Here is a 57,671-nt window from a genome sequence, read left to right as displayed (position 1 = left end):
CCCAACATCATTCGTCAGGTCTTTGATGATGCAGGCATGAGCGATTACCGCTTTGAACTATCAGCGCAATACGAAGCGAAAGAGTACGTTCTTCAATACCGTGAGAACGACCAGCATTTTGTACAGCGACTAATGGCAGAGCACGGCCTTTGGTATTATTTCGAGCATAACGAGGCTGGACATACCATGGTCATCGTCGATAGCAACGATGCGATACCTGAGCTCATCAGTTCACCTACTAATGCTTCTTACCTAGGACCTGTGATTTATCATGCCCAAGGTGGTGGCACGCCAGATCGAGAACACATCTTCGACCTCGAACAAACGCATCGTACTCGCACTGGCATCGTCAGCTATGGCGATTACAACTATCTCACGCCGAAAATCCCACAAGGAAAAAGCGCCGATGAAGGCCCGAACTTTGATTTGCAGCGCTACGACTATCTTGGCCGTTATACTTCACCAGACTTAGGGCAGCAGCGTGTAACGGAGTGGATGTCCGAATACACGGTGGACAGCCATCAGATTGAAGCTGCGAGCGATATCATGCGTCTCACCGCAGGCTACAGCTTCGATATCAGCCAGCACCCTCGTTCAGGCATCAACCGTGATTACCTCATGTTGACGGTGATGCACACTGGCTTTAACCCTCGTGTACACGAAGAAGAATCGAGCGATGAGCCTACAACTTATCACAATCAGTTTGTCTGCTTACCACGAGACGTCACATTCCGTGCACCTAAAATGGCGTCACCTGTCGTTGATGGTCCTCAAACCGCGGTTGTAGTTGGTCCTGCGGGTGAAGAAATCTACACCGATGAATATGGACGCATCAAAGTTCAGTTCCATTGGGACCGCTATGCGCAAAGTGATGAACATAGTTCATGTTGGTTACGTGTTAGTCAATCAATGGCAGCCCCGAACTGGGGAGCAGTCTATCTATCTCGCATTGGGCATGAAGTGATTGTGACCTTCCTAGAAGGCGACCCAGACCGCCCGTTAGTGACGGGCGCAGTGTACAACGGTCTACACACGCCGCCATACCCATTACCAGAAAATAAAACTCGCACCGTATTTAGAACCCAAAGCCATAAGGCTGAAGGTTACAACGAAATGTACTTTGAGGATGAGAGTGACCAAGAAGAGGTTCACTTCCGCGCTCAAAAAGACATGAAGACCAAAGTACTTAATAACCGTTATCGAGACATCGGTAATGATGAAGAGTTAAAAGTCGGCAACAACCAAGAAAACAACATCTTAGGCGACCGTAAAGAAGTCATTGATGGGCATAAAACCTCCAGTACTAAGCAAACCTTTATGGAGCAAGTTGAGGAAGATGTTCACGTCACTTACAACGCGAATGAGAAAAAGCAAATCGCGAATAATCAAACACTATCCATTGATGAAAACCGCCAAACAATGATTGGCAAAAGCACGTCTCTAGACATTGAAGGAAATGCGACACTCGCTATTCTAGATAGTCGTTCTGTAGATGTCGGAAGTGACGATTTACAAAGCATTGGTGCAAACCTCACAGTGGATGTTCAAGGTAATACGTCTATACGCTCAGATGGAGAGACGACCTATATTTCTGGAGAGGAAATCAAAGTTCAGGTTGGCTATGCGGGATTAATACTAAAAAGCAGTGGTAAGATTCAGCTCTATGGCTCTTCGATTACGATAGATGGTGGGTCTGAGAGCATCATCAAAGGTGGTAAAGTCGCTATTAATCCGGGTAAAGGTAAATCTCGCTTTATAGAAGCTCCGCCATATGAGTCTTTTATGCGTTATAACCAACGCATTGTATTGAAAGACCAGTCCACAGGTGTTGTACATGCAAACAAGCAATACAAGATAGTGTTTGAGGATGGAAAGGAAATTTTTGGTAAAACTAACGACAAAGGTCAAACATCGTTAATAAATACCAAAGATTTAGAGGCTTCGTTTGATATTTACTGGAGAGAAATCTAATGAAAGATGACCTATGGATTTATGCAGGCAGCTCAAAAACAACAGATGCGAACGATAAAGAACCAGTAGAGCTCAATGTTGCTGCAGGCAATATGTTTTGGGCCGATGACCAAAGTGGTCAGGATTTAGATATACAATTTGCTGTAAATGGTAAACGTAGTCCCTCGTTACCTAAAGAATTCACCCCTAAGGCGACGCTGATTCCAAATACAGTGGAGGGTACGTGTAACTCTCTTGAGGTGTATGTGAATGGGCAAGGCTACACGATATTAGAAAATAGGTCGATGGAAGGAATTCAGTCTCCAGGTGACCTAAGAGCTGCGATACTGACTTGTCGTGCTCAGTCTAAGAGTCAAAAAACGTTTTTAAAGCCGAATGAAACTGATAATGATAGCGAAGTTATTACTTTTCTGAAGTCAAGTTCTAGTTTAGTACTTCCGGAGAACCTTATCGGTAAGGTTTTTAATATTGACCAAGTATCTGAGGAGGTTATCTCTGCACTTTATGATACCCTAGCTGAGAACTCTTTATTATTCTACGATTATCTCTCAGACAGTAATATAAGCCAAAATGCCGTTGCCACAACGTTGGTTCAAACAGTCGATCACGGGAAAGCGTACTCTTACTACAAAGAAAAGTATGGCATTGATGCTGCGAAGGCATATCTAAAAGAGTTTATAGTCAATGGGCGTTTTACAGTCAAAAGAATGGCGCAGTGGAATGGAAAACTGGGGGTGGTGTTTAAAGGTGACCGCCGAAATCGTTCGTTCCTTACCGGTATCAACTATGGTATTGATGGTGATAAGGTTCAAATGGTCAGTTCTATTGTTCAAGTAGCAGATGACTTAAAATCAAAAACAAAGTTGAATCGTTTCAAAAGTACTATTAGTAATGCAAACCCAATCAAAGGCACAAATATCATTTCTTTTGTTTTCGCAACTTCCTTCGATGTTTATGAGTTTTTCACAAAAGATATCGGTGAACAAAATATTGCGGAGTTTTTGGGAGCACTAGGGATAACTACGCTAAAGTTGTTTTTATCGGGCGCTATCGCTATTTCATTATTAGCCTTTCTAGTCAATGCCTTTGCTGTAACGTTAAGTGCTGGGGTTTTACTTGTTGGCATCGCAGGGCTGTCTTTTTTAGTTGGATGGGGCATCGATTCTATTGACTCTGAGTTGGGTATTAAGGACAAAGTGAAGCTATTTTTACATGAAGCGTTTCCTGAATTAACGATTGAGAATATGATAAATAAAGATATTGATAGAAATAAAAGTGAAATTGATGGTTACATTGGCTCAGGGGCCATGCATGGAACAGGTTTTTTTGGGTTTTTAGAGGCTAGTATGGAAATTTACTCGGACGATAACTATAGTCCTGAAAATATGAAATTTAGCATTTCTGGTATTTCTTTTATAATGGCTATGTTTCAACTTGTATACACTTTTTTTTGATGCTCCATATTATTCAAAGGTGTTTTGTTGGGCATCTTTATTTATTATTTTATTTTTTCAGATATATCTTTTACAAAAAAAGGGAAAGATTTTTTAAATAAAAGAGTAGAAGTTGGTGTTATTTTTCCAGTATATGCACTATTAGTTTTAACTTTGTATGTATTAAGCTCAGTTATAGTGGGTTCTAATTCAATATTTGACCCTGTTTTTTTAATGTTTATTTTATTGGTTTTGATTTTTTTTATTTGGTTTTATCTCAGGTGCCTATTTTAGCGACAAGAGTAAAGCTCTTAAAAATAGTGTAATTGTTAGAGGAAATGAAGTTGAAATTAGAAAACTAGATATCTTTGGTATACTTAGTCTTCAGAGAATGCCTTTCCTCAGAGCTCCATTAAAAAAGATGCGAAACGCGCTGTATGTTGTTGTCTTTTTTATCGGTACTGGTGGTGCTGGTATTGGTATGGGGGTTGCGGAACTGCTAAAACGTTCTGATATTATTAGTCCTGAAATCGGAGTTCATTCAGTTCTGTTTTTCAGCCTAGGTGTGCCTGTATTGTTCACATTCGGAGTGTTGATTTATTCGATGGTGGCTTATCTGCTGGAGTGGCGGAAGCTGATTGCTGGTATCGAAAAAGAGTTTGGTGAGCATAAAATCATCTTCAACTCTAAAAAAAATTCTTATAAGAAGATTAGAGAGATATTAGATTCCAGAGAGTAATTCAAAAAATGTATTTTCAGTAACCAGCTATAACATAGTTTTCACTGTTAGAAAAAACAAAGCCGCTGAGATTGTCAGCGGCTTTGTCGTTTTAACTCGGTACTAATTATTTAGCTACTTGCGGACGTGGCTTACGACGTTGTCCTGATGGCTTGTTGCCTGACGGTTTACCATTTGAAGGCTTTGCGCCTGCAGGCTTGTTGTTGGGCTTGCGGTTACCTGATGGCTTGCCACCGTTACCGTTTTTATTTGCGCCCGGTTTGTTCGCACCAGACTGGTTGTTATTCGGTTTGTTACTACTTGGCTTGCCGTTTGAGCGAGCTTGACCGTCACGGTTGCCTTTTGGCTTACCAGCGCCGGCTTTGCCTGATTTGTTTTCGCCTTTACCGTTTTTGTTGTCACTGTTGAAACGACGCTTTGGTTTGTTGTTACCGCCGCTGTTTTTCTTCTCAGCGGTTTGACCGTTTTCACCTTCTGCTTTTGGCTTCTTAGGCTTTTTCGGTTTCTTTGGCTTGATAGGGCGAGTATCAAGCTTCGACTCTGGCAATACGTTAGTTGGTGCGTAGCCTTCCAGTTCTTTACGAGGAAGCAACTGTTGAATCAAACGTTCAATCGCAAATAGCTCTGATGCTTCAAGTGCGCACACTAAAGAAATCGCTTTACCCACTTCACCAGCACGACCAGTACGACCGATACGGTGAACGTAATCCTCAGCCACTTTTGGCAGCTCAAAGTTAACCACTTGAGGAAGCTGAGGAATATCGATACCGCGTGCAGCAATGTCTGTTGCAACTAATACACGAACTTCGCCAGATTTAAAGTCAGCCAGTGCTTTAGTACGTGCGCCTTGGCTCTTGTTACCGTGAATCGCCGCTGCCGTGATCTTTTGGTCGATTAGGAACTTGGCTAAGCGGTTCGCGCCATGCTTGGTTTTGGTAAATACCAATACTTGTTTCCAGTCACCGTCTTTGATCAGTTTGACCAGCATTGGCGCTTTCTTCTTCACGTCTGCTGGGTAGATGCATTGTTCTACGGTGCGTGCTGTCGAGTTTGCAGGGTTAACTGAAATCTCAACTGGGTTGTTTACCAAGCCTTTTGCAAGGTCGCGGATCTCGTTTGAGAACGTTGCTGAGAACAATAGGTTCTGGCGCTGTTTTGGAAGCAACTCTAGAATTTTACGAATGTCACGGATGAAGCCCATATCTAGCATACGGTCTGCTTCGTCCAGTACTAGCATCTCTAGTTGGTCGAACTTCACTGCGTTTTGGTTGTATAGGTCCATTAGACGACCTGGTGTTGCAACCAATACGTCTGCACCTTTACGTAGGCGAAGCATTTGTGGGTTGATCTTCACACCACCAAATACCACTGCACTCGTTAGAGGTAGGTGACGGCTGTACATGAACACGTTTTCTTGTACCTGCGCAGCAAGCTCACGTGTTGGGGTTAGCACCAATGCGCGGATGTGGTTGCCGCGTACACGTGGGCCGTTCGACAGACGTTCAAGAATCGGAAGCGTAAAGCCTGCCGTTTTACCTGTACCAGTCTGTGCTGCTGCCATTACGTCTTTCCCTTCCAAAACAGCTGGAATTGCTTTTGCCTGAATTGGCGAAGGGGTGTCGTAGCCTTTTTCCTGAATAGCTTTAAGGATTGGAGCAGATAGACCTAACGAGGTAAAACCCATATGTATGATTCTCAATTGTCGAGTTGGATAAAAAGTCGTCGATTTTATGTTCGACGCGAAAAGTGCGACATTCTGAGGCTTTTAGGCGTTGGCTTCAACTATTTCCGTCATGGATAAATATTTGAGCTAGATCTCATTTTCAAATTGCTCAATGGAGGTAGGGTTCGGCACGCCGCTTTTTCATTCAAAAAGAGGAGGGAGCTTTGCTGATGTGCACTGCATATTTATCTTTTAAATCAGCAGTATCCGTATTTATTAGACCTTCAATAGAAGTCGGAAACTTGGTAGTTAAGTCCGCTTATCCAAAACTCATTGTCGAGATGCGCTTGCATCATTCTTTTTTGTTGGCCGTTTTCTAAAGTTATGAGATAGAGCCCAGACGTTAGCCCTTCCACCATATAAAAGCCATCCTCCTCAATCTTGCTTGAGAACTCCATATCATTGGCTATGTGTTTAAAGTGCAGGTAGCTGTTGCTTTCGAGTTGGCCTTCTATCACGCCATCAACGCCAAAAGAGGCGATCAAAACCACGGATATTTGTGTTATCCCTGCTTGGCGTGTATTGACGAGAATGGGGTTGTGCTGCGTGGTTAAGTTAAGGTCTAGTGCACTTTCATCAACATAGATGGAGAGATTATCGTGGGCAGGAACTTGGTGAAAAACAAACTTGCCGTTTTCATCGCTCATGGCGAACTGATCGAGCACGCGCAAACTCACATTCGGGATTGCATTGCCTTGTTGGTCGACGACGGTACCAACGAGTTTTGCGAAACTGTATTTGCTCCAATCTAATAGCTCGGCAATGTTGTCGTCGAAATGGCTGCGAGCTGCGGCTTCCGTCGTAAGCTCGACACCGTATTGTTCATGATTGCCAAACAGTTTGATTTTGAAGTTTGAGTTCACCCGAGCTTCGACCGTTGCGGACAATTCGAGATCAGTATTGTTATAGCTGGCAGACAGGTTCGACATAACTTCCTCGAAGTACTGCCCGTGGTTGAGCCAGCAATCGGTACAAATATTTCGTAATGAAGCTTCAGTCTGCTCGAGAGAGCCGGATTTATCCCATGACCCTTTCACACGCCATGAGGTATCTGAAAAGCCATTTTTGGCGAGTTCGATAGTGTGTAAGAAGTCGTCGACATTATCTTTCTTATCGTGGGTATAATTAGATTCATAGCGGAGAAAAAGATTACGAGCGACTTTCATACTGACTTGAGGCGAGATTTTATAGCCACCGTCTTCATGCCTTAGATCCAGATAGGCATTATAGTAAGCGCCTGAATAGCTGTATTTTAAGGCGTCGTACAAGTCGGAATTCCGTGTGAAATTCACAGATTTGTTGAGCTCCAAGCTTAACGATTGGGCGCGGCCAAACTGCATATCTAGCTCAATAGGGAAGCGCTGTAATTCAGGAATCCAACCTACTTGCATTGCTAACCAGTGGCTCGGAAGATACCGTGTTTGGAAAGCCAGCAGCGTGTCGTGCTCCGCGATCAACGCGGTGGTTCCAAAGGTTAGGTAGTCATCTATGCCATACTCGATGATACCCGCTCCAACTTTGGCGCCTTCAAAGTCGACGATGGCATCTACTCCCCACTTTCCTTTCGGAAGGAAACCGCCATCCAAGCCTGCGATAACGACTTCCTCTTGCTGCCAAACGCCTTTCGCCAAGTAATAGCGAAACGTGAGTGTGTCACCTGGCGCGATATTGTTTTCTTCGATGACAAAGCGCCCAAAATCATCAGAGCGATAGGAGCTTTGATAAATCCCGTTGACCAACACATCGATGTTGATGTTTGGCTGCGTTGTTCGTTCAAGTTGCAGATCGCCAAATTTAGGTGTTGTTTCATGATTGGTGTAGTGAAACCCATTTTCTAGAATCACAGGGTTGGAGTAGAGGCCGCCATCTAGTAACACATGCCCGAGTTCAACTTGATTACTATTGTTTGGTGGGGCGAGCGTGAAGTTGTAGTAAGCCACAGGTTGATCTTCCCGTGAGTCAATAGACAGCTGACCTATCCAGTTCTCAGTGCTCATCAGCGAGTCAGAGAGAAGGTATCCTCCTTCCTTGTTATCGCTCTCATATGACGCGGTTGCAGAAAGGCGTGTGGAGAACCCCAACGTTGATAGCGGCCTGACCGCAGGTTGTCTTGCTAGCTTTTCAAGTTGTTTGGCTTTTTCGCGAGAGTCGCGTTTTAGCTTTTGAATTTCCTCTTCCAGCTCTGAGGGAGACTTATAGCCCTTGTCGATGATGAGTTGATAGTCTTCGATGTACCAACGAGCTTTAACGGGCAAGCAATCGTTAAGGCTGCGCCAGTGGATGAGCCATTCCTGTTCATAATTGAGGACCTGAATGGGCTGTTGTGGCGAGTTAGACCGGTAACACACACTGTGGGCCAGATCGATAATGAAGGCCGGAGTCTCTCGTGCCATGTCCTGTGGCAAGTGAATTTCACATCGCTGTTGAACACAATCTCCATGCATTTCTAATAAGTAGGCAATACTACTCTCGATTGGCAGGTAGGGTTCTTCCTCATCGTCCATCATGACACGATAAAAACTGTCTCCTACATTGCCTAACCGAACTTCAATGTGCGCAGGATACAAGGATAACTGCGATGGTTCGTTGGCGAATAATGGAAAAGAGAGGGCGACGAGCATCGACAAACACAGCCCAATGTAACGTAGTCTCATTCTGGTTAGATTGGGCTCGGTGCGTGAATCGATGTAAGGCAGATTACAAGGTACATTCGTGTAGTGATTGTTCGTCTTGTGTGATCAGAACTTTAGTCTTAGCCGGTAGCGATCTCACAAGCTCTGATTGTCTAAGTAGTACCAACTTTTCTTGAAGGTTTTCAGCGTTTAGCATGGCGTTAAACTGATATTTACCTTTATTTTGAATGCGTAACTCGCCGCTTTCGCACTGGAAGAACACATCTTGTTTTATCTCGCCGCGTTGTGCATATACAGGGATATAGCTGTTCACTCTGAAGTCGAGATTAAAAGAGGGGCCCGTGCTTTGTGAGTCTGTGGTTTGGCCTTGGGCCAACGTGATCGGAGAGAACCACAAATACGCTCTATATTCACCATTGTCTTTATCTGCTGGTAAGGCGCTGAATCTCAGGCGAATGGTGCGTCGTTGGTTTGGCTTTAATTCACGAATGACAGGTGGAGAGACTTTAATCCACTCCGCAATATCTTCTGTTTGCGCGATGTTTTTATCGGTGCGGGTGACACCTCTCAAAGTGATAGGGCGATAAACCGGTTTGATTTCAAGTCGAATGGGTTTGTCCGAGCTGTTTTCAACGATAATCTTCTCGGTCACTGACTGATCTGCATTCAGCACCAAGCGGGTCGGAGCAATCAACAGTTGCGCATGAATAGGTAGCGAGATGATCACTGTTGTCAGCAGTAGAATTAGGTGCTTCATCGATAATTAACCTCAAAAGGAATGGTGCCAGAGTAGTTGCCAGCTGGAATTTTTGCGCCTATCCGAATCTTTGCGCCGATACATAACAATTTGCTTCTTCCATTGCTGTTTATTTTTGTGCGCCCGCGTTTAGATAAACCGCACCCGTAAAAAATTCGACGTATCTTAATTTTTCGAGATGTCTTGTCATGATTAAGATATTGGTTATTAGGTACAGTGACGGTAATTTTTTTCCCTGGTTCACCTTCAACATAAAAGCGGACAACATACAGTTGATTGTGGGCAGGGCTAGAAACCGCATTTTGTCCTCGTCCAGATAAATATGTTCCTGGAAAAGAGATTCCCATATTTTCTGGTACGATCGTTAATGCCAAGCAACTTTGGGGGGTAAATAAAAATAACCCTAAATAAAAAGCGACTTTTAATGGCATGATATTCTTATACTAATAATGGCGGCACTATATTATTGCCGCCATTTCATTAAACGATACTATTGATTACTGGTAAGTAACATCAACTGGAACGCTTGCAGAGTACGTACCAGCAACAAGTGTCGCTGTTGATACTTCTGCTGTACCGCCAATTTTAAGCTCTGCTGTACCGCCTGTTAGCGTCAGTGTAGGAGAGAAATCAAAGGTCGCTGCAACGTTGTTTGCACCATTTACAAGGTTAGTACCAGCGATAGCAACATCAACGACTTCACCAGCACCGCCGTCGATAGTGAAGGTCGCAGCGCCAGCGTCGCCTTGAGCAATCACAACATCTGTCGTACGGTCTGAAGTGATAATACCGAAGTCAAGATTCGACGTTCTGGTCATAGTGATCGCTTGTTTTACTTCTAGAGTCGCGTCAAAAGTATCGCTCACGGCAAAAGCGTTCATTGATGAAAGGGTGAGAGCAGATAGCGCAGTAATTTTTACAAATGTATTCATTTATTTACCTGTTATGTTTTAGTGTGAGTAAAATATTTCTTATATATGAGACAAATAACATTGGGGTTGGAATATTTGCCAGGTAAATAAAATACATAGAAACCATAATTTGTAAAAATGTTTCTCTGATTAAATAGTTTATATATAAATAACTTGAACAATGGTCACATAAACTATTAGTGGTTACTAATTAAGCTAATCTTATATTGTGGTTAAAAGTGATTTTTACGAATTAACCATATAAATACTGTGCAGTTATTGGTTGCATAAAAATAAGGTGAATATTATTCAATATAAATATTACCAACCTTTAATGAAGAGGATGTTAATGTAGGTTTTAATAATTAAGAGATAGCAATTGAGAAATAATTAAATTTGATCTCTGTTATAACATTACATACTTATAATATGATGCTGGTGGCAAATAGGGCTCAGCCCGTATGGTGATATAAGGAAAATCGCTAGTCGATAAGCAGTGTGGGAGAGACTTATCCGCGCGCTGTGGTTAGCTCCCAAAAGAGATGGGAGCTTGTGAAGACTGGTTAGTCTTACTTAGCATGATCTAAGAAAGCTTGAGTGATGAGTTGGAACAAGGCATCCACACTCGGTCTTTGCTCAATGTGGTTAAATAGGGGAGTGTGGACATCACCGCGAATATGATCGGCATGGCCACACAATTGATTGCACAGTTTTACCGGCTCAACGATTTTCTCGACATCAGCATCAATAAGAATGCAGGCTTGAGAAAGCACAACTTGTCCGCCGCCTTTCTTCAGTAATACGCGCTGCGCTGTCCCCACTACTTTTTGTCCACCGATATTTAGGTTGTAGTCGCCATCACAGTAGGAATTTGGTGTTGCATGTACGTCGACATTTACATCAAGCTGCTCAAAGAAGACAGTGAGCACGGAACACAGATCAAGGTATGCTTTCTTAATGTCGTATGGCTGCTCTTCTGGCCAATGGTAAATATGTGAGAGATTAATGATCCCCGGGACTTGCGGGACTGGTGCGCCCCCTGTTTTTCTTGAGAAGAGCTTCCAGTTTGTGTCTTCAAGGCCTTGTTCAAGTTCATCCGAAATAGGCCACTTCTTGCCTGCCGGAAGAACCAGTGTTGGGCTTTTCACCTGCCATAACAACAGCACTTGAGAGAGTTGATCCGTTTGCACGAGTTTGATCAACTCATCTTCCTTGCTGAAGACATCCTCGACTTCAATGGATTGATAACGGATCAGTTTATTTTTGGAAGCCAAATTCAGTCCCTCTTTTTCATCTACTCTTCAGTTTTACTCCAATTTTCTCACAAAATCCAATGGCGCTCTCATTTTTGTGCATTTATTAATTGTGTTTTAAAACATGAGGTTAATAGAGGTTTTTGCTATTTCTCTGATAATTGAGATGATTTATTTTAATTGCAATTGTTGCGTGCGCAATGATTGTTGTGTAATCTTTGTCTCGTACCGTTACTACTACATCTAAAAAAGAGAATATCGCTATGAAAAAGACACTCAGCCTCGTTCACCGAATCAGCTCTATGACTGCATATATGTTAATCATGAGCTTTTTCACCAGTACCGTATTTGTTGAACTTTTTGGTGATCAGCAGGCGATTGTTGCGGTGAAAACCTATATTTCGTATGCGATTTGGGCGGTAGTACCTTTGATGGCAGCGGCAGGAATCACAGGTGCTAAGATGGCGCCTAAAGTGAAAAAAGGCCCTATCGCAGCTAAGAAAAAACGCATGCCTTTTGTCGCCATGAACGGTGTTTTAATTCTTGTGCCTGCGGCGATTTACCTTCAGCATCTTGCTCAGCTTGGGCAGTTTGATACCACTTTCTATGTGATACAAATCGTTGAGCTGCTTGCAGGCTTTACCAACTTGACCTTAATGACACTGAACATTCGTGATGCAAGAGCATTAAAACAACCAAGAAAAACTGTGAAATCAACGGTTATGTAAAGCATAAAAAATTTTTGTTGTTCATTGCTTAAACGATAAATAGAATCCGCAGTCTATTTAATTCTAAGGCGATGAAATTATGAAAAAGTTAATGACTGCTGCAGCATTAGCAACGTTATTAACTGGCTGCGTGACCTTCCCAACACAAGAGTCCGAGCAAGTGAAAGTGATTTGGGATGATGTAAACGCAATCGCAAACTGCCAGCACCTCGGCACCGTACTGGGCTCAGAAGGCCATTTTTACGACTACTGGCTGCACGCAGATAAAGACATGGTTTGGGGAACACTCAACCAAATGCGCATCAAAGCAGCAGAGCTGGGCGCGGATACGCTTTACTTGTATCAACCGCTAGGATTCTCTAGCTCAGTGACTATGTTCGCTAACGCATACCAGTGTAAAAACTAAAGGAAAAGCAGACGTGATAGTCTGCTTTTTTGTTTTGATATCTAATGTTTTCTCTATCTGACGCAGTTGTTGCATAGTGCAATTACGGCTTAATGTAGCTACTGTCTAATTTAGCCCTGCGGTCGCCATAGCAACAGAATCCGTAAAGGATAGGGTGAAGGCTTCATCGGTGTTAAGCACTTTTGCAGGGAACTTTAGGCTTAGCTTCGCTTCTGGTGCGACTTCTGATTCGATACTGGTAATGAACTGACGAGTTTCTCCTGGAGAGATGGTCAAATCTTTGCCCGCTTGTGGGCCAAGCTCGGCAATACCGATGGTCGTCAGTCCTTTCCCTTCGCTATCGACGAGGCTGAGTAGCGACTCCGATTTATAAATCAACTCACCTTTATCGGTCTGATACGCTCTAAACGTATTGAAGTTCGGCTGTAATTCACCGTCAGCAGCGAGGTTAGTCACAGAGAAGGTGACGTTAGAGCCATCAAACTTCTCGACTCTTACCAGTACGTTAGCATCTTGATAGCGTGCGGCTGCCGCTGCGGCTGCCATTTCTCGTTGTTTTTCTTTCTCACGTTCGATTTCTGCCGCGTGCGCTTTTTCGGCTTCAATCCTCGCTTCTGCCATCGCGTACGACTTATCAACCATGGCCAATAGAGCAGGAATAGAGTAGGCGGATAGACCTTCTAAGTGGTCAAAATCAATCTTGGCGTTGGTCGTTAGCTTGTTGGTCGAGAACTGACAATGTCCGTCGATAAGGCTAACAAACGCGACTTCAAACGTGTTTTGTAACTTGCTTACCTCTACGCCGGCTTTCTCGATGTTTTCGCGCACTTGCTGGATTTCTTCTAATGACTTCTTCGGCAGCAAGCCGTTTGGAGAAACATCGTTAGAAACAGAAACCAGCGCTTCTGTGACGAATGGGTTGTTCTTTGCTGGAACAACGGTCGTGACTAGGTTGGATTGCGTGATGTCTTCACCCAACAGCACGGTCATTTTTTGAGACACGGCGGTTTTGTTACCTGCTAGTACGTCGCTACAGTTTGGTGAATTGCTCGCGTGTGCTACTTGCATGGCAGCGAGTGAAAGTACGGTGGACAAGCCTGTGACAACAAGTCCTTTCGATGGTCGAATGTTCATCCTGATAAACCCCTCTGTAATATGATGCGCTAAGCCGACGTGTATAAATCCAATCACGGATTGGTGTAGCGACATTCAGAATGGTTGTAGTTGCGTCCTTGCGGCGTTCATCTTCACAGACTGCTTTGCTGATGGTTTCAGCGCAACTTTTGATAGTGATAAGCCCTCATGATCAAAAGTGTTTGAATTCGCAGATGATGCGACAAGGTCGATGCCTTTTTTCTGAAAGATAGACGTAACTTTTCAAGGCTTCAAATGCGTGATCAAGATCTCTTTTTTGCGATCGTTAGAGGATCAAGCGAAAACAGACACTTAACGTAGAGAGTTGATTTTGAGAGAAAAAAATAAATTTTTTGGGGAACTTTTTTGAAACGCTGCCTTCGAGACTTAATTCGCATCTCAAAGGCAGGTATTTGGATTCTAAGGTGTAATTTATATTACAGCGCGTTCAGTACGTCGGCTAAACGAGTTACGGCAACTTTGAGCTCATCAGGCGTTGCGTTGGTGAAGTTGAGGCGCAGCGCTGCTTTTACTTCTGATCCTTCTGGATAGAACACTGGGCTAGGTACAACAGCCACACCGTTCGCAAGCAATGATTTTGCTAGTTCAAAGGTATCGCATTCTGGAATTTCCACCCATACGAACATGCCACCATCAACAGGCTTCAATACACAATTGCTAGGAAGCTGTTTTTCTAGCTCTGTGTACATGACATCGTAACGCGACTTGTAGAGTTCACAAATGGTGCTGATGTGGGTTTCAAAGTTATCGTGTTGAAGCAGACCGTGCAGCAGTGCTTGCATTGGTACGCTGGAATGCAGATCCGCACCCTGTTTGATTTTAATTAACGGTTCTAGGTAACTGCTTTTACCCGTCACCACACCAATGCGAAGACCCGGAGAAGCGATCTTAGAGAATGAACGCAGTACGATAGAATGCTGAGGACAGAAATCGGAGACAAGCGGCAGTGCTTCACCAGAGAAACGCAACTCACGGTAAGGTGCGTCTTCAATAAAAGCGACGTTGTATTGAATACAAAGCTCTGCAACTTTCTGACGCGTTTCTAGCGCCCAGCAAACCCCTGTTGGGTTATGGAAATCGGGTACAGCGTAGAACATCTTCGGCTTTTGTTCTGCAAAGCATTGCTCTAGCTCTTCAAGGTTTGGACCAAATTCTGTTTGAGAGACAGTCACGATGTCCGCCTGAACCAAACCAAACACCTGCATTGCACCAAGGTAGCTTGGCGCCTCCATCACGACTTTATCACCCGGGTTTACATAAGCACGTGCAATCAGATCTAAGCCTTGCTGAGAGCCTGTGGTGATCATTGCGGCGTGTGTTTCAGGCAGTTTGAAGTAGCCGTTTAGGAACTCTAGCAGTGGCGCGTAGCCTGCCGTTGAGCCGTATTGAAAAACTTCAGGCATGTTTGCCAAGTTTTCTAGCGTCGGCTTCATTAAGTCGATAGGGAAGGTCTTTTCATCGGGCAAACCGCCAGCAAGCGAGATGACGTTTTTATCGCTAGCGGCAGCGAGGATCTCTCGAATGTACGATGACTTTACTTGTTGTAGTGACTGTGCGATTTCCATGCGTTGTGCTTCTCGTATTTTTTTAATTTTGGTTTTAGTTGAAAGATATTATATGGGAATTGCTAAACTTGGTGTGTCCATTTATGCTGTTAAACATGTCCATTTATGCTATTTAAGTAAAACGCCCACTTATGAGCCAGCAACAGGTTTCCAGAATCAATGATGTGTTGTTCTACATTCATCAAGACATCGGTAGAGAATTATCCGCCAAAGAGCTGGCTGATGTAGCAGCGTATTCTGAGCAGCACTTCCACCGTATTTTTAAAGACGTCGTTGGCGAGTCAATTCACCAATACGTTCGTCGCACCCGAATGGAATACGCCGCAAACCAGTTGATGTTTGATACCAAATCATCGGTATTGGAGATTGCCAATAAGTGTGGTTTCAGCTCGGTGTCTTCGTTCAGCCGTGCGTTCAAAGCCACGTTTGATATGTCACCCGGCGCTTGGCGTAAGCACGATTTGCAAGTTGCTGAGAAGCCATACCTCAAAGACCCAGAAGTGGCGGCGGGTTACCATCGAGTCGCGAAGCGTACCTTACCGGAGCCAAAGATAGTTGAAGTGCCACAACGCTTTGCTGCTTACGTTCGTCATGAAGGCTACAACCGTTCTATTCGCAATGCTTGGTTGGTGCTCAAAGCTTGGGCGAACTCAGAGCATCGTGACTTTTCCACCCAATACGGTTTGCATCATTCTAATCCTGCTTGGGTTGAGTTAGATAAATGCCGCTACGTTGCTTGTATGGAAATTGATAAGCCGCTTAAGTATCGGGGCGTTGTGAATCAAATGACCATTCCGGGTGGCTTACATGCGGTATTTCGACTTACTGGGGTTTATGGTGAATTGCTGCCGCAGATCAGTATGGTATTAGAGAAATGGCTGCCTAACTCGGGCTTCAAACAACGCTCGACGCCAGCCTACGTGCACTACCATAAAAATCATTTCCTCAATCATGAAGAGGCGTTCGAGTTAGATTTCTATTTACCGATCAGCTTCTTTTAACGAAAACAGCAAAGCCATAAAGTAGGCTTTGCTGTTTTAAGTTGGGAAGGAGTTATAAATCAGCGTTGGTATCGCTGCCTGCAGAAACACTCAATCCACTTGTGGACGTGTAGATACTGAATGTTTCACCATCAACAATGCCCTCTTCCGAGTCATCGTTAGCGGTACAGGTGTAACCAACCGAGTAAGTGCCTGGTTCTACATAGCCAAACTCATATTGGTAAGTCGCCCCTTCATCTTCGGTAACGACATTAGCCGAAGCGATAGGCGATTGAGCTTCGCTCGTTGCGAAGGTTCCCATGTCGGATTCTGCAATGTCACCTTCATAGAGATACACTGCATGAGCATAACCGTTGCCTGATGGGGTGTCGGTTTCACAGCCTTGGTAGGTTGTGAGTGCAACGTTACCCTCGATTTCACCAGTCGTGACAGTATTGATCAAGGTGACCGACGTGCGCTGAATGGTGTAGCCTTCATCTTTGCCTGTTGCGTCTTTCAAACCTCGGCGTAAGTCAAACTCGACCACGTAGTCATTGTTGTCCGAGTTAACTGCGAATGCGTTATTAAAGAACAATACGCCAGCATTTGGTTCAGATCCGACACCTTGAGGGCATCTACCTTCGCCTTTCACGGTCAGTGGCACTTCGTTTCCTGTGGCTTCTTCAACGACGTAAGATGGGTAATCAGGGTGGTCACCGTCATTTGCAAAAACACACAGTTGATAGTCACCAGTTGGAATGACTTCATCTTCAACCAGTTCTTGTGCATCACTACCTTGGAAATCCAACAGGTTTACACTCAGTGGCAGTGGCTCTTCACCATCTGGCAAAAGGTCACCATTTTCATCCACGTAGTTACCGTCTTCATCCGTTTTGTAAACTTCGAAGATTTGAGGTTCACCTTCACCGTCCCCGACAGGAAGAAAGGCAACTTTGCTGTAAGTGACAACAACTTCAGAAACATCATCAATCGGGGCATCAGAAACAGAAAGCGTGACTGGTGTTGTGGTGCTGACTGTATCGCTATCAGAGTTACACCCGGCAAGAGCAAAAACAACGGCAGCGCCTACCAAGCTGTATTTCAGAGAGTTCATTGTTATTTCCTTTGTGATAGAAAGCTCTATAAATGTAGCTTAAAACCGCTGAATGAAATGAACATCACGTTAACATCAAGCTAACAATGGTCAATTTGAGTACGAGAGTCTTAAGTTTCTAAAGTGTCGGTCAAAATGTGCTCAAATCGACAATTTCCCTTTGGCTGAAATGCTATGGTGGCTTTAAGCGTTGCTTAGGAATCAAGCAGCTTATTTAACTAAAATGTACTCAGCCAAAGAGGTCTCTATGTTAGGTGAAAATCACTCATTAACTCATGAATTCCCAGAACATTTGGATACCATCACTCAACTGACGGCAAACGACAGCGCGTTTGCTGAAAATGCAAAAAACTACAACCAGCTCGACAAAGAAATCCGCGAACTCGAATTGCAAGGAAATCCAATCGACGACCATGAAATGAACACACTCAAACACAACAGAGCGGAGCTAAAAGACTGGCTCTCCTCAAAAATTATGAGCGCATAATTTAACGGTTATGTTTCATGGATAGCGGCTCGGTGATTCGAGCCGTTCTTGTGTTTCGCCTCGATTACTTGATAGGAACGGCTTAGTTAACTTATAGGTAAGTGACCAGTCTTCACCCAAATCACCGTTTCTTCGTCGACAAAAGGGAAATGCTCACTCCTATGAGGGCTACGCAGCCAAGTGTAAGTGGGGTATTCGCCAAACTCGTCTTTGAACTCTCCAGATAACACAAAGATCTCTTCACCACCAAAGTGGCGGTGTGGCTGAAACTTTTCGCCCTTCGGCCATTTTACTAATGCGACATGCTCGTGCCCGAACTTGTGCAGTGGCATCACTTTTAGCCCGCCAATACCCGCTAACCACTCTGCTTGGTTCGTATTGATACGTACGGTCTCTAGATCATTGGGAGCAAATTGATTGAGTTTCACTAAGATAACGCAACCCCCTTTGCTGAACGGAGCATGGTGACTGCCGGGTGGGTTACGAAGGTAAGTCCCCGCTGGGTAATCACCATCTTCGTCAGAAAATACGCCTTCTAGCACCAGTATTTCCTCGCCATATGGGTGAGGGTGTGTTGCGAACTGTGAATTGGGCTCGTACTTGACCACGCTGGTGGTATGCCCGGACTCTTTCGCCTCTCTTTCCAATGGTTTACGCCAAACACCAGCGGCTGGGCTAGCAATCCAATTTTGTTGATGGGTTTTAATCACTAAACGTTGTGAGAAGTCCATGTTGAGCATTTTGTGTTTCCAGTCCTGCCGCCGTATTGATTAAGTATATGCCGTTTCATCGATGCCAGCTTTTACCCCTTCAAGCGGGGGAGTATCCCTTGTTTAGCAACATCGAGCCGCCAAAAAGAGAGCGGGGCAATGATGATCATACAGAGCTTAAATTGTGGCGAAATATCATTAACCTTATGATTGCTATTGATAATTTGCATAGAATTTAAATTTACAAATTGTTACATAACTCGCTTTTTTTAGGTTTTGTTATGTTATAACATCTGCGAAATATTAAGTGGTGTTATAACATAACAAAATAAGGAAAAACGTAGTGAATAAGAAATTGGTCTCTTTAGCGGTTGGTAGCTTGTTTGTTTCCCCAGTTTTTGCCGATACGCTGTCGAACCCTCAGATCGGCGTGGTACTAGACGGTTACTATCAAGATGGCCAGCGTAACAACTCAGAGCGTGAAGAAGGTTTCGGCCTTGGTCACACTGAGGTGAACATGTCTGCAAACATCGATGATAAATTCCACGGCTCACTGACGGCGGTTCTTGAAAGCCACGGTGATGAAACCGAACTGATGCTTGAAGAAGCGTTCATCGAGACTCTAGCTCTTCCATACGGTTTAAATGTGCGTGCAGGTCGATTCCTTTCTGATTTTGGTTACCTAAACAACCAGCATATGCATACCGACAGTTTCGTAGAGCGTCCAATCGCTTATCGTACTTTCCTTGGTTCGCATTACTACGATGATGGTGTACGCGCAAACATCGTGCTACCCACAGATCTTTACGTGAAGTTTGGTGTAGAAGCGCTAAGCGGCAGCAAGATGTCTTCTGTTGAAGATGGCTCTGAGGTGGGTGTTTACACGACAACGTTGAAACTGGGTGACGACTTCTCTGAGTCTTCAAGCTGGCAGTTTGGCCTAAGTTACCTACGTAACGAAAACGGCAAAGTGACGGAGTTTGAAGATCACGACCACGGTCATGCAGACGAGCATGGACACGATCATAGTCACGGTGCAGCGGTAACTGGCGCTAACCTTTACGGCGCAGACTTTGTATGGAAGTGGGCACCAGACGGCAACTACAAATACAGCAACTTCACACTATCTGCTGAATACATGCTGCTAGACGGTGTGGTAGACAGTAAGTTCAAAGACGATGCAGAATCACCAGATAACCTAAGCGCTTACTACGTGTCAGGTGTTTACCGTTTCAACCCAAGCTGGTCTGCAGGTCTACGTTACGGTGAGGCAGAAAGCTACGATGGCCACGCACACGGTGACCACATGCACTTCACGGCTCTAAAAGACAAAGAAATGGATGCGATGATCGCGTGGGATTCTTCTCACTTCGGTACAATCCGAGCGCAATACTCTCGTATCGACAACCAAGACAGCGAGACAGACAACGTATTCACTCTGCAATATGTGATGACATTTGGAGCGCACGGTGCACATGCGTTCTAAGCTTACGCTCAGTAAATGCAGTGTAGCGATGATGGCGGCGGGGGCTGCCATCATCTCTTCGCCTGCTTTGGCGCTGAACATCTTCGTCTGCGAGCCAGAATGGAAAGCCTTTCTTGAAAGCCATGCACCAGACGCCACCATCTATTCTGCGACGACCGCTAAGCAAGATCCCCATTACGTGCAAGCGCGTCCTTCTTTAATTGCCAAAATGCGCCAAGCGGACATGGCGATGTGTTCTGGTGCGGAGTTAGAAGTCGGGTGGCTGCCGATGCTGCAAGTTCGCAGTAGTAATAGCGCGGTGCAAAATGGCGCATCAAGCATGGTTTATGCGACCGATTTCGTGCGCATGTTAGACACTCATGATCATGTCGACCGCAGCATGGGGGACATACATGCGCACGGAAACCCACATGTGCAGTTTGCGGCGAATGACATGATTCCCTTGTCACGGGCGATCACTGAACGCTTGAAAACCATCGATCCAGATAACGCGCCAGCCTACCAACTTAACGGCATGAAGTTCCGAGCTCATTGGCGTAAAAAGCTGAATGAGTGGCACGAGAAAGCGGCACCGTTAAAAGGCAAACAAGTTGTCGGCTATCACGCTACCTATCGTTATCTTTACGATTGGCTTGGTATGGAGCAAATCGCTGACCTTGAACCGAAACCGGGAATCTCGCCAACCACTTCTCATCTGCAATCATTAACCAAGTTAGAGGCCAATAGCTTTGATGCGATTGTATTCTCATCGCACCAAGATAAACGCCCCGCGAACTGGTTACAGCAGCAGACAGATAAGCCTCTGATCCAGTTACCGCTCACGGTTTCTAACGGACAACGTCTTGATGAAATGTACGACCAAGTCATCGACGAATTGCTAGGTGTGCTGGTGCAGCCCGATCCGGTGAAGAGCTAAACCATGACAGAGTACGCATGGTTATTGCCCGCGGTGCTGTGTGGCCTGATCGCGTTAGTCGGTAACGTGGTGCTTGGTCAACAAGTGCTAAAACGGCAAATCATCTTCATTGATTTGGCGGTGGCACAAGTTGCCGCATTGGGGGCTGCACTCAGTCATTATTGGCTGAACCAATACGCGCTCTTCTCGGGTTCCTTCTTCGGCGAGATGGTAGGCCCTTGGGTGATGTCGTTATTGCTGTGTGGTTTGATTGCTTTAATGGAGAAGCGTTACCAACAGCATTTGGAGCCGATGATCGGCAGCTTGTTTGTGGTCTCCGCCTCACTGGCAATCTTACTCGTAAGTAAAGATCCGCATGGTGCAGACTTTATCCAAGGCATTCTTAACGGGCAGTTATTGTGGTCGACATGGGATGATGTGTGGCCTTTGGCATTAATCACCGCGGCGATGTTGCTGTTGGTTTGGCTAAAACCTGAATTTATGCAGGGCAGTGGCTTTTACCTGATCTTTGCTATCTTGATGCCAATAACGGTCAAGCTCACGGGCATCTATTTAGAGTTTGCTCTGTTAGTGATTCCGGCTTTGTGTGCCGCGGCGTTAAAAGGAACAAGATTCTTCATTGCGAGCATCAGTATCGGTTTTGTGGGGATCTTGTCTGGCATTGCAGCGTCTGCTCGGTACGACTTACCAAGCGGAGCGAGCATTGTGATTACTCTATTTATCGCGGGTACGCTGTTTAATTTCTTGGTTCAGCCTTGGCTGCATAAATCGCCCTCCATTAATGAAGAGACGGCGTGACCATTCTCCAAATGATAAAAAGGCTCCGCGTGAACGGAGCCTTTTGTTTAGCACTGCTTTTTCTTATTAGTAACCATGTAGACTATTAATAGATTACTTAGTTACTTATATATCTCCCTCTATATTAGCAAGATTTGAACAGAGGGAGAGTCTGAGGTTGGATTGAATCTGTCAAAGTGTTATCCAGCGCAGGGAATAATTGATTAATTCCCGTTTCAGATAGCCCCAACCATGCCATTAAACTCGCATGAAGCTGATCGGAAGAGATGGTTGGAATCACACGCCCACGCGAGAGCAAGTAAGGGCTTGTCTCAGATAAGTCTGGATATTCACCCACGATCGCTTTTCCTGCTACACCGCCGCCCATCACCAATGCGTGGCTTGCCCAGCCGTGGTCCGTACCATCCGTACCGTTTGGAATCAAAGTACGACCAAATTCCGAATGGGTGAACGTCGTTACCTGATCAAACAAGCCATTGTTTTCCAAAGCCAATTGGAACGCGGCCATCGCTTCTGCCAACTCTTGCAGCAAACCCGTTTGGCGGCTAATTTGAGCAGAGTGCGTATCGAACCCACCTAATTTACAACTAAAGTACTGCGCAGGATGCTGGAACTGATCTTTATGCAGCAGCAGTTTAAATACCGCTTTTAGTTGATTACCGATGCGTGTTTCTGGGAACACCTCAGTAATCTCGGCATTCAAAATCGCGCTGAACTCCTGATACATTTTGGTTGAATCCACCGCAACACCAGCATAATGAGACTGAAATACATTGCCGTAACTGCCCGTGTTTTGCAGTTGATCAAACAGATCTCGCGAACGTTGATCATTAAAAATATCGCTCGGTGGTTGAGAGCCGACCGAGTTAGATTGCGCATCGATACAGTTGGTCCACACTTGCGTGCCGCCAATATCAAACATTGGTGATAGCTCATTTAGACTGCGCAGCATAGTGCCGAGCTCAGTGGAAGTCTTCGCGCCAAAGCCCTCTTTTGACAGAGACTTAGTCGCGTGAGACTGAACCATAGTGGATTGATGAGAGTGGCTGAACAAATGAGCAGGGCGAGTACTCTCACCATAAATCACATTGTTTACGCGTTGTGTCAGTGGACCTAGGTTTACAACAGGTACAAGGTTAGCATTATCCCAATAGGTCTTGAGCGCAGCCATGGCAGGGTTTAATGCCAGTTTTGCGTCATCATTGACCGCATCTAAATGAATACAGCTCGCCTCATCCAAAGCTAAGCTGCCACGCAGTGCTCGATATTGGCTGTTCGCCGGTGCGGCCGTTGGGATCAGCATATTGTAGCCATCGTTACCGCCCGCAAGGTCGATACCCACTACGGCGCGATAACCGTTTTTGCATTGATTGAAAGAGTCTGCAAAGGCAGGAAAAGCAGCAAGGTTAAGTGCAGAAACCCCAACACCAGCGGAACCTGCTTGTAAAAAACGACGTCGTGTTAAGTTCATGATGATTACCCCTGTGTGATGAATTCTGGTGAAAGCAGTGCGTTCATAACGAGATTCTTAATCTCTTTGCGCCATTTAGATTGGCGACTTGGGCACTGGGCGAGGTAATCGAGATAGCATTGACGAGCTTGCTCACTCATTTGATAAGCAAACAAATGTTCGTTGAGGTAATCCACTACGCCTTCGTCATCAAAAGCAAGGTATCGGGTGAACAGTACTTCATCCATGTACCAATCTTTGGCCTCTTCCTCGAAACGAGCGACAAGCTCACGGAACTGAATCCCATATTGGTAGATGTCATGCCATTGGTACACATTGAATTCTGGTGCCACTAGACCATTAAAATCAGGGTGGTTTGGTGCATCATCTGGTTGGTAATAATAAAACACAGAAGGTGCCGACAGTGGCAACGTTCGGTTATACCAATTGAACTGTTTTGGCCACATCAATACGCCGTCACGTCGCTTCACTTGTAGCGCGCGCATCGCATGGGTAAACACAGAAAGCGGGTCACGCAATTTACCCACTGTACTGCCAGAGCGAAGCGCGTCTTTATCCGTTAGAATCGCGATGATTAAGGCTTGCATGTCGCCATCAGAACGTTTGAACGCACGGCGCACGCGGCGAATATAACCTGCTCTTGGATTGCTGGTCACAAGTTTGTTGATGAAGAACTTAGTCACAAAGGTGTAGAGCGTATTTTGGTTCATCAAATGCTCGATCACCGCTTCCAGCTCTTCTTCTGCACCGACACCGCCAGGGAAGGTTTTACCAAGAATGGGCTTCTCACCCATATCGTGCTCGCCACGCGGTTCCATTGGCTGGCTGTACTTATCGTCACCGCGAATATCGATGAACTTCCAACCCGTAAACACACGCGCAAGTTGCTCGATGTCTTCTTGAGTGTAAGACGCCACTTCGTTACCTTCGGCATCCAAACGCACTTCACCGTTGTTACGAAGTTTAACTGGGCCAAGCGTGAACAGTTGCAACAGTTCACGTGCGTAGTTTTCATCTGGGGCAGTGAGCTCGTTAGAAACGTTATTCACAAAAGTCAGGTACTCACCCATGATTGGCGATTTCGACACAAAGCGAATCACATCGCGGAAGTTTCCAAAGGCATTGTCGAGCAACCCGTCGAAGTAATTACACATGTAGCGACGCTTAGAAGCTGCTTTAAACGCCGGATCTTTCACACTGACCACGAACAGTTGAGACAGGGTATAAGCAATACGCTGACGCAAGATATCATCGCCTTCGACCGTCATGCGTGTCCAGCTGCTGGCGTAATACAAGCCTTGCCCTAAATCCGGTACGTTGAGCTCATCTTGCTCAAAATGCTTCAGCCAAGAAGACGGTGTAATAAGTGTTTGTTGAGCGACCCAGTTTTCAATGCTTCCCGATTGAACAAGATCATTAATGTCACGTTGGGATGGCCCGAACGTGCACTGTTGCAGCGTTCTTGCTGCATCTATGTAAGCCTGATTCATTTTATCTCCCGTAGGTTTTGTTATCTTTCTCAGGTAAGGCGTCCTTTGCTACGTCCATATTTAAAAGCACGCCGTATCTTTAAATCGTAATCGAGAATTTTGATAACAAGAATGTAATACCCACAGGTTTATTGTGACTTTGCTGCATAATCTAAGAATTAGTTTCATGAGCTCTAAATGAAAGGCGAGTTATTCAACAAACAGCGCACTTTTTACACCACCATATCGACAGAACGGTGACGGAAACCCGTTATTTTGCAAACCATCATCAAGTTGTCTTGATTAGTTCACATCCGCCTCCCAGACTGTTCCTATAGTTTGAAGTAAATATGAAAGACCCTGCGTATGAGAAGCGCAGCTGTAACGCGGCTAGGCATAAAAACAAAAAACGCTAGGGAAAAAGCGAATTTGTAATCTCAACATTTAAGGAAGACCAAGATGAAAGCGGAAAAAGTAGCAGTTGTTACTGGTGCGGCTCGTGGTATTGGCCAAGCGATTTGTGAGCAATTACTGGAGGATGGATTCCACGTAGTCGGGCTAGACATATCGCCTGTGGAATGGAGCCAGTCGGCGCAGCTAAGCAATTATCAAGTCAACTTGTGCGATGCAGCAGCCGTCAGCGAAGTGGTAGACAGTATCGTAAAGCAGCATGGTAGAATCGATGCGCTGGTTAACAACGCCGGTATCACGCGTGATGCCTTGCTGCCAGACATGCTAGAGCAAGATTGGGACAGTGTTATCGACGTAAACCTAAAAGCGGTGTTCTTGCTCACTCAACGCGTCGCGCCTGTGATGCTAGAGCAGGGCGCAGGCAGTATTGTCAGCATCTCTTCTATTGTGGGTACGGATGGCAACATCGGCCAGAGTAATTACGGCGCAAGTAAAGGCGGTGTTATCTCGATGAGCAAAGGCTGGGCGAAAGAGTTATCAAGAAAGGGCGCGCAGATCCGCGTCAATTGCGTTGCTCCGGGCTTTATCGCTACCGATATGACCAAGAACCTACCAGAAAAAGTGATTCAAATGATGGAGGGCAAAACCCCATTAGGTCGAATGGGCTCAGTACAAGACATCGCCAATGGCGTCTCCTTCTTAACCTCCGACAAGAGCGCCTACATCACAGGCCAAGTACTCAAGATTGACGGTGGGTTAGTGCTTTAACCTTCAACACTCAGCCTCAAATAACAAACGCCCTTTACTTGTGTGAAGGGCGTTTTTGTTGGGGGGAGTTAATTGAGTTGCTGGCTAATATTTGCCCCTTTATTGTTTTCGAGCATGACGACACGTGTGGCTATTGTCTATACACGCCATACATGTCCATAATGTTAATCGTGACTTTATATTTAGGCATTGTGAATATATATTCTGGAAGGTAAGTTAGTCCTGCCGCACCAACTTACCTTAACGAGATTACTCTCAAACCTCAAATCGCATGACCTCTCACTCGGTTCGTTTGGTAGTGGGAAACAAGATCATCTTGAGCTGCGAGGGCTGCTTCAACACGCTGTTCAAAGTTATCCGGCTTTTTATCCTTGCGTAAGAAGTATTTTGCTGGCTCCCTTGTAAATGACTCACCTGTAATCACTGCTTCTTTGCCATGTTCCATAAACGCTAAGATTTGAGCTAATGGGTAAGTCATATCACTCTCTCGATGAAAAGAAAGCTTTCCGATATCAATGCCCACGATCCCCATCGGTCTATAGCCCGTTTGTTTTTTGTTTTCAAACTGCAACACGATATTTAAGCCAAGGTGATTTTCTAATATCCCCATTTTGTCAAATGACGCTGCGCCAACCCTTCCATGCCGCCACGAGTAGACAATCTGCCGGTTTCTATCAAAGTAAACTTCCGCGTCTTGAGGTTTCAACAAGAAAAGCAACCACAAGCCTAAAGATAAAGCGCCCATGAAAGAAAAAAGGCCGATACCGAAAAGGAAATGATCTAGCTTTCCAAGTTGCTTAAGCGCTCTCATGTGTGTAAACAATGACACATCACCGTCTTGCTCAAAATAGACACTGTAGGCTTGAATTTGTTGTTCTTCCTCTATAATCCAGTGTTTAAACTTAATCGCTTTTTCTTTATTTCCTTCTTTTTCAGCTCTCTGAGCCCACTTATCGTAATCTGTTCTCCTTTCTTGATGAAAATCAATCATACGAGCTGCCCCAGCTTTGTGAGACTCAAAATCATATTGGTAGCGAGAATCGTAGATAAAATACAGGGTCAACACGGTTAGCATCAGCATCCATGGGACGATAATGGTATTGCGGCGAGTATGGTAGCCAGTCCTTAACGTCAACAGATTATCATTGACCCTCATAAAAGGTTCGAGTGGGTCTTTCATCGGAACAACGATCACTTCTGCTCGAAATTGCGCCCACCACTTTGAAAAAGGTTGCGCTTTTGTTGTGAATATTCCTCTAGAGCCGCGGTTCATTATTTTCCCCAAGGTGTAGTGTTTGGTTTTTCATCAAGCATGCCTATTTGACTCGTGCTTATGTAGCCGCTGTTAGTTAAATAGCGTTTTGGCACCACAGTGTTTGGTGTCGGTTCGTAACACCAGATCAGACGAGCCGGATGCGAAAACTCGACATTAACCGTGACATGCAGACCGTCCTCTTTGGCGATACATAACGTCCTATCTTCAAATGCCGCCGCCAACGCACTCCTGAACTTTTCGGTCATGGCCTTATCGGGCTCAGGTACTGAATAAGCCGCGTATTTGGCATCATCCAGTTCACGATAAATCGAGCCATGCAGTTGAGATACGTTCATTTTAAAATCCGGCAAGACGAATACGTAACTGAGATTGTATCGATACGGCTCTGAGCCATAAGGACGAATACTGCTGTCCACGATAGTGAGTTTGGGTGCGTAAAAATAGTTTAAAAACTCCTGAGACTCGATGTTCAATGCCACATCAAAGTACTTAATGTTATCAGATGTCACAGCCTTGTTGTTATTAGATGTCACAGCGGTGATAACATCCAGCCTCTCTTGAACAGTATCAATGTCTTCTTGCTTTTTAAAATCATTCCAAAACGGGTAATACTCACTTGTTCCCCAGAAAGAGCTGTAGAGCAAGTTTTCAAAACTATTTTTGCCAAATCGGTCTATCTGATATGCGCTAAATAAAAGCCCTGTAAGACCAACGAAGAGCAATACGGCTCCAACAGGCCCCCCGACGGCCGAAAATGCAACCAATAGACTGGAGACGCCACCGGTCAGATAGCCTAGAGAAGCTTGTTTATTGCCTGACCTATAACTAGTAAAAACATCCCAGAAGTAAACAAATGACATTGCCACGTTTGCACCGACAACAAGTCCTTTTATCGGCGCTGCCGATAGACGCGTATCTAAACGCTGACTGTAAGCTTGTAAACTGCGCACTCCGAGCTTTTCAGCTAACTGCTTACTCATATTCGGTAACTGCTTTTGAAGAGCAAGAAGCGCCCTCTCAGCTTCACGTGCTGCAATATTTACTCCCTTAGCACTGTACTGACTGAGAGTAATACTGTCTGCGGTGATCGCCGCGAGCGTGGACAACATTTTCACCGTACGATACGCATATTCTTTGTCATCATTGACGGGGTCGAGTGTATCGAATTGTGTTTGAGCCAAAAGATCATTGATGGTACTCACATTTGCTTGATACGACCAATAAGTCAGCCCTAAACCTGCACTTTCTTTTGCGAAATGGAGAAGTGTTTTGGTAGGGAGCCTATCGGCCAGCTTTTTGAGCCATTCAGGTGCTGATGCTGTTGGCTCTGCTTCCAGTAATTCAAAAATACGTTGCTCTGATTGGTTTGCTTTCATTTCAGACCAATTGAGAAGCTTTTCGCCAAAGTGCACGTTTGATTTGATTGAGCTTTTTTGACCTGTTTGTTTATCGATTAAGTTTTCGATGTCATCGAGCGCCATGTTGAGTCGATTCCCCGTAAACCGAACCCCTAATAAGGCATCAAATAATGATGGTAAGGTTGCTCTATAAAAGCACTCTAACCCAGAATTTCCCAGTAACTTAGTGCCATGAGTGAACTCAGCTTGTATACGAGCCAAGTAATTACCTATCGAAGTTAATACTGGAGGTACAGCATGATGCCAATTTATTTGATCTTGGGGCTGAAGAAATACGATCTGAATGGCCTTCAGAGAAACTCCCCACACCTTATCTAATGGGGTGAGCTCTTCTGTATGAAAGGCTTCACCAACCCATCTATCCATGTTTTCAATGCCTTCTTCACTTGCGGTCACGCCTTCAAAAAGCGAACCAAGAAGGAGCAGCAATTTACCCATCTCAGCTGCAGGGTCGATAATGCCTTGCTGACGAATATCAAAGTAGTGTCTTAGATAACAAGTAAGCGAACCAACCTCATCTTCAGCGCCTTTACCCGCTACAAAGTAGTCCATTATAGTAAGTAGTTTTTTACGTTGATTTCTTTGAGTAATTGTTTTTTCTTCATAACCTGTGAAAAACTTCTCAAGGGCTCCTAATTCAAGGTTTTCCTCTGCTGCTTTCTTAACTTCTGGAATATCGCTTTCAAGACATGACTGTGCGTACTGTCCAATCGTCAAAGGGTATTGGTTGACATTGACATAGGCTTGTTGCTCAGCGACATTTTTCGAGATAACTTTGGAGATATCGCGCTGACGACCAACTGGGTCAAACAAAGCCACCAATGTGCCGTCTTTATGCTCGCTATGGCTTTTTTGCATGGTTTCGACAATGCCTTCAGCCGCAAGGTGATAACTTACTGTAGAGGTCGCTAAATCAAGGCCATGGGGCATCGGCTTCGCGCTGTCTTTGTCTGCCAACCACTTTTCATCGTTATTGCGGTAATCTTCCACCAAGGCGCTGAGGTTGTCTTGTGTTGCCGCTTGACTAAACTCGGTTTGCGGCGCAGTTAAATCCACCTGCTGCATCGCTTTTTTACGCAACTCTTCATCGCTGTTCATGTTATCAATGATGGCGGCAGACCATTCGTGCTCAGAGTAAACGATGGAAATCTTTTTCGCTTTTGGCGTCACAAACGCAAAAGGATAGAACGTGGAGCCCGATGAGGTATCGAGCGTTAAACCCTCTTGAGCGTTTTCTTCATTGGTGAAATAGTATTTCTCAAACTTTTCAATCACACCGGTCGGCGTTTGGGTTTGCGCATATTTGAAGATGTGAAAAGGCGCGGTCTCTTCTTCGCTCTCTTCTTTGATGTACAACCAGCCCTCACGTAGAAGGCGAAGTAGGTAGCCACCGGTGTCTTTCAGCCCGGTAGCTCCGCTCATTTCTGTCATGCTCGGCGGAGCTTGCGCTGGCATCAATTCGTCAAAGAAATTCGCGTAGCCATAGCGCACCGGATAAATCGGAATGACATTCTCAATCACGCCAGCCACTTCGTTCATGAATGGCTCGACCGTGTCGATGGTTTTCGTGGTGTTGACAACGGCTTCAATCGATTCACTCTCAATCGAGTGTAAGTCGTCTGCCGCTTTGATGACCTTTACGTTATCTGTGCTCGCCAGAAGCTCGCTGGCTTTGGTTTGCATTTTATTGAACACACCAGAAATGAGGTCGGGTAGTAGCTTCATGTACGAGCTTAACGTATCGATGTGCTTATCGAACACATCCTCAGACAGGTATGCGTATTGCAGTTTGCTGGCTTCATCACGTAAGAAGGTTAACCGGCTTTTCAGCTTGTTAAGCAGCGCGTCGAGTTCACTATTGATGCTCTTTTCTGCTGCTTGCCAATCGTAGTCAGCCAAATAGGTTTGTGGGTTGCCTTTACCTCGCGCACGCATGTACGCCAGCATTCGATCAGTGGTCTCATGCGGTGCTAACCTCAGCAGTACCGACAGTAGTTCTCCTTCTTCTAGAACTTGAGGCAGGGTGTAAGCGAGCAGCGATTCAGTGGTATGCGGCAAGGGTTGATCAAGGTTGCCAATGAGTGCATCACAGGTCTTTGATACATCGAATGTTGTATCTGGGTGATAATGGGTAAAGTGCTGAATGACCTCGGCACTGACCATGTCTTGGAAATAGCGATCGCTACTCAACGTTTGCCCAATACTGCCCCAAGCCGTGCCAACAGTCTCAATTCTGGTTGGCTGCCAAAAGCCGCGTTGACCTTTGGAAGCGATATTGAAAAAATCATCATCCGATTGGCTGTCTACATGGCGAGGGTTCTCGCGACGAATCGGAGCCACCACAAACGGGTCTTGACTCTCTTCGACCAGCAGCTTGACTTTCCCCCCTTTGAGCGGGTCGGCATCACTGCGCCCTTTATCATCCAAAGTGGCTTCATATACCGTCGAACCTTGCTCATCACTGAGTTTAAATGGCGCATTCACCAGCCGTTGACCGTTTGGGTGACGCACACAAACGTCCATGATAAAGGTCTCTTCAAGATCTTCTTCGACCGAGAAAGATGGGTTCTGCACGCCGAAGCACATGGTATTGCCATTGTTCATGGTCATTTGATCACTTTGGCGTGCCACTCCTTTTCCTTCGATAAGGACATTCGAAGAAGACGTCACAAACTCCGCTTCTCCTTCAATGGTTCCTGAACTCACGCCTTTTTTATCGCCAGCGGCATCACCAGTACTTTTTGAGAACTGACTGCCTTGCAAGGCAATACTGTTGCCACCATCGGCTGTGACACTGGTTGAGCCGTCCACCAAATCGGCGGATTTAGCGTTATTGCCGTACGGAATAGGAACGACAGGCTTTCCGACTTTGGTTAAACAAACGTCCGGCACAGACGCATTCGCTTCACCGCCTGAGCCTTTATGAACGATACTCAGCCCATTAGCGCCGATGGTTGATGCCATAATTTTTTCCTTTTCAATCAGTTTAAACGCACTTTGGTCGCTTGAATTTTTTGTAATTTATCTGCCGAAGTATTGATGTTTTGGGCGGTGGTTTTAACCGTGCCACTTTTCGCCGTCATTGATACTTGAGTCTCCCCTGAGCGTAGGACGACACTTTCATCTCCTTGAACAACCATGTTTTTGGCTCGGAGTATCAATAGGTCTTCCTCTAGTAGAGAGGTGAAGATGTCAACAAGGATAGGAAGGCTAAGATCGCCATCCATAAAGTTGATTTGGCAGTTCAATTGGTTATCAATAGCGAGATCTATGTCAGGAGCTTTAAACGCTCGACCTATGACTGCCCATATAGGCTGACCGATTGGATTCCCGTGAAAATTGACTTTAACGCGAGATTTATCTGAGTGAACTTCATAGACTTTACCGATCCGTGGGTAGACCTCTTTTGAAGCATCAGGTTGCGACGATTTCATTGCTGTTTCCATAAACCAAATAACTTTGGATTCTAACAATCGAAATGAATCAAGGCGCTTATTCTTTATGCGGGGAAAAAGTGATTCGCGGTAGTGAATTGCACGATATTTCCTTTTCAAAGCACTTTTCGCGCTTTTAAAGCAAAGGAAGGGGTCGTTATTTTGTGATTTTAACCTTGCACGTCAGACCTTGTAAAAGTGTGACTCAGGTAACAATTAGAGTGTTGGCTATCGCGGTAAGAGAAATCATCTTAATCTATGGCACGGATGAGCACTCTGTCTACAAAGGCTGTGATCTTACTCTCAACCCAATTAACAAAAGATTTAGGGAACTTTCTTGTTAATTCGGACTCCGAGCTTATTCATTTTCTATACAGCTGCGCTTAATTCATGAGCTTTGACGGATACTTCGAAAAAATACAGCGAAAAATGAACGCTACGAGCTCATTAGAGGCACTGGTAGTCTGGCGAAAAAGGATCAACATTGGTAATTCTGGTTTGCCCTACAAAACTCAACAAGGGCGCTTAATCGCACATTGCTATACATCGTTCAAAGAAGAAAAAAGTAAGAGGAAAAAAGTATGACGACTTTGATAACGCGGGATGAGGTAGTTCAATGTGTGAAACAAGAGCTTGAATTGACAGGCATTGCAGATAAAAAGCATGCAGCGCCCGATCTCAGCCAATTACTACCAGAAGTGAAGTGCACGATTGTCGAAGTGCTCTTGCTGCATACCCGAGGCAATCAGGCACAGGCCGCACGAATGCTTGGAATGAATCGTGCTACATTGCGAAAGATATATAAACAAAGCCTTAAACGATGAATGCTACCTATTAGCAAGAAGCGGCTTTTGCAAAACCTGCCAATCGCTACATTAGAATGGTACAAAAGCCGCCAAAGAGAACAAAACGTCCTTTATTCTTCCTCAAGATGCCTCATCGAAAGTCTTGGACGGATTTAAAAAGGCACCAAGAAGGAAAGCGAGACTAGAGTAGCCACAACCAACCGTCAAGCATCTTCTTAATTACCAGCACCACTTCTTCTGTATACCATCCACTAACCTTACTAAGGCCACTTCTAAACTTAGACTGGAGGTCAATTATGTGGACGAAGAAAGGTCATCTAACTGGGCAGAAAAAGCCTTTCAAGCTTGAAGACATATGGCGAATTCGTACTCGGCTCGAAATCGAAGAAAACATCATGGAACTCGCCTTGCTGAATCTCGCCATAGATTGCAAGTTACGATCATGCGATTTACTTAGAATGAAAGTGAGAGACATATCTTCTGGTGGTGTTATTCAAGACCGTGTGCTCTACAGTCAAAGTAAAACGGGGCGAGAGGTGCAGTTTGAGATCACTTCCCGTACAGCACAATCGTTAGCACAGTGGATCATGAAAAGCCAAATTACCGCGTCAGATTACGTGTTTCCTAGTTCTAGAAAGCAGGGTAAATCCATGAGCTATAGCCGTTATCTAAAAATCATTCGTCGTTGGGCAACAAAACTTGGCTACGACTCATATCAGTATGGTACTCACTCAATGCGCCGAACGAAAGCAACACTCATTTATGCACGGACAAAGAACATCCGTGCGGTTCAATTATTGCTCGGACACGTAAAACTCGACAATACCATTCGCTATCTTGGTGTTGAAATAGAAGATGCATTAAAGATCTCTGAGAATACCGACTCTTGAACTAGGTCAGCATTTGCTATTGGTAATGGCTGAATTAGAAGCGCTTTACTTAAAGTTATTTATTTACAGTGACTTACTTTATTTTAGGTGTATGGCGATGCCGTTTTTCTTCATTCTGTCATGCCGTATCTATTCCTTGAATGTACACGGTCAGTTATACTGCTGTTATTGTACGTAAGGAGGTTCAAATGACAGCAGCAGACCGCATTTATCAAAAGATAAAGCGTTCAAGACGTTATGTATTTGAACGCAAAGACTTTGATGGATTTGCAAGTTACGACCAAATAGGTCGGGCCCTGAGGCAGCTTGTGCAGCAAGGTGAGTTAATGAAGCTTGGCTATGGCTTGTATACCAAAGCAAGAATCAATAGCCTCACTGGCAAGCCCATGCCGACTAATCCGGGAGGGACCGATGCCCTTATGCGAGAAATTCTTAAAATGAAAGGCGTTGATTTTGAGATGGATAGTCTATCGCTGCAAAGTCTTTCAGGCACGAGTACCCAAATTCCATCTTCTATTCAGTATTCATGGGACCCAAAACAGTTTAATCGCAAACTGGTGGTCGGTAGCCGTGTGCTGAACTTACCAAGTTAGTATGAATACACTAAAACAACAATTCCTTGAGGTTTCCGATGCGCTTGAGCTCGGAAACCCAGCCATCATTGAAAAAGATTACTGGGTCGTGACTTTACTGGCTGAGCTAGCGAAAGTTTGTCCTGAGCATCATCAAATGGTGTTTTCTGGCGGCACTGCGTTGGCGAAATCAAACGTTAAAATTCTAAGAATGTCGGAAGATGTGGATATAAAACTCATCCCCAACCCAGCATTTGATGAACTGAGTCGAGCGAAAAAGAAAGCCGCGAGAAAGGCATGTGTTAACGAGATTGAACAGGCGCTCACCCAGTCAGGGCGATTTAACGTTGAAACGCGTTCTGTGCGAGATGAGTACCGCTACGTCGAGTTTGAACTTAAATACCCGCAGCAGTTTAGTCAAGCGCCCTGCCTGCGCCCCATCATCAAGTTAGAGTTAATCGAAACCATTCCATTACTGGATGTGGAGTCGCGCAGCATTCAATCTCTGGTAGCAGAGTTGTACCAACAACCACAAGAAGTGAGTGCATTTGATTGCGTCTCTATCCATGCCACATTGGTTGAAAAAATTATTTCAATGCTGCGCCGTACCATGTCGGTAAAACGCAATACGGAGCGAAGCGATGATGTTGCTTTAGTTCGCCATATTTACGATGTTCACTGCATAACAAAGCTCTCAATGCCAGAACTCGACTCGATTGACGGCCTATTCAAAGCGGTATTGGCAGAAGATATTGCCCGCTTTGGCAATCAACATGCCGAGTTTGTTGCCAACCCCAAACAAGAGCTACAACTTGGCCTTAAAGAGCTTGAGGAAAATGCAATATTCCGCCAACGCTTTCAGGACTTTGTCACGCCAATGGTGTTTAACACCGAACCCCATGATTTTGATACCTGCTTTGCCTCATTTAAACGCATTGCAGCATCGCTAATTGAAAAAATTTAACGCTATTCGAGATAACTTAATGCCAAACTCTACTATCAACCAAGATGAAATCAACAAAGCCGTCTGGTCGGCGTGCGATACCTTCCGTGGCACCGTAGACCCATCTATCTACAAAGACTTCATCTTGACCATGCTGTTTTTAAAATACATCTCAGATGTACGCCAAGACAAAGTGGAAGAACTCACCACCCAGTTCGGTGGCAACGCCGATATGGTTGAAGCCATGCTTGCCAGCCAATCATTCAAAATTCCAGCAGGTTCAACCTTCTGGGATTTGTATGATGCACGTAATACCGCAGGTAACGGTACTCGTATTGACCAAGCATTGCATGCGATTGAAGAAGAAAATGGCACCAAGCTAAAAGGCGTGTTCCAAGACATCAGCTTTAACACCGATAAACTGGGTGATGAAAAGCAAAAGAACGACATCCTACGCCACCTATTGGAAGACTTTGGTAAGCCAACGCTAAACCTACGTCCAAGCCGTGTTGGTTCGTTGGATGTAATTGGTAACGCCTACGAATACCTGATCAAACACTTTGCCGCTGGCAGCGGTAAATCGGCAGGTGAATTCTATACCCCACCAGAGGTATCGGATCTGCTTTCTATCATCCTAGAGCCACAACAAGGTGACAACATTTGTGACCCAGCGTGTGGTTCAGGCTCATTGTTGATGAAGTGTGGTAAGCAAGTTCAAAAGAACTTTGGCGGTTCTAAGCAGTATGCCTTGTTTGGTCAAGAAGCGATTGGCTCAACATGGTCATTAGCAAAAATGAACATGTTCCTGCATGGCGAAGACAACCACCGCATTGAATGGGGCGACACCATTCGTAACCCTAAGTTGCAAGATGCTAATGGTGGCTTACTGCACTTTGACGTAGTAACCGCAAACCCGCCATTCTCGCTAGATAAATGGGGGCATGAAGATGCAGAAAGCGATCACTTTGGTCGTTTCCGCCGTGGCGTGCCACCAAAAACCAAAGGCGACTACGCATTCATCTCACACATGATTGAAACCCTGAAACCAGAGACAGGTCGTATGGGCGTGGTTGTGCCTCACGGTGTGCTATTCCGTGCATCTTCTGAGGGTAAAATCCGTAAACAGTTGATCGAAGAAAACCTGCTAGATGCGGTGATTGGCTTACCTGAAAAATTGTTCTTTGGTACGGGCATTCCAGCGGCAATCTTGATCTTCAAGAAGAAGAAAGACACCAACGATGTAATGTTCATTGATGCGTCGCGTGAGTTTAAATCTGGCAAAAACCAGAACGTTCTGACGGCAGAAAACATCGACAAGATCGTGAAAACCTACCGCAGCGGCGACAACGTGGATAAATACGCATACGTGGCAACGCTCGATGAGATCCGTGAGAACGACTACAACCTGAATATTCCTCGTTACGTCGATACCTTTGAAGAAGAAGCGGAAATCGATTTGATGGCTGTGCGCAGTGAGCGTTTGGCGCTACAAACTGAACTAGCCGATCTAGAAGCGGAAATGGCGGGCTACCTAGAGGAGTTGGGTTATGGTGCCTGATATTGAACTAAAGCCATTAGGTGACATTACCCATATAACAAAACTAGCAGGTTTTGAATATACAAAGCACTTTGATTACTCCGTCGGTGGAGAAATAATTGCATTGCGAAGTATGAACATTAGGAATGGTCAAATCGACTTATCTGAAATTCACACTATACCGAGAGAGGTTTCAGATGCCTTACCTCGTTCAAAGCTAAAAAAAGGAGATATTGTTCTAGGGTATGTTGGCTCAAAGCTAGGTAATTTAGCAAAAGTTGAAGAAGATGAACGATTTCATCTAGCTCCTAACGTGGCCTTGATACGCCCGAATAGTAATATTGACAGTGACTTTTTATTGCAATACATGCAGGCTCCATATTTTCAATCTCGACTGTGGGCTTTTGCAAGCTCTACAGGACAGCCAGCGTTAAGTATGACGAACGTTCGAAAGTTACCTGTAATTTTATGTTCAGTAAAAGAACAACGCAAAATCGCCCAAATCCTCTCGACATGGGATAAGGCGATTGCAAGCACTGAAAAACTAATTGATGCCAGCAAGCAGCAGAAAAAAGCCTTAATGCAGCAGTTGTTGACGGGTAAAAAGCGTTTGATTGATCCTGAAACGGGTAAAGCGTTTGAGGGGGAGTGGGAAGAGGTTAAATTAAAGCAGATTGGTAAATGTATAACTGGTCTTACATACTCTCCGAATGATGTAGTTGACGAAGGTACTCTAGTTCTTCGTTCTTCCAACATTCAAGGTGGTAAATTATCATTTTTAGATAATGTATATGTTTCATCGCATATTAAAGAAGAGTCTAAAACTAGAGTTGGTGACATCTTAATTTGTGTACGAAATGGCAGCCGTAACCTTATAGGTAAGAGTGCTTATATTACTGATAAAGCAAGTGGTCAAGCACATGGTGCGTTCATGACAGTGTTCCGTGGTAAATATGCTGAGTTTGTTTTTCAGTTGTTTCAAACGGTTCAGTTCCATCGCCAAGTGAATAAAAACTTGGGTGCAACAATTAACTCAATCAACACAAGCGATTTACACAAGTTTAAGTTTGATTTTCCAAAAGATAAAAATGAAATAGAAAAAATCGCCTCAGTTCTCACCGCTGCCGATAAAGATATCGAATTGTTAGAAGCTAAGCTCTCGCACTTTAAGCAAGAGAAAAAAGCATTGATGCAGCAGTTGTTGACGGGTAAGCGTCGTGTGAAAGTTGCTGAAACCGAAGCCGCCTGACGATCGCATCTTTTGACTACCGATACAGGGCTTGTTTAACAAGCCCTGATAAACAATAAGAACAATGTCATAGGCTGAGTATGGAACCATTATCTCCCAGTGTACCTAAGCATCACGCACCGAATTTCAAAGAAGAACAAAGCGCAAAAATCCCCGCGTTAACTTTGCTCACTAACCTTGGCTACCAATTTATTCCGCCAAGTGAATGCATGGCAATGCGAGGCAACAAAACTACGGTAATCTTGCCGAAAATCTTACGCAAGGTACTAAGCTTCAAAACCTATTCATTTATGGGTAAAGAGCGCCATTTATCGCAGGCTGCGATTGATAAAATCGTGCAAGAGCTGGCTAACCCTGCGATGAATGAAGGGCTAAAAGCGGCCAATGAAAAACTCTATAACGCGTTAACTTATGGTATTAGCGTCACTGAGTTTGTAGATGGTAAAAAAGCTAACCCAACCATTCAAATCATCGATTGGGACACGCCTGAAAACAACCAATTTCATTTCACCGAAGAGATGGAAGTCGAGAATGCTCGTGGGACAGGTAAACGCATTCCTGATGTGGTCTGTTTCGTTAATGGCTTGCCGTGGGTCGTGATAGAGGCCAAACGCCCTGATAGCAGCATCAATGGCAAACCCACCATCACCGAAGGTATCTCACAAAACATCCGTAACCAAAAAGTGGATGAAATTCCTCACCTGTTTGCTTACAGCCAACTGTTGTTGTCCATCAATGGTCATGATGGCTTATACGGTACATGCGGCACACCTGAGAAGTTCTGGGCGAAATGGAAAGAAGAAGAAATCACCGAAAGCACCTTTGAACGCCTTAAGAACACGCCACTGAATGACGCGCAACTGAATGCGATTTTCAGCCATCGCACGGCTGCAATCAAAGACGAATATCTATCACTGATTGCTGGCGGTGATTTGGTGGTGACAGACCAAGATCGCTTATTGGTAACCTTACTGCGCCATGACCGCCTACTAGAGCTAACCCGTTTATTTACCCTGTTTGATAAAAAAGCGGGCAAGATTGTTGCGCGTTATCAGCAAGTGTTTGGCATCAAAGCCTTAGTGGAACGCATCATCTCTTTTGATGACAAAGGCGCACGTAATGGCGGTGTGATTTGGCATACCACAGGTTCGGGTAAGTCTTTCACTATGGTGTTTTTGTCAAAAGCTCTGATTTGGCTTAAAGAGTTAGCGAAATGCCGTGTGGTGGTGGTAACCGACCGTGTGGATTTAGAAGATCAGCTTGCTCGTACCTTTGCCTCTGGCGGCGCACTGTCAGATAAAGACAAAAAAGAGGCAATGGCAACCACTGGCAAACGCCTTGCAGAACAAATCGGTAAAGGCAATGAGCGTATTATCTTCTCGATCATCAACAAGTTTGGTACGGCGATTAACCTACCTGAATGCTACAACGATAGCCCAGACATTATCGTATTGGTGGATGAGGGACACCGTAGCCAAAACGGTGAGAATAACATCCGTATGCAACAAGCCTTGCCGAAAGCCGCTTATATCGGTTTCACAGGTACACCTCTGCTGCAAGACGATAAAACCGAGAACAAATTCGGTAAGATCATTCACTCTTACACTATGCAGCAAGCCGTAGAAGATGGCACCGTTACGCCGCTGTTGTACGAAGAACGTATTCCCGATCTGAGCACCAACGACAAAGCCATTGATGCCTGGTTTGATCGCATTACTGATTCGCTATCTGAAAAGCAACGCAGCGATCTAAAACGCAAGTTCGCGCAAAAAGGTCAGATCTACCAAACCGAAGGACGATTAGAGTTAATCGCGCACGATATTTCTGATCACTTCCAGAACTTCAAGCAGCAAGGTTTGAAGGGACAACTGGCGTGTGATTCTAAAGCCTCTGCGATCCGCTATAAGAAGCTGCTCGATCAAATCGGTAAAGTTACTTCAGTGGTAGCGATGTCGCCACCTGATACCCGTGAGGGACACGATAGCGTCGATAGTGAAAGCACCGATTTCGTACAAAATTGGTGGAAAGCCAATGTCATCGATCAAGGCTGGTCAGATGAAAAAGCCTATACCAAGCATATCATCCAAGAATTTGAAAAGGACGAAGGTCCCGACATTATGATCGTGGTCGATAAGCTGTTAACGGGCTTTGATGAGCCTAAAAACACGGTGCTCTATATCGACAAGCCATTAAAGCAGCACAACCTTATTCAAGCCATTGCGCGAGTTAACCGCTTACATGCGAAAAAGCAATTTGGTTATTTGATTGATTATCGAGGCATCCTTCGTGAATTGGATACCACTATTGAGAAATACCAAGATTTAGCTGAGCGTACCCAAGGTGGCTTTGATATCGATGATCTCAAAGGTTTATATAACCGCATGGATACCGAATACAAGAAGTTACCAGGTTTGTATGATGACCTTTGGGCAATTTTTTCTGGAGTGAAGAACAAGCAAGACGGTCAAGCATTGCGTCAGGCTTTGGCACCTAAAATTGATACCATTTACACTAACGACAGCGATGGTCAGCTAACTGATACCAACTTAAAGCTGCGTAATGATTTTTATGATGCGCTGACAGCGTTTGCTAACTGCCTAAAAGTAGCGCTTCAATCAGCTACTTACTTTGAAGATAAGAGCTTTGATGATAAGCGTCAGCTTTATAAAAACACGTTGAAATCCATGAGCCAACTGCGCCAACAAGTACGTGCTGATGCAGAGGAAACCGTGGACTACGACGAGTATTCAGAAAATATTCGCGCCATGTTAGACAAGCACATTGCAGGTGTGTCGATTGAAGAGCCAGAAGGCGCTTATCTGGTTGGTAACATGGGTAAAGATGCCAAACCAGAGCAAATGACCGATGATGAAGCCAAAAACAAAAAGGATGTCATCACAGGTCGTGTAACCAAGATGATTGAGCAAGATTTGGCGGATGATCCGTATGCGCAAGAGTATTTCTCTAACTTGTTAAAGCAAGCCATCGAAAAAACCAAGGAGATGTTTGACAGCCCTGTAAAACAGTACCTTCTGTTTGCGGACTTCGAGCAGCAGGTTAAAGATCGAGAGGTAGCTGGAATGCCGACTGATCGCTTTGCAGAACTTGATCCTAAAATCAAACGTCATGTTCAAGCTTACTATGGTCTGTTCTTAAAACATGGGTTGCTAAAAGAAAATGGGGGAGATCCGTTACCTCTAACCGAAGAGCAGTGCTTTCAGTATGCGTTAGACATTGATGGCATTGTGCGTAAAGCGGTTGCCGAGTTTTCAATTAACCCATCGGAGATTGAAAACCAGATCCGTTTAGGGCTGCTGCCACTGCTGTTCGCGGATGTGGGTATCGACAAAGCGCAAACTATTATTACAGATGTCATTCAAATCACCCGTCTTGGCCTGTCTGGTAACAATACGTCAGGTCACTAAGTATGACTTCTGTTAACCATAAAGAAGGCAATATCGAGGAATACAGCTTCATCTACGGTGATGAAGCGGTTACCTATGAAGTGATCCGCAAGGTATTTGCTGAAGGCAAGAAAAAGAAAATCACCATCCGAGTGCATCCAGATTGTCGAGTGGCTGTCACAGCGCCTCAAGACGCGGAGAAATCCGCAATCCATGAGGCGGTCATGCAACGCGCTCAATGGATTTGGAATGCATTGGTAGAGTTTCGAACTCATTTAGAATATGTGCAAACCAAGCACTACGTGAGTGGTGAGATGCAATTCTATCTAGGGCGTCGCTATGTGTTAAAGGTGGTTGAAGACCAAGATGCCATTTCTAACGTGAAGATGGAACGAGGCAAACTGTTAGTCACGCTCAACCGCTTCAATGAAGATAAGCCCAAGCTCGTTAAAGCACTGGTATCTGGTTGGTATGGTGTGCGTGCCGAGCGTGTATTCCACGAACGTTTGGCTGAACTTCTACCGCAAGCAACGTGGGTAGAGGGCATCCCTTCATTTCGCATTATGCCGATGCAAAAACAATGGGGAAGCTGCTCAGCCAAAGGAACCTTGATGCTCAACCCTCACCTAATCAAAGCCCCCAAAGAGTGCATTGATTACGTGATCCTACATGAGCTTTGCCACATCGCGGAATACAACCATAGTGAACGCTTCTGGCGCTTATTAACCAGCGTGATGCCGAGCTGGAAAGAAGTGAAGAGCCGTTTAGATGGGATGGCGGAGTTGTATTTGAATGAATAAGGATGACTGAATGAGATGTCCTACTTGTGAAAAACAAATTGGCTGGGATTGGCTCGAAGATGAGTGTATTGAACCCAATGAAGAATTTGAGTGTCCTCACTGTAATGAAACTTTGCGTTACGAGGTTGATGAAGGCACATATCTTGGTGCCCAACATATAACGATTGAAGTTGTGGATGATTAAAAGTGCGCTACTAACTATTCTGAGTATTAAGCAACCTACAGAGTGAATAGCTATTCATCTTCATAAGTGGCTTCTGTATTGGTTCGAGTAAAAAACTTCAGGGAATAGGTGCTTTACTCTAAGTAAAATTTGTCCAAAAACGTGTCCCATCAAACACTGAAATCGATGATAAAAAGCCCTTCCTACTTCTAGAAAGGGCTTTTTCTTTCATTCTACCTATCTGGCTAGGCGCCATTCGATACAGAATAGCGAGTCCTACTGGCCAAAGTAATGAACCTAAAGTTACTCAGTAGGCAATATGGTGACTGGGGTGAAAGATGCCACCGCGTTGCCACCTGCGCCAGGGCGGTCAACATAAGGGGTCTTCTGTAGTAGCGTGTAGTACACGTCTACAAAGTCATCATCGTTAACCAAGATATTGTTTGGAATCAACTCAATGATTTTGCTGGTGATCTGCGGGATGATCACATAACCCTGTACCTCTGGATCAGGGATCATCTTCAGTACTTCTTCTGCGGCTTTGACCAGCAGTTTTGCAAGCTCTTTATAGTTCGTGCCGTCATCGTGCTCCATCAGAATAATGTCTGCTGCGCCCCAGCGGTAACGAGGCCAAAAAATGATGGTTTGATTTGGGTAATAGGTTTGCTTGTCGTAATCCAGATAAGGCATTTCAACTAGGTCAATCTGCGGTTCTAAACGGCTGGCATCAACGCCCGTTACGATCGCGTAGATTTCGGCTTTACCTGAGATCCAAGGCTCTCTATCCACCGCTAAACGAATCTTCGTAAGCTGAGTCGTGTTGAGTTCTTCCGGTTCTGATTCGGATATAGAGTGACGAGCCTTGCCGATTAGAGGTTGTTTTTGAGTGTTGTCGGCACTGTTTTTACCTTCGGCATTAATTTGGGTAGTCATGCCTAGCTGGTTCAGCTCAGCTTGCATCGCCATCAGGCCCGCTTTGAGCTCTTTGGCGCCATCACTGTCAATCACGAAGACAGGGACGTCCGGCATTTGGTAGACGTCTAACTCATGAACTTGCCCGTACACGTCATACGCTTCAATGTATTGCCAATCGGCATCGTCACCGGATGGTTCGAATGCGAACAGCGGGCTCTTACCATCCTTCCAAGCGTCAATCATGGTTTCATCAGCCATGCGGATTTCAAGAACGGAATCACTGAAGTTATTGATACCTTTCATCTTGCGATAGCTAAGATCGGCTTTTTGCATCTCGCTTGAGAAGGTCGAGTAGGGCTGAGCTGAATTTAGCTTGTCTATCGGCATCGATAAACTCTTTTCGGTGATCTGAGCTTTCAAAGAAGACTCAAGATCGGCGTAGCTGGCACTTATCTGCAATGCTAACGATTGTTTTTGCTCAGCGACGTTGGTTGAGGTTAATGATGAGGTAGTTGTGTTGATGCTGTCTGCATAGGAATGGAAGCCAACCACCGTGGTAGCAAGCGCCATACTGATCGAGAATGATGGTCTCATAAAAAGTCCTTATTTTAATTTTTATCACTAATAGAGTATTTACCCTACAAGGATCAACCTATCAATTTCGTGAATGTGTGAAAAACTTCGCTTGGATTTTTTGTTTCAGTGTGCAGCACAAGATCTCAATTTGATTAAATTTTATAAAATTTATTGAGTGCTAGCTTGATATTTCATAGTTTATAAATTGGTAAATAAGGGATTTGTGGCGTTATTAACTGCTGAATCTGTCTGTGTATCAGTTATCGGAATCGTTTTATGAAACTGCTAGACAATAAGAACCATTGTGGTTTTTGATCACCGTTAGGTGCCCAAAGCCTTGCACGATAAGGTCCGCATCTTTTAGTTCATTTCTCTATGGCTAGTGAGTAGCGCGACCGTAAAGCATCCAGCTCTTTTCGTTGATAATACGCCGAGGGGGAATGTTTGAATGCTAATTCAAGATGGGAGAAGGTAGCATTCATACCATGGCTCAAAGTTGCTCGCTGAACTCCCCACACTGATTGCATTTGTAGCCTTGTTTATAGAAAAACAGTGGAAACCCTAACAATATGAACACCAGAAATGCAGGTCGCTTTCCTTTTGTGTGGGCGGATAGATCACTACTTCCACAATGAGGGCAAAGGTCTTTTTTCTCTCCAGCGACTACGGAGAGAGTTTCAAGGCTTTCAGAAAAGTCACAACTCAGGATCTCGGTTGCTTCCTCAAAGTCCTCTTCCGAAACCATTAAGCGAACACCACCAATAGCGTTGGAGTAGAGCCATTGTGTATTCACGGTATGCTCATCGGCGATAAAGCTCTGAATACCAGCACTTTCAAGGTTTGCTTTGGCGATATGTGCTTCATGGGGAAAAGAAAACCTCGCTACGACAATCATGAACTTCTCCTTGTTGTATGACGTTGACTGGACAACTTTTTGTCTTATTTTGGATGGGCATTGTGCCGTGTTAGGTTATCCATCTCAATGGTAAATGAATAATATTTTCAATAATTTAAACTTATTGCATATTGATTAAGTTGCTACTAGGTTTTAATCCCTGACCATAGTACCTTGTGGGGATGCCGGAAGCGTGGTAGACGCTGTTTATTACCTGTTTAGTTAGGCGTTATATTTGATTTAGGAAAAAGGTAAGTATGGAAATTACTTTTCGACAGATAAACATGGATGACGATTTCGAGCTATGTGTTGCATCTAGGAAGGATGCGTACTTTTGCAGCTTCGGACACTATGATGGCTTCGAGGACTTCATCAGCGGCTATCGTGAACGAGTCTCGGAACGATTAGCGACATCAGGTTGGTTCTACATTCATATATTTGTGGATGGCGAGTTTGCAGGGCAACTCGAGTTTCGTAGCTTTTCGCCCGAGCCGGACACGGGCTATGTGCACCTTATTTATTTAAAACCGAATTTTCGTGGATTAGGGCTTGCCCCTAAAGTGCAAGAGTATATCGTCAGAACGTTAAGCCAGGCGGGGTGCTTGCGTGCGGTACTTTCTGTAAGCCGAACGAACACGAGAGCACTCACTTTTTATAAGCGCAATGGTTGGGAGTTCGCGCGTCGGAACCCGAAACATGATGAAACCGACTTCTATCAACTTTGGATAGGTCACACGGGTTACGTTGAGTCTGGATCAAATGGACTATCTGGCGCAAAGCGGTAACAGCAGGATAGGTTCGAACATTGGAAAGGCGCTTTTCATCTATCAGGAAGGGCGCCTTTCTTTTGTTCTAGCTATCGCGGCAAACTACCTTTCACGTACGTAAGTGGTTTTAACCAAGGTATCTAGCACCACCTCGCTTTTCGTGAATTTAAAGTTTAGTGGCTGTGCTAAGTCACCAAACAACGGTGCGCCGCCGCCAAGTAGAATAGGGAAGCGAGTGATCACCATTTCATCAATAAGATCTTCTTTGAGGAAGTTCTGAATTGTCACACCGCCGTCGATGTAAAGCTCGTTAAAGCCTTTCGCATTCAAATCAGCGAGTACATCTTTGAGCTCACCTTTTACTAGAAATACTTTGTCTTCGTAGCCTTGTGGTACTTCCGTCATGGTATTGCTGAGTACGAAAACGGGTTTGCTGTATGGCCAATCGCAATCAAAGCTCAGTACCACATCTAAGGTATTACGCCCCATCACCAAGCCATCAATACGCTCCATCAGTGAGAAGAAGCCAGTATCAATGTTGTCTGGATTTGGTACGGATTGTAGCCAGTCGAGTTTGCCTTGTTTATCTGCGATGTAACCGTCCAGACTGGTTGCAATAAATACGATATTTGCCATGAGTACCTCATCTAAGTGGTGATGCTTGAGCCAAGCTAAAGGTTGGGTTAAAATTAATTCTACAATGTAGAATAATGTTGAGTTTATCGGGAAGATCAAATGTCTGTCAACGAAAAGAAACGCGGAAGACCGACCGCAAAGCAGTCGCAGCTAAGTGCAGAAAGCATCTTAGAGTCGGCTAAGCTATTGATGAAAAAAGACGGAAAGGTACCAAGCATTCGTTCTTTAGCGACTCAACTGAATGTGGATCCGATGGCGATCTATTACTACTTCAAAAATAAGAATGCCTTGCTTGAAGCGCTCACCACATCGCTGGTGGAGGAAATTTATCAACCACTGAGTAATGAAGATTGGCAAGGTGAGCTCAAAAGCCTGTGTGTTAGTTATATCGATCTCTTGCGTGAGTACAACGGGTTGTTGCAAACCATGTTGAGCATGACATCTCATGGCCCTGCGCAAGTATTCACCGAGCGCTATCAATTGATCGTTCAGCCTTTGGGCTTATCCCAGCAAGTAGAAAAAGACAGCTTAGATCTATTGGCGGATTACCTGCACGGTTTTGCGCTATCGATAAGCTGCTGCCACGATGCTAGCTTGATCAAAACCGAGATGATGGATGGGCCGCTGGCTCTGATCTGTTCTTCATTATTGGCATCTCGAACCTAGCTCACATTAACGCGCTGTTTTTGCTTATATCGTGAAAGAAATTCCCATAACCAAAGGTTCTAACTAAAAGAGATGGCAGGACTTTTATTTGGCGAATTCGACCTAATATCTTGGGTATGTCCAAAGCCGATGGCGAAGGGACGATTTTAATGATGCTTGCTGGCGCGCTAGAGCCGTCAGTTTGAAGATGCATTCAAACGCAATAAGGGATAACAATGACTAACGAATACATTCCACCAAAAGTTTGGACAAACGATAACGAAAACGGCGGTCAGTGGGCGAGTATCAACCGTCCGGATTCTGGTGCTCGTCATGAGCAAGAACTTCCAGTTGGTGAGCACCCATTCCAGCTTTACTCAATGGGTACACCAAATGGTCAGAAAGTGACGATCATGTTTGAGGAGCTTTTGGCGGCAGGCGTAACAGAAGCAGAATACGACGCATACCTGATTAAGATTGGTGACGGCGACCAATTTGGCTCTGGCTTTGTGTCCGTCAACCCGAACTCTAAAATTCCGGCTTTGGTAGACCGTTCAGGCGCTGAGCCAGTGAACGTTTTTGAATCGGGTAACATCTTGTTCTATCTAGCCGAGAAGTTTGGTCACTTCCTACCAACAGAAGGTGCAAAGCGTGCTGAGGTAATGAACTGGTTATTCTGGTTGCAAGGTTCTGCACCATACCTAGGTGGTGGTTTTGGTCACTTCTACGCATACGCGCCAGAGAAGTTTGAATACCCAATTAACCGTTTCACGATGGAAACAAAACGTCAGCTAGACGTACTAGACAAGCGCCTTGCGAATAATGAATTCCTAGGCGGTGACGAGTACAGCATCGCTGATATTGCAACGTGGCCTTGGTACGGCAACCTTGTGCTGGGTCGTGCTTACGATGCGGCTGAATTTTTAGACGTAGCAAGCTACAAAAACGTTGTGCGTTGGGCGAAAGCGATTGATGAGCGTGAAGCCGTGCAGCGTGGTCGTATCGTTAACCGTGCATGGGGTGAAGAGTGGGAGCAAGTGGCAGAGCGTCACAGCGCAGCAGACATTGATGCGGCACTGGCGAAAAAGCCAGAATAATCTCGCTTTCTCAGTAAACAAAAAGGAATGCTTCGGCATTCCTTTTTTGATCGTTTCAAAGTGAAACCACGTAATAATTGGTGTCATAGACCTGACGTTGTTCCAGTGGTGAGTTAGTATCCCTTAACCAATAACTCATTGCTTTATTTGCCCCGACTCTTTTTTTGTTTGGGGCTTTTTTATGGTTCATCGCGGCTTTCCGGGGAAAGCCGCTTTTATCTTTAAGAAGAAGTAATCAGTATCTCGATAGCCATACCCCATCCGCTTGATTAACTTTATCTTGTTATTTATCCCTTCAAGCGTACAGGTATTCAGCGGGTAGCTTGCTGAAGCAGTGATCCCATGAAGGTATGGACGAAGCTTTCGAGCGAACTCTTTGAGTGGCTTAATTCCACTCTCATTCACTTGCTCCCACCATACCTGCCATAAGTTTCTAGCCTGAAGTTCAGAGCCACAACGCCACAGTTCCTTTAATTGCGCACCCAGTAAGTAGGTTGTCATCAAGTCCTGATTCATATTCAATATTTCTGTGAGGTAGCTTTCCTGTTGTGTATTTAAATTATCCTTATTTTTCAATAACAACCAGCGAGAACGCTTGACCCATTGTCTTGCTTTTTTATCCTGTTTTAGCTTATTGGCTTGGTCGACTCTCACTCTATCCATCACTTCTCGACCGAACTTAGCTACAACGTGGAACAAGTCATAAACAATACGGGCATTTGGGCAATGCGCTTGGACTTCAAGGTCAAAAGCCGTATTCATATCCATTGCTACTGCTTCGATATTTTTGCCATGCTCACCTAGTTGTTCAAAGAACGGTCGAATATCCTTGCGGCTACGACCCAGTCCTATCCAGATAACCTGATGACTTTTCGCATCAGCAATGACCGTCGCATAGCGGTGTCCTTTAAAAATGGCAAACTCGTCCATGACGAGTTGCCTTAATTCACCCCATTTAACTTGCGGCACTACCTGTTGAAGCCGACGCTTATCTATCTCTTTGATTGTGTGCCAATGAACGCCTGCCACTTGGGCTATATGTTTAATGGGTAGCAGAGGTAACAACTGTTCTATATAGCTTCGTAGGCGGTTAGTGATACGAGCATAAGGTTCCAACCAAGATAGCCGTTCTGTTTTAATGCCGCAGTGACTGCACTTGATGCGTCGGGTTTGAATGGATAGTTCAACGGGAGTTCCTAACAGTGTAGCTTCCTTCACGTTACGCCATTGATACTCATGTATGGCTTGAGCTTTAAGTCCGCACGGACACTTAGCGATAGAGTTAGGTTTGAGAGTGAGCTTTATTAACGAAGCAGTCTGATGAGACTTTACTATATGAAAGCCTTCCCAGAATGAAGATAGGAAAGTATGATTCGACATGAAAACGGTAGTTTGTGTAGGTTTTGTTTGGCGATAAAACTCTATCACTTACTACCGTTTTTGTTTTTAGTTCCCGCTTATCCGCGATGAACCTTTTTTATGTCCTAAGTTCTGGCCTTAAGTGTTGGTTGAGTACCTGCTGAGCGTGGTTAGCAAGATACAAAAAAACGAGCGCCAAATAGACGCTCGTTTGTTATCTCAACCTTCGATGAGCCGTATTGTTATACGTTTCTGCTCAAGGATGAATTAGGCGACAGACGCCTTCTGCGCTGCGTTTTGATAGGCAGGTAACTCAGACCTTAACCCTTTAATCAGGCTCACACACATCACTAACAGCACCAAAGTGAATGGCAAACCTGTCGCGACAACGCCAGATTGCAACGCTTGCAGTGCCTCTTTACCACCAATCCAGAGCATAACGGCAGCGATAGAGCCTTCAATACATGCCCAGAAAATACGTTGTGGTACTGGTGCATCAATCTTACCGCCGGCAGTGATGCTATCGATAACCAATGAGCCAGAATCTGATGAGGTGATGAAGAACACCAAAATCAGGACGATAGAAAGTACTGAGATGATCGAGCTAAACGGCATCGCGTCATAAACGTGGAATAGAGTAAGCGAGATATCCGTTAATCCATTGGCACCCAGTTCGCCGACTTTGTTCACGACTTGATCAAGGGCGATACCACCAAAGACTGCCATCCAAACCAGTGTAACGGTAGTTGGAATGACGATAACCGCGAAGATGAATTCGCGAACGGTACGACCTTTCGATACGCGCGCGATGAACATTCCCACAAATGGTGACCAAGATACCCACCATGCCCAGTAGAATACTGTCCAGCCATGCATCCATTCTGTGTCTTCACGACCGGCAGGGTTACTTAGCGGTAAAATATTCTGTGCGTACGCGACAGCGGTATCCCAAATGGATGTTGTCGCAATATCGAAGCTAATAAACATCACAAAAGCCAGCAGCGCGAACGCAACCGCCATATTGATGTTACTTAGTAGTTTGACCCCTCCATCGATACCTCGAATCACAGACAGCACTGCAATAAAAGTAACGAAGGCGATAACAATCATTTGCGTACCAATGCCACCTTCTAAACCAAATACATGGTTAATACCGCTGGTGGCTTGTTGCGCACCTAAGCCCAGAGAAGTCGCGAGACCAAATAGCGTTGCGAGTACCGCTAGAATATCGATAACGTGGCCTAACCAACCCCACGCGCGATCGCCAAAGATAGGATAAAACGCAGAACGCAGAGAAAGCGGTAAACCTTTATTGAATGCGAAGAAGGCCAGCGAGAGTGCAACAATGGCGTAAATCGCCCAACCGTGGATGCCCCAGTGGAACATGGTGGCGGCCATCGCGAGTGATTTCGCTTCTTCCGTGTAAGGTTCTACATTGAGAGGGGTACCAAACCAATTGGTAAAGTATGCCGTTGGTTCTGAAACACTCCAGAACAACAAGCCGATACCCATACCCGCAGCGAAAAGCATCGACAACCAAGAGACGGTTGAATGTTCCGAAACGGCGTCTTTACCGCCGATTCTGATCTTACCCAGAGGAGATAAAAGAATCGCGATAGCGAATAAGATAAAGAAGTTTGCTGACCACATAAAGAACGAGTCGAAGTCTGAAATGATGCTGTTCTTTAAACCATTTAAGGCGTCACGAGCAGTAGCAGGGTCAACAATGAGAAGAGAAGCAAGACAGAGAAGAACAAGACCAGCACTAATTCCGAATACTGGATTGTGGATATCAAATCCCCATTTTTGAACGTTATCTTGACCAACCTGATAGTCGGTAGTGTCGATACTATATTTTTTTAGTGCATTATCCATAAATACAACATATACGCTTTTTTAAATGTGCTCTTCTTGAACAAGAAAAACACTAAAACCGCCCTCCAATTATTTTGAGTTCAAATTAAAAAATGCGACGCGATCATAGTGTTTTGTGTAAAACAATGCAACTCAAAGGGTTTTTTAGGCGTTATTTCGATATTTGGCAGGCTTTTATATGAAAAATGCAACGATGTGTAATGTTTTGATGTGTAAGTATTGCTGGGGTGTTGTCTGTGCATGGCTTGCTCAAGAGGAAGTGTCTTAGTCAGCTCGGCAATGAGTGAACAATGGAAGCGAGTCACAAGTCATGATTTCACCGAATTGGCGAACGAATAAGCATAAACTTCAACCGACTTCGCATTCTTTTCGACAAATATCGAGTAAACGTAACCAATCGTAACAGAGGTGCTGTAACTGAACAGCGTTTCCATATACTCGACTTAGTTTGTAAGTTGTAAGCCACAGAATGCTGCTATGAGAAAAAACACTTTATTCAATGCTACGTTAGCGACCACCTTGACTGCTGTTTCTGCGTTTAGTTTTGCTGCTCCTACCGTTGTTCCTAATGCCCCAGAGCTGAGCTCTCGTGGCTATGTTTTAATGGATTACCACACTGGCACTGTGCTGGTGGAACGTGATGCCGACAAGCGTCTCAACCCGGCAAGTCTGACTAAGCTAATGACGGCTTATGTTGCGGGCCAAGAGGTTAAGTCAGGTAACATCAGCCTAGACGATGAAGTGGTGATAAGCCGCAACGCCTGGGCGAAAAACTTCCCAGATTCGTCAAAGATGTTTATCGAGGTAGGGACGTCAGTTTCACTTTCTGATCTTTACCGAGGTCTGATTGTTCAATCGGGGAATGATGCCAGTGTCGCCATCGCAGAACATGTTGCGGGTAGTGAAGCTGGCTTTGTTGGTTTGATGAACAGTTGGGTGAACCAACTTGGTTTGTCTAACTCTGCCTTTACCAACCCACATGGTTTGGACAGTGATGGTCTGTATTCAACCCCGCGTGACATCGCAACGCTAGGCCGTGCGATCATTCGTGACCTGCCAGATATCTACCCGTTATACAGCGAAACGTCGTTTACCTATAACGGCATTACCCAATACAACCGTAACGGCTTGCTACGTGATCGCAGCATGAGTGTCGATGGCATGAAGACGGGTTACACCAGCGGCGCGGGCTACAGCTTAGCGACTTCTGCAACCAACGGAGACATGCGTTTAGTCGCGGTTGTGATGGGCGCGAAAAGCCCGAGCGTACGTGAATCAGAGAGTAAACAGCTTCTGAGCTACGGTTTCCGTTTCTTCGATACGGTTGTTCCGACACAAGCGGGTAAAGAAGTGGCAACGGCGCGTGTTTGGATGGGTAACCAAGACGAATTAAAAGTGGGTGTTGACCGCGATATCTACCTAACACTACCAAAAGGTGACGTGAACAAGCTGGAAGCGGAAGTGGAATACAACGGCGACCTGATGGCACCGATTCAACAAAATCAAGTGGTTGGTAAGGTGCTGTACAAAGTTGACGGTGACGTGGTGAAAGAAGCGGAACTGGTTGCGCTAGAGCCTGTTGACGAGGGCGGTATCTTTAAGCGCTTGATGGACTGGTTCAAACGTCTTGTGGCAAGCTGGTTCTAACCAATACTCCCAATATTAAATTTACTAAGGCGGCCGAAATGGTCGCCTTTTTGTTTTGAGCACTCATCAAGAGAACCATTCAGAACAAAAAAACGGAGTTACGCGTGCGAAAGATTCTATCTTTGACTTTGGCTATGTCACTTACTGGCTGTGTCATGCCACAGCATCAACCTGCCGATACTGGGCAGTGTGTGGGGGTGATGTCATCGCAAGACGCTTATGGCTACCTCAACCCTAACCACTACACCATGCAGGTGTTGGCGTTGAAGAAAGAGAAGGATGTGAAAGAGTACATTCGTTACATCGACCCGAAACATCCGGTTTGGGTGAACTGGAAGAATAGCCGTGGTACTCGCTGGTATACCGTAACCGTCGGGGATTTTAAGACTAAGCAGGATGCCTACAATGCACTGTCTTCATTGCCAAGCCGTGTTAAACAATCTTCTCCCTTCGTCATGACATTTGCAGAAATGCAGCGCAAGCAAGAAACCAGCGTAGTACGAATGCGCTAGAGCAGTTTCTTATCGTTTCTATAAGCGCTTTATTGTTATGTATCGAGCCTTTGCAATCAGTTGGAAAGGCTCAACCTAACCACTAGTCACTAATCTTCTTCAATGTACGCGCAAGATCACTCATCTGACGTGCTTTTTACTTTACTTGTTTTCGAGTATTTTCTAGTCTTCGCATCCCACTTTTCCTGTCGGAGTCACCATGAAGCAAGAGATGTACACCACCTACGCAAAGCAATACGATTTAGCGGCGCAAGATAACTTGTACAATGCGCACTTTGAGCGCCCAAATACCCTTGAACTTGTCGGTGATGTGGCTGGCAAAAAGGTGCTGGACTTAGGCTGTGGCTCAGGTATTTACGCGCAAATTCTTTTGGAGCGCGGCGCCACTTCCGTGACTTGTATCGACGCTGCGCAAGAGATGATTGATATCGTTAAAGACAAGCTTGGTGACTCGGTCAACGCTTATGCTCAGAACTTGGCACTTGGTTTGCCTGAAGAGGCGAATGCTCAGTATGACTTGGTGATTTGTCCATTGATGGTGCATTACATTGAAGACCTTCGTCCCTTGTTCAATGACATTCAGCGCGTGTTGAAGCCTGGAGGTCAGTTTGTATTCTCAACTCATCATCCATTCGCCGATTTTGAATGCTCTGCATCGGATAATTACTTTGAGAAAGAGCGAATCGAAGATGTGTGGGACACGATTGGAAAGCCAGTTGCTGTCGCATTCTACCGCCGCTCATTGCAAGACATTACGGATGCAATTACGGGCAGTAACATGGCGATGCTGGCTGTCTCTGAGGGTAAAGTGAATGAGAAGATTCGTGAAATCTCGCAGGAGCACTACCAACGCTTGGCGACGTACCCTAACTTTATCTTTATCAAGTGTGTCGCGTTGAGCTAATACCGCTCGGGACTCTCACCGTATTCAGATAGAAAAAACGGAAGCACATCGGCTTCCGTTTTGTGATCTTAGCTTTGCGCTTAAAGTGCAGCGAGGATGGTTTCTGCTTTGCTCGCTTCAAACGTTTTTGGTTCTTCAACGTTCAATGTAGTCACGACACCGTTGTCGATGATCATTGCGTAACGTTGTGAACGAACGCCACCAAAACCGCCAGTATCCATTTCTAGACCCAGTGCTTTGGTAAAGCTTGCGTCGCCGTCGCCCAGCATGAGCAGCTCAGACGCGTTCTGTGCCTCGCCCCAAGCTTGCATGACGAATGCATCGTTAACAGATACACAAGCAATCAGGTCCACGCCTTTCGCCTTTAGTTGGTCTGCCAGTACAACATAACCCGGAAGGTGCGCTTCTGAACACGTCGGAGTAAATGCACCTGGTACTGCAAATAGAACCACTTTCTTGTCTGCAAACAGCTCTGTTACTTGATGATTTACCATACCATCGGCAGTCAGTTCGCTTAGCGTCGCAGCAGGCAATGCTTGACCTTGTTGAATCATGATTTTCTTCCTTTTGTGTATGCGTTATTTCGCTCACTCAGTCTAGCGCCAAAACGACCACCTAACCACAGACGAAATGTAAGGGCTTAATAGGCTTCATAAAAACAAACCGCCTGAGTCGGCGGTTTGTATGTTGGTTATATGGCGTTTAGGTAAGACTTATAAGAATGAAGTCGAACTGTTGCCGCGCCAATCACGTCGATAAAGCCAAACAAGCTGTGGGGCTTATTCGCGGCAATCCAAGCCGAACCTGTTGCGCCGATAGGAATGGATTTCCCTTCTGGCTCGAAGATCTCTAGGATCACGGTTCGTCCATGGCTGCTGGTGTTCGCGCCTACGTGCTGGCGAACACTTTGCGGGCCTTGTAATGGCGATACCGATGATTCTCCGGTACCAGCGGTGATACTGTGGACACGAGCGCGGAACACTTCGCCCGGGAAAGCATCAACATAGAACTCAGCGAACTGTCCTTTTTCTACATAACGATAGGTTTGGTCTGGAATGCGCATCTCCAAGAACTTACGCGAGGTATCGTAGATGTGCATGTTACCCACACGGCTACCATCGGCGACGTTCACCACCGCGACTTGACCATCGTAAGGAGCTCTAACTGTCTTGCGGCTTTGCTCGAATTCGGTCTTTTTTAAATCTGCATGCAAAGATTTTAGTGACGCCTGTGCGACGCGCAGCTGTGATTCGTAGTATTCGATATCACGGCCTTTGAAGATCTCTGGCGACGTTTTCCCGCGCACGATATCGCGCTTTAACTGAGCTACGTTCTCTTCTTGTTGCACGATGCTCGCTTTGATTTTTTCTACATCGGCCAAGGAAGTGGTATCGACGAGGGTGTAAATCACATCGCCTTTTTTCACTTCTTGGTTATGGTCAACATAGATATGGTCAATCTGCTCGCGAAGCAACGGAGAAAGAACCGAGTGCGGCGCTTTAACGGTTGATGAGTAAGTGAGATCAACAGGGGCCCAAAGGCGCGAGAGAATACCTAGAACCACAAGGATGAAAACACCGCCTGAGATAATCCAAAACGCACTTTTGAACGTCCACTTTATCGCACCAGTCGAGACCAAAATCCACATGATCAGAATGTACGGAATCATTACCTCTTTCATGGCTTACTCCTCCGTCGCTTTGGTTGGTTTCTGAGGCTCAAAAGAGCGATGACTATTGCGAATGATGTTACTTAGTGAGTTACCGATGTGCTCCCAGTTGGCAAACGCAATGATTAACGCCAGAACCCACCATGCTTTATGGATGAACAAGCCACAAAGGGAGAGGGCAAAGACCAATTGGATGTGAGAGCTTTTCTTCTCTTGAGCTCGATGTACCGCCACTTCGTGGATCTGCCATAGCAAATAGATGACAAAAATGGCAAGCGCTATGGTAACGGAGAACAGATAACCGCTGAAGTATTCAGAATTGAAGATCACCATCATGGTGTCGTTGGGCGTGTTGGTAAATAAGCTCATATCAATGTCTTTCGAATTGATCGTGCCCATGGGTGCAAGCAAGTAAGCGCCACCGAGCATGAGAGCCATGAAAAGTGAGAACTTTAATAGCACCATAAAAATCGCAAAGATGACGCGACCTATGGCTTTTATGACGTTCATAGTTATACCTTTTGTCGATGTGTGAGGGTAAAACGTTGAGCGTGTGATTGTTGTTTTGTCTTTTGTAATCACATGCGCGGAATTGTATGAAAAAAACGTCATAAGTTGAGTTATATATGATATAAGTTAATCTCATATCATTATAAAATTTCTCGAGAACACATAATCTATGAAGCACTCAGATTACAGTTTTATTCCAACCTTTGTGGCGATTGTCGAAGAGAAGAGTTACACCAAAGCGGCGCAACGACTGGGTATAAGCCAATCTGCGGTCAGCCAAGCGGTAGTAAGGCTCCGTGAGGTGTTTAAGGATGCGTTATTTGTCCGTGAAAGTCATGGTGTATCCCCAACTGCGTTTGCCATTGATATCTATCCTACTTTGGCGAGTGCGGTAGAAAGCATTGCTTATATGTTGCCTGAGCATTCTCGATTTAACCCTGCCGAGTGCGATAAGCGTTTTGTGATCTCTTCCCTTAGTGTATTCAGTTTTACCCTGTTGCCTGAACTCGCTGCACTGCTGAGCGAAAAGGCGCCAAAGACCAATACGAGAATAGAGCCGCTTTTCACCATGGATTTAACCAGCCTATTAAGAACACAACAGTGTGATTTGGTGATTGAAGCGCAAACCAATTTGCATCCGCATTTGCGTTCTAAAGTGTTGATGTCAGATAAGTTAACGGTTGTGTGTCGTAAAGAGCATCCACGTTTAAAAGGGAAAACCATCAGCGTTGAAGAGTACCTCAATGAGAAACACGTCACCCTATCTCAGTTTGATCAAAAAAATGGTTATTTGCTTGGTCGAGGTATTAAGAATGAGCAGATCTTAGGACAACGCCATGTGGCTTGGCAGGCAGGAAGCATTATCGAGATACTTCCTCTGATTCAACGTTGTGATTATCTCGCACTCATGCCACAAACGCTCTTGGAGCAATACCGAAAACTTTATAACTTGAGAGAGCTAGAGGCGGAATTTATGAAAGATCCGATTGATGTCGCGATGTATTGGCATCCGTCTCGTACTAATGACCCAAGCCATCAGTGGTTACGCGAACAATGTTTATTAGCTGCAGAGAATTTTACTAAGAATCATTAGATTACAGTAATTATTCTGTCGATACCGTATGGAATGACCTTAAATTACAAACTAAACTGTACGCATATCCCCTAAAGTCATAAGGGCATTTGTGCGGAACGGTTGGTTTTTCTTTACCAGTATCAGAACCAAGTTTGTTGTCATCTATTCTTTGATGACGATATGTTTCGTATTGATTTTATTTAGCGTCCTGTA

At 45.0% G+C, this 57,671-nt stretch carries 51 protein-coding genes and 1 pseudogene (2 of these 52 running past the window's edge); 28 read left to right on the top strand and 24 right to left on the bottom strand.

Translation table 11 applies throughout. The annotated features are described in order from the left end of the window. The 3 genes from tssI to KHO06_RS26660 form a co-directional block, all read left to right on the top strand. Positions 1-1,971 carry the 3' portion of a type VI secretion system tip protein VgrG gene (gene tssI / locus KHO06_RS24365; protein WP_212582742.1) on the top strand. Its footprint begins 345 nt before the window's first position, so only the last 1,971 of its 2,316 coding nucleotides appear in the window; the start codon falls outside the window, past its left edge; its stop codon occupies positions 1,969-1,971. Next, complete coding sequence (locus KHO06_RS24360; RefSeq protein WP_244858424.1) at positions 1,971-3,425, top strand: hypothetical protein; 1,455 nt, start codon at positions 1,971-1,973, stop codon at positions 3,423-3,425. The genes tssI and KHO06_RS24360 overlap by 1 nt, the downstream gene beginning before the upstream one ends. Before the next feature lie 400 nt (positions 3,426-3,825). Next, complete coding sequence (locus KHO06_RS26660) at positions 3,826-4,143, top strand: hypothetical protein (protein WP_244858423.1); 318 nt, start codon at positions 3,826-3,828, stop codon at positions 4,141-4,143. A 106-nt stretch (positions 4,144-4,249) separates the two neighbouring features. Here KHO06_RS26660 and KHO06_RS24350 read toward each other — a convergent pair whose 3' ends face one another. From KHO06_RS24350 to KHO06_RS24325, 6 genes are all read right to left on the bottom strand, one after another. Continuing rightward, positions 4,250-5,827: a DEAD/DEAH box helicase gene (locus tag KHO06_RS24350; RefSeq protein ID WP_212582741.1), complete on the bottom strand. Its 1,578-nt coding sequence runs from the start codon at positions 5,825-5,827 to the stop codon at positions 4,250-4,252. A gap of 263 nt (positions 5,828-6,090) precedes the next feature. Continuing rightward, complete coding sequence (locus tag KHO06_RS24345; protein ID WP_244858466.1) at positions 6,091-8,487, bottom strand: carboxypeptidase-like regulatory domain-containing protein; 2,397 nt, start codon at positions 8,485-8,487, stop codon at positions 6,091-6,093. A gap of 76 nt (positions 8,488-8,563) precedes the next feature. Continuing rightward, a complete protein-coding gene (locus KHO06_RS24340; RefSeq protein WP_212582740.1) occupies positions 8,564-9,256 on the bottom strand; it encodes a molecular chaperone in 693 nt (230 codons plus the stop codon). Continuing rightward, positions 9,253-9,687 carry a DUF4402 domain-containing protein gene (locus KHO06_RS24335; protein WP_038890769.1) on the bottom strand — a complete coding sequence of 145 codons (435 nt, stop codon included), beginning with the start codon at positions 9,685-9,687 and terminating at the stop codon, positions 9,253-9,255. The genes KHO06_RS24340 and KHO06_RS24335 overlap by 4 nt, the downstream gene beginning before the upstream one ends. A gap of 66 nt (positions 9,688-9,753) precedes the next feature. After that, entirely contained in the window at positions 9,754-10,188 is a 435-nt protein-coding gene (locus tag KHO06_RS24330; protein WP_005429677.1) for a DUF4402 domain-containing protein, read from the bottom strand. A gap of 548 nt (positions 10,189-10,736) precedes the next feature. Continuing rightward, positions 10,737-11,441: a lipoate--protein ligase gene (locus tag KHO06_RS24325; RefSeq protein WP_212582739.1), complete on the bottom strand. Its 705-nt coding sequence runs from the start codon at positions 11,439-11,441 to the stop codon at positions 10,737-10,739. A 242-nt stretch (positions 11,442-11,683) separates the two neighbouring features. On the opposite strand from KHO06_RS24325, the gene KHO06_RS24320 reads away from it, so the two are divergent. Together KHO06_RS24320 and KHO06_RS24315 are read left to right on the top strand one after the other, a co-directional pair. Then, entirely contained in the window at positions 11,684-12,148 is a 465-nt protein-coding gene (locus KHO06_RS24320) for a hypothetical protein (RefSeq protein WP_212582738.1), read from the top strand. A 79-nt stretch (positions 12,149-12,227) separates the two neighbouring features. Beyond that, on the top strand, positions 12,228-12,554 hold the full coding sequence (locus KHO06_RS24315; protein ID WP_212582737.1) for a DUF4156 domain-containing protein: 327 nt from the start codon (positions 12,228-12,230) through the stop codon (positions 12,552-12,554). A 105-nt stretch (positions 12,555-12,659) separates the two neighbouring features. Here the strand turns inward: KHO06_RS24315 and KHO06_RS24310 are convergent, their stop codons facing one another. After that, on the bottom strand, positions 12,660-13,688 hold the full coding sequence (locus KHO06_RS24310) for a hypothetical protein (RefSeq protein WP_212582736.1): 1,029 nt from the start codon (positions 13,686-13,688) through the stop codon (positions 12,660-12,662). A gap of 437 nt (positions 13,689-14,125) precedes the next feature. Further along, on the bottom strand, positions 14,126-15,274 hold the full coding sequence (locus KHO06_RS24305; protein WP_212582735.1) for a PLP-dependent aminotransferase family protein: 1,149 nt from the start codon (positions 15,272-15,274) through the stop codon (positions 14,126-14,128). A 131-nt stretch (positions 15,275-15,405) separates the two neighbouring features. Here KHO06_RS24305 and KHO06_RS24300 point away from each other — a divergent pair, with 131 nt between their 5' ends. Continuing rightward, positions 15,406-16,275 (top strand): helix-turn-helix domain-containing protein, encoded by an 870-nt coding sequence (locus KHO06_RS24300; RefSeq protein ID WP_005428639.1) that lies wholly within the window; start codon positions 15,406-15,408, stop codon positions 16,273-16,275. Positions 16,276-16,327: 52 nt separating this feature from the next. On the opposite strand, the gene KHO06_RS24295 is transcribed toward KHO06_RS24300, so the two are convergent. Next, complete coding sequence (locus KHO06_RS24295) at positions 16,328-17,368, bottom strand: DUF4382 domain-containing protein (protein ID WP_050917600.1); 1,041 nt, start codon at positions 17,366-17,368, stop codon at positions 16,328-16,330. 247 nt (positions 17,369-17,615) lie between these two features. On the opposite strand from KHO06_RS24295, the gene KHO06_RS24290 reads away from it, so the two are divergent. After that, positions 17,616-17,855, top strand: a complete 240-nt coding sequence (locus KHO06_RS24290; protein WP_005532354.1) for a YdcH family protein — start codon at positions 17,616-17,618, stop codon at positions 17,853-17,855. 86 nt (positions 17,856-17,941) lie between these two features. Here the strand turns inward: KHO06_RS24290 and KHO06_RS24285 are convergent, their stop codons facing one another. Next, entirely contained in the window at positions 17,942-18,595 is a 654-nt protein-coding gene (locus tag KHO06_RS24285) for a cupin domain-containing protein (RefSeq protein ID WP_212582734.1), read from the bottom strand. Between the two features lie 313 nt (positions 18,596-18,908). Between KHO06_RS24285 and KHO06_RS24280 the strand changes: the two genes are divergently transcribed. The 3 genes from KHO06_RS24280 to KHO06_RS24270 are packed head-to-tail and all read left to right on the top strand — an operon-like array spanning position 18,909 to position 21,765. Beyond that, positions 18,909-20,051 carry a membrane protein gene (locus KHO06_RS24280; RefSeq protein ID WP_010645943.1) on the top strand — a complete coding sequence of 381 codons (1,143 nt, stop codon included), beginning with the start codon at positions 18,909-18,911 and terminating at the stop codon, positions 20,049-20,051. Continuing rightward, complete coding sequence (locus KHO06_RS24275) at positions 20,041-20,967, top strand: zinc ABC transporter substrate-binding protein (RefSeq protein ID WP_212582733.1); 927 nt, start codon at positions 20,041-20,043, stop codon at positions 20,965-20,967. Before KHO06_RS24280 ends, KHO06_RS24275 begins: the two co-directional genes overlap by 11 nt. Positions 20,968-20,970: 3 nt before the next feature. Next, entirely contained in the window at positions 20,971-21,765 is a 795-nt protein-coding gene (locus KHO06_RS24270; RefSeq protein ID WP_212582732.1) for a metal ABC transporter permease, read from the top strand. A gap of 124 nt (positions 21,766-21,889) precedes the next feature. On the opposite strand, the gene KHO06_RS24265 is transcribed toward KHO06_RS24270, so the two are convergent. Next, positions 21,890-23,236, bottom strand: coding sequence for a DUF1501 domain-containing protein (locus tag KHO06_RS24265; protein ID WP_212582731.1), 1,347 nt, complete (start codon positions 23,234-23,236; stop codon positions 21,890-21,892). 5 nt (positions 23,237-23,241) lie between these two features. Next, the gene (locus tag KHO06_RS24260; protein ID WP_045372383.1) at positions 23,242-24,726 is read right to left on the bottom strand and encodes a DUF1800 family protein; all 1,485 of its coding nucleotides are present in this window, start codon (positions 24,724-24,726) and stop codon (positions 23,242-23,244) included. Between the two features lie 438 nt (positions 24,727-25,164). Between KHO06_RS24260 and KHO06_RS24255 the strand changes: the two genes are divergently transcribed. After that, positions 25,165-25,884: a beta-ketoacyl-ACP reductase gene (locus tag KHO06_RS24255; protein ID WP_045407945.1), complete on the top strand. Its 720-nt coding sequence runs from the start codon at positions 25,165-25,167 to the stop codon at positions 25,882-25,884. 262 nt (positions 25,885-26,146) lie between these two features. Here KHO06_RS24255 and KHO06_RS24250 read toward each other — a convergent pair whose 3' ends face one another. Genes KHO06_RS24250 through KHO06_RS24240 form a run of 3 tightly spaced genes read right to left on the bottom strand, consistent with a single transcriptional unit; the run spans position 26,147 to position 32,012 of the window. After that, on the bottom strand, positions 26,147-27,157 hold the full coding sequence (locus KHO06_RS24250; protein WP_212582730.1) for a hypothetical protein: 1,011 nt from the start codon (positions 27,155-27,157) through the stop codon (positions 26,147-26,149). Next, complete coding sequence (locus tag KHO06_RS24245) at positions 27,157-31,542, bottom strand: PAAR-like domain-containing protein (protein ID WP_212582729.1); 4,386 nt, start codon at positions 31,540-31,542, stop codon at positions 27,157-27,159. The genes KHO06_RS24250 and KHO06_RS24245 overlap by 1 nt, the downstream gene beginning before the upstream one ends. Before the next feature lie 17 nt (positions 31,543-31,559). Further along, positions 31,560-32,012 (bottom strand): hypothetical protein, encoded by a 453-nt coding sequence (locus KHO06_RS24240; RefSeq protein ID WP_244858422.1) that lies wholly within the window; start codon positions 32,010-32,012, stop codon positions 31,560-31,562. A gap of 581 nt (positions 32,013-32,593) precedes the next feature. On the opposite strand from KHO06_RS24240, the gene KHO06_RS24235 reads away from it, so the two are divergent. The 9 genes from KHO06_RS24235 to KHO06_RS24195 all read left to right on the top strand — a co-directional run bounded on the left by KHO06_RS24235 (position 32,594) and on the right by KHO06_RS24195 (position 42,397). Further along, positions 32,594-32,836 carry a helix-turn-helix domain-containing protein gene (locus tag KHO06_RS24235; protein WP_012130179.1) on the top strand — a complete coding sequence of 81 codons (243 nt, stop codon included), beginning with the start codon at positions 32,594-32,596 and terminating at the stop codon, positions 32,834-32,836. Between the two features lie 278 nt (positions 32,837-33,114). Further along, positions 33,115-33,708 (top strand): tyrosine-type recombinase/integrase, encoded by a 594-nt coding sequence (locus tag KHO06_RS24230; RefSeq protein WP_085343577.1) that lies wholly within the window; start codon positions 33,115-33,117, stop codon positions 33,706-33,708. Positions 33,709-33,896: 188 nt separating this feature from the next. After that, a complete protein-coding gene (locus tag KHO06_RS24225) occupies positions 33,897-34,301 on the top strand; it encodes a DUF6088 family protein (RefSeq protein ID WP_021018080.1) in 405 nt (134 codons plus the stop codon). 1 nt (position 34,302) lies between these two features. Continuing rightward, positions 34,303-35,244, top strand: coding sequence for a nucleotidyl transferase AbiEii/AbiGii toxin family protein (locus KHO06_RS24220; protein ID WP_212582727.1), 942 nt, complete (start codon positions 34,303-34,305; stop codon positions 35,242-35,244). 19 nt (positions 35,245-35,263) lie between these two features. Further along, positions 35,264-36,781 (top strand): type I restriction-modification system subunit M, encoded by a 1,518-nt coding sequence (locus KHO06_RS24215; protein ID WP_212583431.1) that lies wholly within the window; start codon positions 35,264-35,266, stop codon positions 36,779-36,781. Continuing rightward, positions 36,771-38,009, top strand: coding sequence for a restriction endonuclease subunit S (locus tag KHO06_RS24210; RefSeq protein ID WP_212582726.1), 1,239 nt, complete (start codon positions 36,771-36,773; stop codon positions 38,007-38,009). The genes KHO06_RS24215 and KHO06_RS24210 overlap by 11 nt, the downstream gene beginning before the upstream one ends. 80 nt (positions 38,010-38,089) lie before the next feature. After that, on the top strand, positions 38,090-41,434 hold the full coding sequence (locus KHO06_RS24205; protein ID WP_212582725.1) for an HsdR family type I site-specific deoxyribonuclease: 3,345 nt from the start codon (positions 38,090-38,092) through the stop codon (positions 41,432-41,434). Positions 41,435-41,436: 2 nt separating this feature from the next. Next, complete coding sequence (locus KHO06_RS24200) at positions 41,437-42,213, top strand: SprT family zinc-dependent metalloprotease (protein WP_212582724.1); 777 nt, start codon at positions 41,437-41,439, stop codon at positions 42,211-42,213. Positions 42,214-42,223: 10 nt separating this feature from the next. Continuing rightward, positions 42,224-42,397: a hypothetical protein gene (locus tag KHO06_RS24195; RefSeq protein WP_212582723.1), complete on the top strand. Its 174-nt coding sequence runs from the start codon at positions 42,224-42,226 to the stop codon at positions 42,395-42,397. 282 nt (positions 42,398-42,679) lie between these two features. Here the strand turns inward: KHO06_RS24195 and KHO06_RS24190 are convergent, their stop codons facing one another. The 3 genes and pseudogenes from KHO06_RS24190 to KHO06_RS24185 form a co-directional block, all read right to left on the bottom strand. Next, positions 42,680-43,885 (bottom strand): DUF3103 domain-containing protein, encoded by a 1,206-nt coding sequence (locus KHO06_RS24190; RefSeq protein WP_047476302.1) that lies wholly within the window; start codon positions 43,883-43,885, stop codon positions 42,680-42,682. Between the two features lie 256 nt (positions 43,886-44,141). Next, positions 44,142-44,299: pseudogene (locus tag KHO06_RS26840) on the bottom strand (haloacid dehalogenase); the annotation flags it as partial. A gap of 58 nt (positions 44,300-44,357) precedes the next feature. Next, positions 44,358-44,762: a DUF2007 domain-containing protein gene (locus KHO06_RS24185; protein WP_212582722.1), complete on the bottom strand. Its 405-nt coding sequence runs from the start codon at positions 44,760-44,762 to the stop codon at positions 44,358-44,360. A gap of 257 nt (positions 44,763-45,019) precedes the next feature. Between KHO06_RS24185 and KHO06_RS24180 the strand changes: the two genes are divergently transcribed. Further along, complete coding sequence (locus KHO06_RS24180; RefSeq protein WP_212582721.1) at positions 45,020-45,547, top strand: GNAT family N-acetyltransferase; 528 nt, start codon at positions 45,020-45,022, stop codon at positions 45,545-45,547. Positions 45,548-45,631: 84 nt separating this feature from the next. Here the strand turns inward: KHO06_RS24180 and KHO06_RS24175 are convergent, their stop codons facing one another. Then, positions 45,632-46,165 carry a dihydrofolate reductase family protein gene (locus KHO06_RS24175; protein ID WP_212582720.1) on the bottom strand — a complete coding sequence of 178 codons (534 nt, stop codon included), beginning with the start codon at positions 46,163-46,165 and terminating at the stop codon, positions 45,632-45,634. A 99-nt stretch (positions 46,166-46,264) separates the two neighbouring features. Here KHO06_RS24175 and KHO06_RS24170 point away from each other — a divergent pair, with 99 nt between their 5' ends. Continuing rightward, positions 46,265-46,831 carry a TetR/AcrR family transcriptional regulator gene (locus KHO06_RS24170; RefSeq protein ID WP_045380114.1) on the top strand — a complete coding sequence of 189 codons (567 nt, stop codon included), beginning with the start codon at positions 46,265-46,267 and terminating at the stop codon, positions 46,829-46,831. A 215-nt stretch (positions 46,832-47,046) separates the two neighbouring features. Further along, positions 47,047-47,907, top strand: a complete 861-nt coding sequence (gene yghU / locus KHO06_RS24165; RefSeq protein WP_038890748.1) for a glutathione-dependent disulfide-bond oxidoreductase — start codon at positions 47,047-47,049, stop codon at positions 47,905-47,907. Positions 47,908-48,093: 186 nt separating this feature from the next. On the opposite strand, the gene KHO06_RS24160 is transcribed toward yghU, so the two are convergent. Next, positions 48,094-49,287 (bottom strand): ISL3 family transposase, encoded by a 1,194-nt coding sequence (locus KHO06_RS24160; RefSeq protein ID WP_212583430.1) that lies wholly within the window; start codon positions 49,285-49,287, stop codon positions 48,094-48,096. Between the two features lie 246 nt (positions 49,288-49,533). Further along, positions 49,534-51,141 carry a BCCT family transporter gene (locus KHO06_RS24155; RefSeq protein ID WP_212582719.1) on the bottom strand — a complete coding sequence of 536 codons (1,608 nt, stop codon included), beginning with the start codon at positions 51,139-51,141 and terminating at the stop codon, positions 49,534-49,536. A gap of 477 nt (positions 51,142-51,618) precedes the next feature. Between KHO06_RS24155 and KHO06_RS24150 the strand changes: the two genes are divergently transcribed. From KHO06_RS24150 to KHO06_RS24140, 3 genes are all read left to right on the top strand, one after another. Then, positions 51,619-52,788, top strand: a complete 1,170-nt coding sequence (locus tag KHO06_RS24150) for a D-alanyl-D-alanine carboxypeptidase family protein (RefSeq protein WP_212582718.1) — start codon at positions 51,619-51,621, stop codon at positions 52,786-52,788. Positions 52,789-52,892: 104 nt separating this feature from the next. Continuing rightward, a complete protein-coding gene (locus tag KHO06_RS24145) occupies positions 52,893-53,300 on the top strand; it encodes an SPOR domain-containing protein (RefSeq protein WP_021018135.1) in 408 nt (135 codons plus the stop codon). Between the two features lie 199 nt (positions 53,301-53,499). Beyond that, positions 53,500-54,204, top strand: a complete 705-nt coding sequence (locus tag KHO06_RS24140) for a class I SAM-dependent methyltransferase (protein ID WP_212582717.1) — start codon at positions 53,500-53,502, stop codon at positions 54,202-54,204. Between the two features lie 80 nt (positions 54,205-54,284). On the opposite strand, the gene KHO06_RS24135 is transcribed toward KHO06_RS24140, so the two are convergent. From KHO06_RS24135 to KHO06_RS24125, 3 genes are all read right to left on the bottom strand, one after another. Next, a complete protein-coding gene (locus tag KHO06_RS24135; RefSeq protein ID WP_005531886.1) occupies positions 54,285-54,758 on the bottom strand; it encodes a peroxiredoxin in 474 nt (157 codons plus the stop codon). A gap of 137 nt (positions 54,759-54,895) precedes the next feature. Continuing rightward, positions 54,896-55,885, bottom strand: coding sequence for an efflux RND transporter periplasmic adaptor subunit (locus KHO06_RS24130; protein ID WP_045372411.1), 990 nt, complete (start codon positions 55,883-55,885; stop codon positions 54,896-54,898). 3 nt (positions 55,886-55,888) lie between these two features. Further along, on the bottom strand, positions 55,889-56,383 hold the full coding sequence (locus KHO06_RS24125) for a magnesium transporter (RefSeq protein WP_212582716.1): 495 nt from the start codon (positions 56,381-56,383) through the stop codon (positions 55,889-55,891). Between the two features lie 169 nt (positions 56,384-56,552). Between KHO06_RS24125 and KHO06_RS24120 the strand changes: the two genes are divergently transcribed. Further along, positions 56,553-57,476 (top strand): LysR family transcriptional regulator, encoded by a 924-nt coding sequence (locus tag KHO06_RS24120; RefSeq protein ID WP_212582715.1) that lies wholly within the window; start codon positions 56,553-56,555, stop codon positions 57,474-57,476. 154 nt (positions 57,477-57,630) lie between these two features. Further along, positions 57,631-57,671, top strand: the start of a protein-coding gene (locus KHO06_RS24115) for a diguanylate cyclase (RefSeq protein ID WP_212582714.1). 1,585 nt of this gene lie beyond the right edge of the window; the window shows 41 of its 1,626 coding nt (coding positions 1-41); the start codon lies at positions 57,631-57,633; the stop codon falls past the right edge of the window.

The sequence above is a fragment of the Vibrio sp. B1FIG11 genome, from assembly GCF_905175335.1.
Lineage (GTDB): Bacteria > Pseudomonadota > Gammaproteobacteria > Enterobacterales > Vibrionaceae > Vibrio > Vibrio campbellii.
Note: the sequence above shows the minus strand (reverse complement) of the source record. Positions and strands in the feature narration are given on the sequence as shown.

Bases quoted from the DNA above. Each gene is read 5' to 3' on its own strand.
- KHO06_RS24360 (WP_244858424.1), top strand. From the start codon at position 1,971: ATGAAAGATGACCTATGGATTTATGCAGGCAGCTCAAAAACAACAGAT.
- KHO06_RS26660 (WP_244858423.1), top strand. From the start codon at position 3,826: ATGCGAAACGCGCTGTATGTTGTTGTCTTTTTTATCGGTACTGGTGGT.
- KHO06_RS24350 (WP_212582741.1), bottom strand. From the start codon at position 5,827: ATGGGTTTTACCTCGTTAGGTCTATCTGCTCCAATCCTTAAAGCTATT.
- KHO06_RS24345 (WP_244858466.1), bottom strand. From the start codon at position 8,487: ATGCTCGTCGCCCTCTCTTTTCCATTATTCGCCAACGAACCATCGCAG.
- KHO06_RS24340 (WP_212582740.1), bottom strand. From the start codon at position 9,256: ATGAAGCACCTAATTCTACTGCTGACAACAGTGATCATCTCGCTACCT.
- KHO06_RS24335 (WP_038890769.1), bottom strand. From the start codon at position 9,687: ATGCCATTAAAAGTCGCTTTTTATTTAGGGTTATTTTTATTTACCCCC.
- KHO06_RS24330 (WP_005429677.1), bottom strand. From the start codon at position 10,188: ATGAATACATTTGTAAAAATTACTGCGCTATCTGCTCTCACCCTTTCA.
- KHO06_RS24320 (WP_212582738.1), top strand. From the start codon at position 11,684: ATGAAAAAGACACTCAGCCTCGTTCACCGAATCAGCTCTATGACTGCA.
- KHO06_RS24315 (WP_212582737.1), top strand. From the start codon at position 12,228: ATGAAAAAGTTAATGACTGCTGCAGCATTAGCAACGTTATTAACTGGC.
- KHO06_RS24310 (WP_212582736.1), bottom strand. From the start codon at position 13,688: ATGAACATTCGACCATCGAAAGGACTTGTTGTCACAGGCTTGTCCACC.
- KHO06_RS24305 (WP_212582735.1), bottom strand. From the start codon at position 15,274: ATGGAAATCGCACAGTCACTACAACAAGTAAAGTCATCGTACATTCGA.
- KHO06_RS24300 (WP_005428639.1), top strand. From the start codon at position 15,406: ATGAGCCAGCAACAGGTTTCCAGAATCAATGATGTGTTGTTCTACATT.
- KHO06_RS24295 (WP_050917600.1), bottom strand. From the start codon at position 17,368: ATGAACTCTCTGAAATACAGCTTGGTAGGCGCTGCCGTTGTTTTTGCT.
- KHO06_RS24290 (WP_005532354.1), top strand. From the start codon at position 17,616: ATGTTAGGTGAAAATCACTCATTAACTCATGAATTCCCAGAACATTTG.
- KHO06_RS24285 (WP_212582734.1), bottom strand. From the start codon at position 18,595: ATGCTCAACATGGACTTCTCACAACGTTTAGTGATTAAAACCCATCAA.
- KHO06_RS24275 (WP_212582733.1), top strand. From the start codon at position 20,041: ATGCGTTCTAAGCTTACGCTCAGTAAATGCAGTGTAGCGATGATGGCG.
- KHO06_RS24270 (WP_212582732.1), top strand. From the start codon at position 20,971: ATGACAGAGTACGCATGGTTATTGCCCGCGGTGCTGTGTGGCCTGATC.
- KHO06_RS24265 (WP_212582731.1), bottom strand. From the start codon at position 23,236: ATGAACTTAACACGACGTCGTTTTTTACAAGCAGGTTCCGCTGGTGTT.
- KHO06_RS24260 (WP_045372383.1), bottom strand. From the start codon at position 24,726: ATGAATCAGGCTTACATAGATGCAGCAAGAACGCTGCAACAGTGCACG.
- KHO06_RS24255 (WP_045407945.1), top strand. From the start codon at position 25,165: ATGAAAGCGGAAAAAGTAGCAGTTGTTACTGGTGCGGCTCGTGGTATT.
- KHO06_RS24250 (WP_212582730.1), bottom strand. From the start codon at position 27,157: ATGAACCGCGGCTCTAGAGGAATATTCACAACAAAAGCGCAACCTTTT.
- KHO06_RS24245 (WP_212582729.1), bottom strand. From the start codon at position 31,542: ATGGCATCAACCATCGGCGCTAATGGGCTGAGTATCGTTCATAAAGGC.
- KHO06_RS24240 (WP_244858422.1), bottom strand. From the start codon at position 32,012: ATGAAATCGTCGCAACCTGATGCTTCAAAAGAGGTCTACCCACGGATC.
- KHO06_RS24235 (WP_012130179.1), top strand. From the start codon at position 32,594: ATGACGACTTTGATAACGCGGGATGAGGTAGTTCAATGTGTGAAACAA.
- KHO06_RS24230 (WP_085343577.1), top strand. From the start codon at position 33,115: ATGTGGACGAAGAAAGGTCATCTAACTGGGCAGAAAAAGCCTTTCAAG.
- KHO06_RS24225 (WP_021018080.1), top strand. From the start codon at position 33,897: ATGACAGCAGCAGACCGCATTTATCAAAAGATAAAGCGTTCAAGACGT.
- KHO06_RS24220 (WP_212582727.1), top strand. From the start codon at position 34,303: ATGAATACACTAAAACAACAATTCCTTGAGGTTTCCGATGCGCTTGAG.
- KHO06_RS24215 (WP_212583431.1), top strand. From the start codon at position 35,264: ATGCCAAACTCTACTATCAACCAAGATGAAATCAACAAAGCCGTCTGG.
- KHO06_RS24210 (WP_212582726.1), top strand. From the start codon at position 36,771: ATGGTGCCTGATATTGAACTAAAGCCATTAGGTGACATTACCCATATA.
- KHO06_RS24205 (WP_212582725.1), top strand. From the start codon at position 38,090: ATGGAACCATTATCTCCCAGTGTACCTAAGCATCACGCACCGAATTTC.
- KHO06_RS24200 (WP_212582724.1), top strand. From the start codon at position 41,437: ATGACTTCTGTTAACCATAAAGAAGGCAATATCGAGGAATACAGCTTC.
- KHO06_RS24195 (WP_212582723.1), top strand. From the start codon at position 42,224: ATGAGATGTCCTACTTGTGAAAAACAAATTGGCTGGGATTGGCTCGAA.
- KHO06_RS24190 (WP_047476302.1), bottom strand. From the start codon at position 43,885: ATGAGACCATCATTCTCGATCAGTATGGCGCTTGCTACCACGGTGGTT.
- KHO06_RS24185 (WP_212582722.1), bottom strand. From the start codon at position 44,762: ATGATTGTCGTAGCGAGGTTTTCTTTTCCCCATGAAGCACATATCGCC.
- KHO06_RS24180 (WP_212582721.1), top strand. From the start codon at position 45,020: ATGGAAATTACTTTTCGACAGATAAACATGGATGACGATTTCGAGCTA.
- KHO06_RS24175 (WP_212582720.1), bottom strand. From the start codon at position 46,165: ATGGCAAATATCGTATTTATTGCAACCAGTCTGGACGGTTACATCGCA.
- KHO06_RS24170 (WP_045380114.1), top strand. From the start codon at position 46,265: ATGTCTGTCAACGAAAAGAAACGCGGAAGACCGACCGCAAAGCAGTCG.
- yghU (WP_038890748.1), top strand. From the start codon at position 47,047: ATGACTAACGAATACATTCCACCAAAAGTTTGGACAAACGATAACGAA.
- KHO06_RS24160 (WP_212583430.1), bottom strand. From the start codon at position 49,287: ATGTCGAATCATACTTTCCTATCTTCATTCTGGGAAGGCTTTCATATA.
- KHO06_RS24155 (WP_212582719.1), bottom strand. From the start codon at position 51,141: ATGGATAATGCACTAAAAAAATATAGTATCGACACTACCGACTATCAG.
- KHO06_RS24150 (WP_212582718.1), top strand. From the start codon at position 51,619: ATGAGAAAAAACACTTTATTCAATGCTACGTTAGCGACCACCTTGACT.
- KHO06_RS24140 (WP_212582717.1), top strand. From the start codon at position 53,500: ATGAAGCAAGAGATGTACACCACCTACGCAAAGCAATACGATTTAGCG.
- KHO06_RS24135 (WP_005531886.1), bottom strand. From the start codon at position 54,758: ATGATTCAACAAGGTCAAGCATTGCCTGCTGCGACGCTAAGCGAACTG.
- KHO06_RS24130 (WP_045372411.1), bottom strand. From the start codon at position 55,885: ATGAAAGAGGTAATGATTCCGTACATTCTGATCATGTGGATTTTGGTC.
- KHO06_RS24125 (WP_212582716.1), bottom strand. From the start codon at position 56,383: ATGAACGTCATAAAAGCCATAGGTCGCGTCATCTTTGCGATTTTTATG.
- KHO06_RS24120 (WP_212582715.1), top strand. From the start codon at position 56,553: ATGAAGCACTCAGATTACAGTTTTATTCCAACCTTTGTGGCGATTGTC.